We start from the raw sequence: 57,671 nt of genomic DNA, 5'->3' as shown, positions 1-57,671 counted from the left end.
TCAGACAGAACTGACATACTCCGAGGGCTAGAAACCGGGTTTTTTAGCGAATCTATCGACCAAAACGAAGTCTTCTCGTAAAAAACCCGGTTTCTGACCACCCGTGCGTAAATCCTAAGCTACTCACTCAGAATGACAGCGCAGCTTACCGTCCAGATTTTCTCGGCGGTGTACCATCAGCCCGCCTCCGACGGATCAGTACGCTCATCACCTGCTTCGGATTAGCTGCACGTTGTACGGGGCTCCAATCGCCGACTTCGGCAAATCCCAGCCGGTACAAAGTGAGTATGGTTTCCCTGACACCCTTGGGCGAACCGACAACCGTTAACAGCACCACTTCCTGTTCGCATACTGCTGCTGAGTCGTCATTTGGGCGATCAAATTTGTTGTCGTCAGGCACGAATTCCTGTGACATATTATGTTCTCCTGGTTTTGGGTTTTCTAGGAAAACCCAAAAACCTAGCCGCCCCGCTTCTCAACACATAGCAGGGCGGCTACAGAAAATGTTATGATTTCCCGTTAGCCTCCAGACTGCTGATACCAGTTTGGCGGTTATGCTGTCCATTGCTGTTGGTAGCAGCTTTGGGCAGTGCAACTAGATTTTTGGGCGACGCGGGCTGCCTCCCTCTACAAGCAAGCAACCTCTCACTTCAAAGCGTAGCCGCAGATGGGGGCCGCCGTCAATCGATTTTAGATTTTAGATTTTAGATTTTAGATTTGGGATTTGGGATTTGGGATTGAAGAATTGATTCCCGGACTAATCTGGGGACTTTGGGGGTTTTGATGCGGGATTGGCGGGTTTTGGGCGATCGCACCAATGAGACTCACAAAACGATCGCCTTTTCAACTTACCAACTACAACGGCGATACTTTATCGCGTTCAACTTCCTCGCCGGGAGTCGTTTTCCCGTTCAAAATTGTGCCATCATCGGGCGGATTTTGCGGGCGATCGCGCTTCGTAAAGCGATCGCGAGCCGAGACAATCACCACATACAGAACCGGCACCATAAACAAACTCAAGAACGTAGAAACAACCATCCCCCCGGCGATCGCATTCCCTAGCGATCGGCGGCTCGCTGCACCCGCACCTTCTGGGTTAACTAGAGGAGCAATACCCAAAATAAAAGCCAGAGAAGTCATCAAAATCGGTCGTAAACGCTCTTGAGAAGCCTCAACTGCCGCCTTAGCAATTGGATACCCCCGCTCCCGCAACTGGTTCGCAAACTCCACGATTAAAATCGCATTTTTACTAGCCAACCCAATCAACATCACCAAACCAATCTGGCAATAAACATCATTCGCCAAACCCCGCAACGACTGAGCTAAAAGCGCCCCTAAAATCGCCAGAGGAACCGCTAGCAAAATAATGAAAGGATCGACATAATTCTCATACTGAGCAGCCAAAACCAAAAAAACAAAAATCAGCCCCAAACCGAAAATAATCGGTGCTTGACCGCCCGACTCAATTTCTTCTAAAGAAGTCCCCGACCATTCATAGCCAAAACCTGCTGGTAAAACTTGAGCAGAAACCTTTTCCATCGATTTTAGAGCCTGTCCAGAACTCGCTCCCGGAGCAGGAGTACCGTTAATTTCAATCGATCTAAATAAATTGTAGTGATTAACAGTTTGCGCTCCTACCACCGGAGTTAACTTCACCAAATTGCTCAAAGCAATCATTTCATTTTTCCCAGAACGCACATACAATTTCCCAATATCTTCAGGATTAGCACGAAACTGTTTATCTGCCTGGACATACACCCGATAATTGCGCTGCTGGAGATTAAAATCATTCACATACTGCGAACCCAGAGCCGTTTGTAGCGTACTGAAAATATCATTAACAGAAATATCCAAAGCCTTAGCCCGATTGCGGTCAACTTCCACAATTAACTGAGGCGTATTCGCAGCAAACGTACTAAATACCGCCTGCAATCCGGGCGTCTGATTCGCCTGCTTCAAAATCCCGCCCATCGCCTGAACCAGAGCATCTAAGCCGCTGTTACCTTTGCGGTCTTGCAATTGAAATTGGAAGCCTCCAAATTGACCCAAACCCTGAATAGCCGGCGGATTCACCGGGAAAATTCTAGCTTCTGGAATAGCTAAAAACTGACCGCGTAACTTGCCAATAATCGCTTGTACTGTTTGATCTTCTCCGTGACGTTCTCCCCAGGCTTTAAGTGTAGTAAATATAATGCCTTGATTAGAAGTGCTACCGCTAAAACCAAATCCACCCACTGAAAAAGTTCCGACAACTTCAGGAAGTTTGAGGATTTCTGCTTCTACTTGATCCATTACTTTCTGAGTGTATTGCAGCGAAACACCTTGGGGGCCTTGAATAATTGTCAGAAAATAGCCCTGGTCTTCTTCCGGGATAAATGCTGTGGGGACTGATAAATAAAGCCAAGCTGTTACTCCGAGAGAAGCGATGAACACGAGGGTGACAATAGTCTTAATTCCTGTGAGAAATATTAAGGATTTGCGATATTGCCGCTGTACCCAATCGAGAACTCCATTAACACGGTCAAAAACCCAACCTAGCGGGCCCCCAAACTTCTGACCTCGACGCAGTAATATAGCTGAAAGCGAGGGCGTGAGAGTAATAGCAATAAATGTAGAAAGCAGTACAGAAAAAGCAATTGTCAGCGCAAATTGTTTGTAAAGCGCTCCTGTAGTTCCGGGAAAAAATGCCACTGGCACGAACACTGCCATCAACACTAAAGAAGTCGCAATTACCGCGCTAAAAAGCTCCCGCATTGACTCAAAAGCCGCTTCGCGGGCATTCATACCTTGGCGGATCAGGCGGTCAATATTTTCTACTACAATGATAGCGTCATCCACCACTAATCCCGTCGCTAATGTCAGACCAAACAGAGATAAACTGTTGATAGTAAATCCGAAAACTTTGATAAAGGCAAACGTCCCAATCAAAGAAATTGGAATTGTGATGGTAGGAATAATAGTTGTGCGCCAGTCTTGCAAGAAAACAAAAATCACTATCACCACTAGCAAGATTGCTTCAAATAGCGTTTTTACTACTTCGGCCATCGACTCTTCTACAAACAAAGTCGTGTCCAGCGCTACTCTATGTACCAACCCCGGAGGGAAACCAACCGCTAGTTTTTCCATTTCTGTTTTGACGGCATGGGCAACATTCAAAGCATTACTTCCCGGGAGTTGGTAAATCCCTAAACCTACTGCATCATTGCCTCGAAATCGCAGAAATGAGCTGTAATTCTCTGCCCCTAGTTCTGCTCTCCCCACATCTTTTAATTTAACTAACGTTCCATTGGTCTCTGTTTTGAGGACGATTTCTTCAAATTCTGCTGGTTCTTTCAGGCGACTTTCAGCACGCAAGTCAATTTGATACATTTGCCCCTGTGGAGCAGGTTCTTGGCCAACTCTCCCAGCACCCACTTGCAAGTTTTGTTCGTTAAGAGCGCTCGTTACATCTTGCATTGTGAGACGGCGAGCTGCTAATTTATTGGGGTCTATCCATAAACGCATTGCATAGCGGCGTTCCCCAAAAATTCGCACGTCGCCAACCCCTTTTACCCGTTTTAAGGCATCTGCCAAATATAGGTCAGCGTAGTTGCTTAAAAATATGGTGTCGTATTCTTTATTTTCTGTAAATAAGCCGATCGCTAATAGGAGACTTGTAGATTGTTTTGTAACTCTAACTCCTGTGCGTTGTACGGCATCTGGTAGTTGTGGTTGAGCAACTGCAACTCGATTTTGAACATCGACTGCGGCGATATCTTTGTTGCGTGACGGGTCAAAGGTAGCTGTGATGGTGCTGGTGCCATCGTTACTACTACTGGAAGTTAGATATTTGAGTCCTTCAACGCCGTTGATTTGCCTTTCTAGGATGTTCGTAACAGCATTTTCGACAATTTCAGCACTCGCCCCGTTATAGTTAGCAGTTACGCTAATTTGGGTAGGGCTAATGTCGGGGAAGCGTTCGATAGGCAGGCTCGGAATGCTAATTGCGCCTACCAAAATAATAATTAAGGCGCAGACGCTAGCAAATACAGGTCGTTTAATAAAGAAATCTGCAAACATAATTTTGTTAATTGCTAATTGCTAATTGCTAATTCCTAATTGCACTTCATTCAAAAATTCAAATAGCCCCCTTTTTAGCTAAGCAATCAAGTAGTTTCAGATTTGGTATGTAGTTGCGCTTGGGCGCTCTTAATTCGCCTTTTAAGAGCGCCCAAGTGCAACTACGTACCTTATTTTTTGCTTTCTACTGGTAATTTTTCCCCTGCTCCTTGCCCTTCCTCTTGAGCCTTAATGGGAGCGCCGTCTGTCAGGTTAAGGATGCCTGCGGTAACAACTTTTTCCCCGGCTTGCAAACCTTCGATAACTTGATAATTATTCCCCTCAATGGCTCCCAATTTTACGGGCTTTTGTCGGGCTACTAAAGGAGGCATTCCAGGTTTTGGCTGTTCCGGCTTTTGAGCTGTGAAGACAAAAGTTTGCCCGCCTAAACGAGTGACTGCTGTTACTGGAACTAAAATTCCGGGGTTCTGTTTCCAGATGACTTTAGCTTTTACAAACTGGAGATTAAGCAGTTCGCCGCTGGGGTTGGGAAAGGTGGCTTTAGCTAAAATTGTTTGGGAATTGGCGCTGACATTCGGGGAGATAAAACTGATTTGACCTTGGGCGATCGCTTTACCTTGAGCGTCGAGCATTTGTACTGGCAGCCCTAAGCGTAATTGAGGCATCCGTTCCAAAGGAATTGATAACCGCAAGTCTAGCAATTGGTTCTCAGTCAAGGTGGCAATGGCGTTACCTTTTTGCAAGTAATCACCTACTTTCACTGGTATGTCGCCGATAACTCCCGCAAAGGGCGCGATGACAGCAGTTTCTTGCAGTTGTACTTCAAAGCCGCGCACTTGAGCGGCGGCCTCGGCAACTTGCGCTTCTGCTTGATCTACCTGTTCTTGGCGGGTGCCGTTGGCTAACTGCGCTAATCTGCTCTTGGCTTGTGCGACTTCTGCTTCGGCTTTGGCTATTTCCTCTGGGCGCGAACCGTTTTGCAATTGTCGCAAAGCTTGCCGCTGCTGTTGCAAGGCCGCTGTCCGGCGCTCGATCTCGGCTTGTCTGTTCTTTTGCCGCTGCTCGAACCGCCTTTGAGCTTCTCGGAGGTTGGCTTTGGCGGTGCCTGCTTTTTGGGTGTATTCCTCGAGGGTGTTGGCGGATTCTGCGCCTTCTTTTGCCAATGCCTGATATCTGGCAAGCTGCTGGCTGGCTAATTTTGCTTCGGCTGTGCTTGCCTCTATTTGCGCTCTGGCTTGGGCGATGTCTTCTAAGAGGCTACCTGTTTGGGCGTCGGCGAGGTCGGCTTCAGCTTGGGAAACGCGGGCTTGGGCTTGACCAATTTCTTCTGGCCGAGAGCCCGATCGCAGTTGGGCTAGGTTGGCTTGGGCTTGGGCGACTTGGGCTTGAGCTTGGGCGATTTCTTCGGGCCTGGTTCCTGCTTGCAATTCGGCTAAGTGGGATTGAGCGCGGATCAGGTTGGCTTGGGATTGCCTCAAGTCAGCTTGGGCGCTGTCGCTTTTCATGCGGGCGATGGCTTGCCCTTTGTTTATGAAGTCCCCGGATTTGACAAAAATCTCCGTGACTAGCCCTTCTACTTCGGGTTTGATTTCTACCGAACGCTTGGCCTCTAAGCTGCTGACAAATTCCGAGGAATCTTGGACTGAGCTGGTTTCTACGGCTGCGAGCTTGACTGGTATGGCTTGGGGTTGGGCTGCTGCTGCCGGTTGCTGTGCGCTATTATGGCTAGATTGCCACGAGTACCAGCCGATACCTGCTGCGCCTGTGGCGATCGCGATCGCGGCAATTAGGGGCCAGCGCGATCGCGGTTTACCAGGCTCGGGGCGATCGACAATAGGGGGAAAATCATCCGGTCGATCGCTGTCTGCATCGACTGTGTGCAGTTCCGGTGTGGCAGATTTTTGCTCTTCAGCTTCAACGACGGATTCTGGGGATTTAGAATAACTCATGGGCAGCACCACTTAGATTTTTTTTAACATCTGACTTACTGAGACTTTGGTGGAATCTTTGATTCCTCCGGCGCCCCCCCTCAAACAGGGGGAATCAGGACAAGCGCTTTTAAAGGGGATGGAATCTGGAAAGTTCCTTTTTAATGGGGTTGGGGTTATGTGCTTGGCTTTAGTCCGATCGCAGTTAGTCAAGCCAGGGGGTGATTATTTTTAGGAAAGCTTTTTCTTATCTCTCAAAAGTTACGATAGACAGGGAAGATTACACATCCTTCTTATGACTCACCTGAGTGGGTTAGTTGGAAGGATTTTCCCTGGGAGTCGCCGGATTCAGCGGAGGTTGGGGAGTCGCGCACTCCGGCGATCGCGCTTCTTTCCTTAGCTAGTTGCTCGGTTAACCACTCTATGTCTGACGCCAGCACTGACTTGCAGCGATCGCGAGAGGCGAATTGATAGCCGTTGGTTAGTGGATATTCGTTTTTGAGACTTTCGATGTAGTCTTGCCGGGTGTAACAGGCTCGCAAGCGGTGTTCCAACAATTTCATCCGTTCTGCCGGTTCTAAGTCGCCAAAAAAGAAAAACTTGATTTGGAACCGGGAACCGCTGTTAACCCAGCTTTCTTGAGGGTGTTCGAGCATTTTTTCCCGCCAGAGTTCGCGCCCTTTGGGGGTAATTCCGTAGATTTTGCGCGGACAGCCCGCATCTCCGGCTTCTTCGGCAATTACCGAAATCTCCCCTCGCTCTTCCAAGCGCTTCAGCAGCGGGTAAATCGCTCCGTAGTTGACGCTGATGCAACTGCTCATAAACAGCTCCAGTTTTTGCTTTAGCCGATAGCCGTGCAGGGGTTGCAACTGTAGCAGCCCAAGGGCTGATAATTCAAGCATTTATATCAAGTTGATATTATAGTCTGGATTATATAACTATATCTGACTCAAGGGCGATCTAGTAAATAGCTAGTTTTAAACAAATTTTAGAGTTTTATACACATTTAAATATATTTGTCAATACCCTTAATATATATTTTAGGATAAAGAGAAGGCGTAGGGCGGGCGAGACACCCCACGGAGATTCTTCGCAACACTTGCGAATGACAGCGCAGTTTACAGTCCAGATTTTCTCGGCGGTGTATCATCAGTCGATCGCCTCCGACGGATCGGCACGCTCATCACTTGCTTCGGATTCAGTCCCTGCGATTGCTTCACTTCGTTCGCAATGACATTGAGTTTATGCGGGTTTTGTTTGGCTATTTTAATCGACTGCGATTGCGACGCATAACGAACAATGACATTGAGTTTATGCGGGTTTTGTTTGGCTATTTTAATCGACTGCGATTGCGACGCATAACGAACAATGACATTGAGTTTATGCGGGTTTTGCGTTGCTATTTTCAGTCCCTGCGATTGCTTCGCTTCGCTCGCCATGATATTGATATACTATAGCAATCCTAAATGATTTGCTTGCATTATACGCGAGCTTTCTGGCTCGCACTGCAAGGATTCTTGTCTCGCTCGAGAGAGGCGGCTGATGCGAGGATTGCTATATCGCAATGACCTAATGAAAATTAACGTCCAGTAATTACTTGAAATAACCACCCAAAAAGCATCACGCTCAAGAAAATTACACCTCCGACAATTAACATCAAACCCAACAGCAACGCCGCCACAAATAGCCAATCGGCTTTTTTGCCTTGTTCGGGGGAGCCTAAATGAGCATCCAGCAATTCTATATTTTTGACATTAGCTTTCCAAGCAACATCAAGCAAGTCTCCAGCCACCGGTACAGTACCAGCAACTGTATCAAATACGATATTAGCTGCCATTTGTACTAAAGTCTCTTGAGGCACTCCCATTTGAGCGGATTTGAAGACAATATAGCCTGCAAAAATTGAACTGATAAAATCGCCGCCGCCCGGTATCAGTCCCAATATCGGATCGAGTCCGATGCGGTATTTTGTGCCGGGAATCGGAATTGCATTGTCTAGTAAATGGCTGATCCGGCGCAGTCGGCGCAAGGATGCTACATGAGATTGGCTGAGAGTATTTGCGGAGGAATTTTGTATAGGAGAACGAGACATTTAGATTACTCCTGACTTTATTTCTTAGTCCGCGCAGGCGGACTTCGTTTGACTCTTAAGCGATTTCAATCGCCGAATCATCAAGACGTTAACTACTTTCATCATACAGAGAAACCCGGTTTCTGTTCAAAACCGGGTTTCTTGCTTCTAGCTGCGGGCTTTTAATTTAGCCTTTTATTTGTTGCCTTCTGTGAAGTCGGCGTCAATCACGTCGTCGCCGCCGCCTGTAGGGCCGCCGTCTCCATAGCCGCCGGGGCCGCCGGGGCCGCCGGGGCCGTCAGTCGGGCCGCCTGCTTGCTGGTACAGGTTGCTGCTGACAGCATAGAATGCTTGCTGCAACTCGGTTGTTAGGGTTTTGATCCGATCGTCATCTTCACTCTCGATCGCGGATCGCAAGTCTTTAAGCAACCCTTCAATCTTAGTTTTGTCATCAGCGGGAACTTTATCGCCCAATTCTGCCAACTGCTTCTCAATTTGATAGGCTTGAGAATCAGCTTGGTTTTTGCGATCGATCCGTTCGCGACGTTCCTTGTCAGCAGCCGCATTCGACTCGGCTTCCTTCACCATGCGATCGACTTCATTGCTGGGCAAAGTAGAAGCACCGGTAATGCTAATAGATTGCTCCTTGCCAGTACCTTTATCTTTTGCAGCTACATTCAAAATACCGTTAGCGTCGATATCGAAAGTAACTTCAATTTGAGGTACGCCGCGGGGGGCAGGTGGAACTCCATCTAAGCGGAAGGTTCCCAAATCCTTGTTATCATTCGCCATTTCCCGTTCGCCTTGCAAAACGTGAATTTCCACGTTTGTTTGGCCGTCTACAGCAGTCGAGAAAGTTTCCGACTTCTTAGTAGGAATAGTGGTGTTGCGGGGAATAATTTTTGTCATCACGCCGCCCAAGGTTTCGACGCCGAGAGATAGCGGAGTAACGTCTAGCAACAGGATGTCTTTGACTTCGCCTGCGAGTACGCCGGCTTGAATTGCTGCACCGACTGCGACCACTTCATCCGGGTTTACCGTTTGGTTGGGGTCTTTGCCGAGGATTTTTTTGACCAGTTCTTGCACCGCAGGAATGCGTGTAGAACCGCCAACTAAGACAACTTCATTAATTGCAGATTTGTCTAATTTGGCGTCGCGAATCGCGTTTTCTACGGGGATGCGAGAGCGATCGATCAAATCCGAGCACAGTTCTTCAAACTTGCCCCGCGTCAAAGTCGTGTCCAAGTGTTTTGGGCCGTCTTGAGTCGCGGTAATAAACGGCAAGTTGATTTCGGCTTGGGTAACGCTCGAAAGTTCAATCTTGGCTTTTTCGGCTGCTTCTGTCAGGCGTTGCAGTGCTTGTTTGTCTTTGCGGAGGTCAATTCCTTCGGCTCTTTGGAATTCGTTAGCGATGAAATCGACGATTTTTTTGTCGAAGTCGTCACCGCCGAGGTGAGTGTCTCCAGAAGTCGCGAGCACTTCAAACACGCCGTCGCCAACTTCTAGAATAGATACGTCGAAAGTACCGCCACCTAAGTCAAATACGAGGATGGTTTCGTTGCTTTTTTTGTCTAACCCGTAAGCTAAAGCTGCTGCTGTAGGTTCGTTAATAATCCGCAGCACTTCTATACCGGCAATTTTTCCCGCGTCTTTAGTTGCTTGTCGCTGGGAGTCGTTGAAGTAAGCGGGAACAGTAATTACCGCTTGGGTAACTGTTTCGCCGAGGTATTTGCTGGCGTCTTCTACCAGTTTGCGGAGAACTTGGGCAGAAATTTCTTCTGGGGCAAATTGCTTGCCGCGGGCGGGACAGTCGAGTTTGAGGCTGTTCCCGACTTTGAGGACTTTGTAGGAAACTTCAGTGGTTTCGTGGGCTACTTCGTCAACCCGACGCCCGATAAACCGTTTTACTGAGTAAAAGGTGTTTTCGGCGTTCATCACGGCTTGACGCTTGGCGATTTGTCCGACAAGTTGATCGCCATTTTTAGTATATGCTACTACTGAAGGTGTGGTACGACCCCCTTCGGCGTTGGCTATGACGGTGGGTTTGCCGCCTTCCATAACTGCGACGCAGGAGTTTGTGGTACCTAAGTCAATTCCAACTACTTTTCCCATAGGGGTGTTCCGGCTCCAATCTCTACAAAATTTTGGTGTTCTATCTGTGCGATAGTCTGGTTATTCAGGACTGCGATTTTACCTCGCGGTTTACGGGTAGTGAGTCCTGCTTTAATACAGTCTTCGATAGGGTGCTGATCTCTATACTGCGGGGCGGTAGACCTTGCGATGAAGGGGTATTTACCGAACCTGTTGGGGGACGGTTGCATCCGTGAGGCTTGCACCGCTACAGTTGTTGACTGCTTTTCTTTACTCTTCCTAATGTACGGGGTGCGATCGATTCGGGTATTGTGGCAAACCGTATACGTTGTGTTGTATTTGCCGTCTTTATTGTATAAATTTTGTTTGGTTGGTAGGAGCGATCGGCTTTTTGACTTCAAATCTGGTTTAATACCCATTCTGAAAAGGGACACAGCAATGCCGTGTCCCTACTCGTTTACTTGGAGGCTGTGCCTGAGAAGGAATATACAGCATATTCGGTGGTTCATGAAGTACACTATAAAGCTATATTTTGTGGTACGTGTTATGTAGGGTGCGTCGCTGCCACAGGTTCAATGGAACTTGCAGATTTACTCTGAAAGCGACGCACCTTACTTACTACAAGATTGTGTGTACCGCACATACATGGAATATTCTGTATTATTGAGGGAGAGCCTCAAGTCCGCCTCATGGGAATCTCGGAAAATTCAAGAATTTTCCAGCTTTTAATTGCTATTTTTTACCGATCAGCAGAGCTGCCGGAAAGTAACTGAGAGCTTCACCAATTGCCAGCGTGCCGTTACTTTCTACCGCCTGATTTGTAATCGCATCTTTCCAAACCGACGGCATTTCCTCGGACAATTTCAAATTAGTATCTTTCCAGACTTGTTTGCCGATCGGCATTTCTTCCGGTTTGACAATTCCCGCCAAAAACCGGGGAGCAATGACAATAACTGTAGTATCTCCAAAGCTTCTGGCAAAGGCAACAACATTATCTTTAAACGTGCCAACTGCTTGCAGGGGACGATAGTCGCCTGATTGAAAAACTTCCAAGTATTTTTTTCTCGCTTCTAGCGCTCTTGCCGTCAAAAACAACTTAATTCTAGCATCTTCCCGGGTCGCAATCAAATCTTCAACCAGTTGCAAAATATCCGTCTGAGCTTGCTCTTTAATTTCCCGCAAAACCTCGATTCGGCGGTCAAAATCAACGGGACGGCGGTTATCGGGATCGACGTGGCTTAAATCCCAGAATTCCGTCCCTTGATAAATGTCAGGAACGCCCGGAGCAGTTATTTTCAGCAGCGTTTGAGATAAAGAATTGAATATTCCGTAAAGAGCTACTTTTTTCCAGAAAGGTGTAAATTTCTTGAGAAACTGATTTTGTTCCGAAGGTTCGAGAAGGCTATCGACAAAGGTCATAAAACCAGCTTCGTAGTCGTTATCCGGTCTCAGCCAAGCCGTATAAACTTTGGCTTCGCGGACAGCTTTAATGACATAATCTTTCAGGCGATCGACATAATCAGTGTTGTCTATTCCCTCAAATGGAAAACTGCCGAGCAGAGTTTGATACAAGAAGTATTCGTCATTAGTATCGGGAACCATTCGATTCACAAAGTTGACTTTCTTAGAAGAGTTTAGCTCTCTCCAAGACCTGACTTGCTGTTCCCATTCATCGGGAATTTCTGACAAAACGTTGATTCGGGCTCGCACATCTTCGCCGCGTTTGGTATCGTGGGTAGCTGTAGCATTCATTTTGTGCGGCCAAGCTGCTTGCTGCTGTTGGTTGAACTCGTGAAAATCTACTAGCGAAACGCCGAACTGACTGGGGTTTCCTCCCACTTCGTTGAGGGATAAAAGCCGATAGTAGACGTATAAAAGCGTGTCTTCCACGCCTTTTGCCATCAAAGGCCCTGTCAACTGCTGGAGTTTCATGACAAAGTGCCGGCGCTGCTCTTTTTGTTCGGTTGTTAGGGTTTCTTCTTCTTCGAGCAACAGCACCGTTTCGATAAATTTAAGTTCCTTGAGGAGTCGCGGTACTTGTTCTTTGGCGTGGGCGATCGCATATTTTACGTAAGTGCGATCGGACTCTCTCAAACCGTCTTGATTGATGTAAGTTCGGTAGACTGGAAAAATCGTCAAAATAGCCGCCAATGCTTTTTCCAAACCGGGACGAGTGAAGTCGTTTCCCTGTCTGGATTGACCGGAGATATTCTTCAAAAGTTGAGCCAGATTGTCTACATCTCCCGCTAAATTTTTCTCAACAATCAGTCCTTTTTTATCTAAAAATAACTGTTCGTAGGGAACGTTCAAGCGAGTAAATCTCTGATATATTTCGCTAAATTGCTGTTCGCGATCGCACCGACAAAAAACGCCATTTACGTAGTTCAAAAAATCGTAGCCGCTAGTTCCCTCAATCGGCCAATATGACGGCAAATCTTCTTCGTGTTCCAGAATTTTTTCAACAGTAATGTAAGTGTCTCCCGCTCTCTCGCGGAGCCTTTTCAAATATTCTGTGGGGTCATACAGTCCGTCGATGTGGTCGATTCTCAGTCCGGTAAATTTTCCCTCTGCAACCAGGTTGAATATCAGCTCGTGGTTTTTCTGAAAAACTTTAATCTCTTCAACTTTTACCGAAATCAGTTCGTTGACTGTAAAAAACCTTCGGTAGTTAATTTCTTCTGCCCCCACTTTCCAGAACGCCAGACGGTAAAACTGCTCGGAAAGCAAATCGTCCAGCAAATTAAAACTTTCGGCATTGCCCTTTTCTCCGTTAAAAAAATTGATATTTTCATCGATAAATTCCTGCACCATCGGATTTTGATTGTACAGTTCCCACAGCAGCCCTTTGACAAAAGCTATCTGATCGTATCTGGCTTTACCTTTAGTTTCTGAAGGTGTATTTTTAATCAAATAAAGAATTCCCAAAAACTTGATAAAATCTGGATGGCGTCTGCCTAATTCCCTGGCTAAATGCCCCAAATTATGACTGATAAATTTAGCATAAGATTCAATTTTTACTGGCAATTGTAAGCTGTAATAATTGATTGTCAGCCCAATTTCGCTGTATTTGAGTTGAATCTCGGCATTTTCAAGACACTCTCCATAAAAATTGCCCAGCAGCGGAGCCAGCACTCGACCCCTGAGATGTTCGTAAGCGTGATTCCATTCAATATCGAAGTAATCGAAATAATCGGAATCCGGGCCGTGTTCCAATACGTCTAAAAGCAGCAAGTTTTGAGTGTCGTAAGCCATGTGGTTCGGGACAATATCTTGCAGCCATCCCATGTTCCGTTCTTTGATTTCGTATGTGAGCGCTTCAAAGTTTTCTGAAGTTCCCAATTCGGGATTGAGCTGGTTTGAGTCAACGACATCGTATCCGTGACTGCTGCCTGTTCTGGCTTTAAATATCGGTGAAGCGTAAAGGTCGGTAATTCCTAATTCTTCCAGATAGCTAAGGATTTGTTTTGCCGATTCAAAGTTAAAACCTGCATGAAATTGAATCCGATAAGTTGTTGTGGGAATTCTCATCATGTTAATTTTACTCCTGGTTTTTTAGGTTTTCTCTTTTAATATATGAGGCAGAGCCTCCTTTTTTTACTGCTACAGTCCTCGACGAAAATGTCGCAGTCAAATTAACTTGTAAGGTGCGTCAGACGAAGTTAGAGAGAAATAATTGAGGTCTTGGGATCTGACGCACCCTACTAATAGTACCAGTTGCGTAAGTCCTATACTATAATTCGTAGAGTGCAAAACTCTGCGGTTTAACAGTCAATTCTTGCTCTGAATTTATCTTTTCAGGCAAGCTAGAACCTGAACCCATCCATTTTACATCAGCAGAGTCTAAAATTTTGTTCCAGTTGCCTTGGGGAAGTGCAGCCGTAAAAGCGACCTCTTGTCTGTTGAAGTTTAGAATGCAAAATATCTGGCTGTCATCTGTCCAGCGACGTAGAAATAAGATTTTATTCGATTCAATGCTGGACACTTCTAGACTGTTTTTGTCTAGTTTTTTAAGGGCCGGTATTGTTCGCCGCAGTTGAATCAAATGTTGGTGCCATTCCCAGAGGATTTTGTGTTTGCCTTCTGTTTGTTTTTCCCAGTTTAACTTGCACTTTTGGAAACTATCAGGACTCTGGGGGTCTTGAAACTCGCCTCGCCCTTCAAAGATTTTAAATTCTTGTTGTTTGTCTTTGCGGATAGCTTCAATTAAGTTAGCGTCTGAGTGGGAAACAAAGTACAGAAACGGTGCTTCTTCTCCGTATTCTTCTCCCATAAAGAAGAAGGGAATGTAGGGAGAAATCAAGACTGTGCCGGCTGCGAGTTTCAATCCTTCAAAATCAACTATTTTCGAGAGTCTGTCTCCCACAATGCGGTTGCCGATTTGGTCGTGGGTTTGGGCAAACACCAGAAATTTATGGCCGGGTTCATCTTTGGCAGAACTGCCGTGTTTCCGCTTTCTGTGGGGTGCGTACTGGCCGGAGTAAACAAAGCTTTCTTTGAAGGCTTTTTCTAAGTGTTCGCACTTGCCGAAATCTTGGTAGTATCGGTCGTCTTCTCCGGTGAGCAAGGCGTGCAGTGCGTGGTGGAAATCATCGCACCATTGGGCGTCTAATCCGAAGCCGCCGAGTTCTTTGGGACGTACAGTGCGGACATCGTTTAAGTCGCTTTCTGCTATTAAATAAAGCTGCCGTCCTAGCTCTTGGGACATATCGGCTGTGGCATCGGATAGTTCTTGTAAAAAAGGTCTTGCACTTACTTCAAATATTGCTTGAATTGCATCTAATCTCAGGGCATCGATGTGATAGTCTCGAAACCAGTAGAGGGCGTTTTCAAGAAAGTAGTTGCGAACGCCGTCGGTGTATGCGTCGTCGAAGTTGAGGGGGTCTCCCCAAATCGAGCTGTATTTTGATGTAAAGTAGGGGCCGAATTCACGGAGGTAGTTTCCTTCGGGGCCGAGGTGGTTGTAAACTACATCAAGAATTACTGAAATACCGTGTTCGTGGCAGGCGTTGACGAGTTTTTTGAAGCCTTCAGGGCCGCCGTAGGAGTTTTGAACAGCGTAAGGATATACGCCGTCGTATCCCCAGTTTCGCTCGCCGGGGAATTGGGCTACTGGCATTATTTCGATGGCGTTGATTCCCAATTCTTGAAGTTGTTTGAGTTGGGGAATTATTGCTTCAAATGTTCCGGCTTGGGTGAATGTGCCGACGTGCAGTTCGTAGATAATCATTTCGGCTAGCGGCACCCCTTGCCAATTTGTATCAGTCCAAGTAAAGATGTTTTGATCTATTACTTGCGACGGGGCGTGTACGCCTTGGGGTTGATATTTTGAGGCTGGATCTGGTCGGTCGGTTTTTCCTTCGATTTGGTAGGTGTAAAGGGTTCCTGGTTCAATGTCTGTAGCTGTGGTTTGCCAATAACCTTCTGCTGATTGTTGCATGGGTATCAGGCGTTTTTTTGGGGAAACAATTTGGACTGCTATTTGTGTGATGGTGGGCGCCCAAACGGTAAATTCACATTGGTTGTTGCCGAGGTAATTTGCTCCTATCTTCACTTTTAGTTGTTCTCCTTATAAATAAAATAGGTTGGTGGTTCGATCGCCCGACGCGCTATCAAATGCTTGGCCCTTAACGTTCAGCGCCTGTTTAGAAGGTAATATTACTTCATCTAACAAACAACTAACTTTAGACATAGCCATCAAAGGCTAGAATTGTGTATGAGGCAAAAGTAGCTGTTGGTTATGTCTAAATTAGAGCATGAATCTGCACGGGGGCGATCGCCAAATTAGCGGCCTGCAAGGGTTAATATTTCTTGTTTATATCATGTCGAAAATCTACCTAAAGATAGATTATAAATTAGCGCGAGTGTGGATTTTATGACTATTGCTTTTGGACGGGAAATCTGCTGCAATCTAGACTCGGCGGAGTCTCGCGAGTGGTTGGTCACAAACGGGATCGGCGGTTACGCTAGCGGGACGATCGCGAATCTCCTCACGCGCCGCTATCACGGCCTGCTGGTAGCTGCCCTCAAACCCCCGCTGGGACGCACTTTGATGCTCGCCAAGCTGGACGAGACGGCTGTGTATCGCGATCGCCCCTATCCGCTTTATACAAACCGCTGGGCCGACGGCACGATCGAACCCCACGGCTACAACTACATCGAAAGCTTTCACCTCGAAGGCACGACGCCTGTTTGGAGGTTTGCTCTCGCCGACGCTATCCTGGAAAAGCGGATTTGGATGCAACAAAGTGCTAACACTACATATATTCAATACCGCTTGCACCGCGCCTCAAAGCCGATCGCCCTCGCTGTCAAAGCCCTAGTCAACTACCGCGACTACCACCACACGACGAGCGCCGGCGACTGGCAGATGAGCCTAGAAACCTTGGAAAGCGGGGTTTGCGTGACTGCCTTTCCCAAGTCTGCACCCCTGTACCTGCTGACGGATGCCGAACCAGAGGCACAATTTCGAGTCTCTGCGCCCTTATACAATTGGTACTACGGATTTGACTTGGCAGCAGAAAAGCGGCGCGGATTGGACTGCTGCGAGGATCACTTGCACGCGGCGACTTTTCACATGACGATCGCACCGGGAAGTTCTCTCACATTGATAGCCAGCACCGAGAAAAATCCAGAACTCAACGGCGGTACAGCTTTAGAAGTGCGCCGCGCTGGCGATCGAGAACTGCTGCAAACCTGGTCAAAAGTGAGCAAATCTCCCGACTGGATCGATCGCTTAGTGCTCGCCGCCGACCAATTTATCGTCAGCCGCCCGCTACCGGAGGAACCCGAAGGCAAAACGATCGTCGCCGGATATCCCTGGTTCAGCGACTGGGGGCGGGATACGATGATCAGCTTGCCCGGTCTCACAATCTGTACCGGGCGATGGGAAATTGCGCGATCGATTTTGCGGACATTTGCGCGGTATGTCGATCGGGGGATGCTGCCGAACCGCTTCCCGGATGCCGGCGACGCACCGGAATACAACACCGCAGACGCCACGCTGTGGTACTTTGAGGCAATTCGCGCTTATATCGATGCCACGGGAGACGACGAACTTTTGAGCGAACTCTGGCCTGCGTTATGTGAGATTGTTGACTGGCACTTGCAGGGTACTCGGTATAACATCCGCGTCGATCCCGACGACGGTTTAGTCTGCGCGGGCGAAACCGGCGTGCAACTGACTTGGATGGACGCGAAAATCGGCGATTGGGTGGTGACGCCCCGGATTGGTAAGCCGATCGAACTCAGCGCGCTTTGGTACAATGCTATACAAGCAATGGCAAGTTTTGCTCGAAAACTGGGCAAGCCTCACTATGAATACGAGCAATTGGGCGATCGGACGGCAGCCGGATTCACTCGTTTCTGGAACGACTCAACAAACTACTGCTACGACGTTCTGGACGGCCCGGGCGGAGACGATCCTTCCCTGCGGCCCAACCAGATATTCGCGGTGTCGCTGCCCCTATTAACTGGGTATCCGCCTCCGAACTCTTTATCAGCAAGGGGATTGCGGGTCAAGGAAACCCACCGCTATACACCGTTACTAACGCCCGATCGGCGTCGCGGCGTGGTAGACGCCTGCGCCCAGCACCTTCTAACTTCTGTCGGCCTCCGCAGCCTCTCGCCGCAGCACCCGCAGTATCGCGGCGCATACGGAGGCAACCAATTGCAGCGCGACAGCGCCTACCACCAGGGTACAGTTTGGGGCTGGCTGATTGGCCCGTTTGTCTTGGCACACTTGCACGTATACAAAGATCCAGCACAAGCGAGCGAATTCCTCGAACCGATGGCACATCATATAATGGCCGGCGGAGTTGGCAGTCTGAGCGAAATTTTTGAGGGCGACGCCCCCCACTCGCCCCGAGGCTGCACGGCTCAAGCTTGGACTGTGGCTGAGGTGCTGCGGGCTTGGTTGGCAATTAATACTGTGGGTGTTTAAATGGGGAATGTTATGTTTGGTGGAAAAAGAGATTTATGGCATTATTATTAGCGGGCGATATTGGCGGAACTAAGACAATTTTGCGGTTGGTGGAAAGGACTGTTAACGGTGAAATGAACGCTCTTTACGAGTTTCGCTATCCTAGCGGGGAGTTTCCCGATTTAGTGCCGATGGTGCAGCAGTTTTTGACGGAAGCTGCTATTAAGTTAAATTTGGCACCACAACCTGAAAAAGCTTGTTTTGCGATCGCAGGGCCGGTGGTTAACAACACTGCAAAACTGACTAACTTGCCTTGGGTGCTGGATGCGAAGCGTCTGGAACAAGAATTAGGAATATCCCGCGTCAGTTTAATTAATGATTTTGTTGCGGTTGGCTACGGCGTGTGGGGTTTAGACGATCGAGATTTGCAGATTTTGCAAGTAGGAAAACCCCGCGAACGCGATCCAATTGCTGTGATTGGTGCGGGTACTGGTTTGGGAAATTGTTTTGCAATTCCCGAGGCAAATGGCATCAAGGTTTTTTCTTCGGAAGGGGGACACGGTGACTTTGCACCTCGCTCGGAGTTGGAGTTTGAATTGCTGAAATATTTGTTAGCAAAACACGACATTCAAAGAATATCGATCGAGCGTGTAGTTTCGGGACAAGGGATTGTTTCAATTTACCAGTTTTTGCGGGACAGAAAGTTTGCTCCTGAATCGCCGGAGGTAGGGGAAGTTATCAAAAAATGGGAGTCAGAAATCGGTAAAAGCGAGAAGAGTGTCGATCCGGGAGCGACAATTGCACAGGCGGCACTCAAAAAGTGCGATCGGCTTTCCGAACAAACAATGCAAATGTTTGTAGAAGCCTACGGTGCAGTGGCAGGAAATCTGGCTGTGACACTTTTACCTTACGGCGGTTTGTACATAGCAGGCGGCATCGCTGCTAAGATTTTGCCGCTGATTCTAGAAGGGGGTTTTATGAGAGCTTTTAGGCACAAAGGCCGGATGGATTCGCTGTTAGAAATGATGCCGGTTCGTCTTGTTTTGAATGATAATGTAGGGTTAATTGGAGCCGCAGTTTGTGCGGCCGGTCTTTAGGGGATTTTAAATAGTTTGGGCGGGCTCTCCGGCTACCCACAGTCAGGAAACGGCAGTGCCGTTTCCCTACAATTAATCGGGGTAGGGAAACGGCACTGCCGTGTCCTCCTCGCGAGCATAATCGATTATTTTGGGGTAGGGAAACGGCATTGCCGTGTCCTCCGTTATTATCATTCCGGTGCAACCGAAATTGATATAATATCAAATCTGTTGGCATCGGAATTGTTCATCTCTCTCTTTTTTGACTCTGTGCTCTCTGCGTTCTCTGCGGTTTAATTATTAGATTCTCTCATATTCAAAATCTTCTGGGCTGCACTTTCAGATATCGGCATCACCGATAACCGAGTGCCTTTCCTCACCACCCAAATCTCATCAGCACTAAACTTTTGTTTCAGTATATCCAAAGATATTAATTTAGCAAATTCCTCAACAAACTCAACTCTCACAGTTTGCCAGCGAGGTGAATCAAACTGCGATTTAGGATCGTAATATTCGCTATTCATATCGAACTGAGTCGGGTCAGCAATCCCAGTTTCCACGACGCGCACTAACCCGACAATTCCGGGAATTTTAGTATTAGAATGGTAAAAAAATACTAAATCTCCCCGAATCATTTCTCGCAGAAAATTGCGAGCTTGATAGTTGCGAACGCCGTCCCAAGTACAAGTGCGATCGCCCTTCAAGTCCGCAATACTGTAAACATCCGGTTCCGACTTCATCAGCCAGTAATTCATAAAATATCTTTCCGCTTCTGCAACCACAGAGTCAACACCAAATAAACAAAAATATGCACGCACAAAATACCCCAGTTCAAACCCAAATTTTCCCATGTTGGATCGTAAACCGGAGTAGGCTCAAACGGCTGAGGAAGCGTACTCCCGTCCGGTAATGTAGTAGGTGCCGGAACCATCGCATTCACATTAACTAAAGAGCCGTAAGCACCCACAGACCAGCGGCTTAACATCAGCCAAGAAAACTTGCTCGCCGCACCTTCCATCTTAAACAAAACTCCAGAAAAAATAATCTGAGGCAGCAATAATAGAGGCAAAGCGCTATTAGCTTGAGAGCCATTTTTGACGATCGCAGAAACGACTAATCCGAGACTGACACAACTCAGCAAAGTTAGAAAAGTCGTAATGCTTACTCCCACAGGCCAGGAAATAAAACTTGGTTCGGGGGATTTAAAAGAAATCAGAATAACTCCTACCATTAACAGCGTTTGCAATACTGCCAAACCGGAAAGTATGAAAAACTTTGAACCCAAATAAGCAAACAATCCTAAATTTACCAAACGTTCGCGCAAATAAATAGGAGATTCTTTAACAATTTCTTGCAGAGAAGTTGCCAGTCCTACCCAAATAGCCGCACAGGTGAATACAAACAAAACTCGCAACGCCAAAGGTGCTAAAGTTGCCTCCGGCGCACCAATTAACGGGTCTTTATCTCTGACGGCCAGTCGCAGCAAACTAATGCCGATCGGCGCTGTTAAAAGAGCTAAACTCAAGTTAACTAAGTCGCGGGAAATTAGCTGAAAATAGCGCAGGGCAAGCAAAACGAGTTGTTTTACAAAAGATTGAGATTTTGGCACAGAAGGTGCTGAAGGTGTTTTTGCAATAGCGTTACCTGTGCTGAAGTGGTTGACAATATAGCGCTGATAGTAGGGAGATTGTTTAAACTTTTCCGCCCAGATTAAAACGTTGGTTTCTCCTGTTTCTAATTCGTTGTAAATGTCTGCAAAATCGGCGGTTTTGACATCGAAAAAATCGAGCGCTTCCGCAGGCGGGCCGAAGTAACAGAGGCGTCCGCCGCGACCCATAAAAACGATCCGATCGCACATCGTGATATTTGCCGTCGCGTGAGTCACCAGAATCACCGTCCGGCCTTGATTTGCCAACTTTCGCAGCAGTTGCATCATCTTCTTATCCAAACCCGGATCGAGTCCTGAAGTCGGTTCGTCTAAAAAGAAAAGTTTTGGATCTGCTAACAGTTCAACTCCGATACTGACTCGCTTTCGCTGTCCGCCGCTAAGCTGTTTTACTAAAGCCTTGCGGCGGTGAGTCATTTCAATATCTTCTAAAGTTTTTGCGACTACCTGATTGACATCTGTATCGGGAGGTAATCGCAATTTAGCTGCATAACTCAAGACTTCTTCTACTGTCAAATCTGCGTGTACAATATCATCTTGAGGTACGTAACCGATTTGATTGCGGTAAATATTGAAGTTTTGGCGCAGGTTGTCGCCGTTGAGAAACACAGCGCCGTTAGTAGTTTTTTCAATGCCTAAAAGCGTCCGCATTAAAGTAGATTTGCCAGCACCGCTACCGCCGACTAAAGCCACAAACTGCCCCGGTTCGATCGCTAATTTTATCCCATCCAAACGCTTCGGAATCACCAGACTGTCAGCATCCAAACGAATTTGATGGCCCGAGTCTTGCATCTCCAACTCACCGCTGCGGTAAGTTAGAGTAAACGGGCCGATCCGAATTGCATCTCCCTCGGACAATTGTACGGAATTTGTGACTCGCTGACCGTTCACAAAAACCCCATTAACGCTGTGGTCTTGCAAAATATAATTACCGCGACTGTCTTGGTCAATTGTGGCGTGGCGTCTAGAAACAAGCGGCGCATCTAATTGCAGCGAAGCGTTTGGATCGCGGCCCAACAAAACCGACCGATTCTTAAGAAGAATTGACTGCTTGCTAGGGACAGCAACTTGATTCGCCAGCGGATTAAAATAAGTCAGCAAAACTTGATTTTGAGGATCGAGACCGATTTTAATTTCTGTACCGTCTTTCAGACAATAACCGTCATTGGGAGTGATGCGAGTGCGATCGACAAATAAGCCATTAGTGCTCGGTCGCTGCCCGTCACCGTCGTAAATCCAGTAATTATCCCCAATTTGGCGCAAAACACCGTGAACGCCGGAAACTGCCCGCCAGGGGTCGGGAATGACTAAATCAGCACGAGTGCGATCGCGCCCCAATACGTGCTGCTGCTGTTTTAACTCTAACTGTAAAACCTGCCCTTGATTGCTTAATACTAAATAAGGTCGATCGCTTAAAGCAGTCGCTTGTCCTATATTGCCTGTCATAGTTCAATCGCGGTTTTTGCACTCACTTTTTCAGCATATCAAAAGGCGGACAACAATACACTTATATTAAGCAAGTGCGTAGGTTGGGTTGAGGAACGAAACCCAACATTTTAGCTACAATTTTCCTTAACTGAACCGTATTGACTTATATTAAGCAAGTCTACTTAGCAACAACGGACAAACTGCGAAGCCGATTAATTGCGGCCGCTAATTCAAACCGTCGAAACATCGCAAAATCCCCTTCAGGAAAAGGCGATAAAATATCCATACCCTGCGCGTCAATATCTGCCATCACCAAATCTATGATTTCCGATAAAGTGCGTTTTCCATCCATGTATTGCTGCTTAGCATAAACCATTGCCGCGGCGATCGCCCTTAACTGTCCGCTGTCCACAATTTGCTCGACAGCACCCAAATCAATATCCTCAGTTCCGAAAGCCAATTCATCAACATCCCGCACCTTCACCCGCACATCTCGCCGTCCCCGACTCGGATCTAAACTAGCAGGAATCGGCACTCTTTGAGCAATCTCACCAAAATTTTCTCCCCCTTCAGCAGCGCGGCTAATCGAGTAATTTATAGCAATTTTTTTAGCTTTTTCCGTCACATTATATGCTTGAAAATTATCCATTGCAATCACAGTATCCGCCACATCAAAATAATCACCGCTTCCCCCCATGACTAAAACAGTTGATACGCCACAATCTGCATACAACTGTTTAACTTTATCAATGAAGGGCGTAATCGGTTCCTTATCCTTAGCGATGAGTTCCTGCATTCGGCGATCGCGAATCATGAAATTCGTCGCCGCCGTATCCTCATCCACCAATAAAACAGGCATTCTCCCCACTTCCAAAGCTTCAATAATATTAGCAGCTTGCGACGTACTGCCACTCGCATTTTCCGTATAAAATTGTGAAGTATCTCTACCTTGTGGCAAGTGGTTAATAAAAGGCGAAATATCAACTCCTGCAACACTTCTCCCATCTTCCGCCCTAATTTTAACCGCCGCCGGACTTGTCACCGCAAATTCCCTACCATCTCCCGGAATTCGGTTGTAAACTCCCAACTCAATCGCCCTGAGTAAAGTTGATTTGCCGTGATAGCCGCCGCCCACAATCAAAGTAATGCCAGCGGGAATACCCATACCGGAAATCAAACCGCGATTCGGACAATTAAAGTCAACTTTTAACGGCGGCGGCGACTGAAAAGCCACAGCATTATTTAACAAAGGGCTGTTGTCAACACCACTGCGGCGGGGCAAAATAGAACCGTCAGCCACGAATGCAACTAATCCTTTTTCAGCTAACTGTTCCCGCAGCCAGTCAGCATCTTCTACAGTTTCAACGTGACGGCGACATTCAGCAGCATTTAAGTTAGCATACTTCAGAGATTTGCTGACAATTTGCGGGATATCTTCGCACAGCATTTCAGCAGCTTGTCGCCCTAAAATACTGCGTCCACTCGCTGGAAGTCCGACGGCAAATCGCAGTTCAACTCCTCCTAAATCTTCAAGATCGGATGTAGTTGAGGAAATGATAAATGCGGAAGTTCGTTCTAAAACTTCTTGTCCGAAGCGAGTCACTGCAATCATACCACTTTTCCCAGTCCCGCGTTTGCTGCTGATGCTGTGTGCTGCTTTGTCAAACTGGCGAATTAGGTAATCTCGCAAGGCTATTTCTCGACTGCGAGAATTGAAAAGTTCGCCAGGAATTTGAGCAATGTTTGGCGGAACTCTGACTCTAAATTTACTGGGAGAAGCAAACGGATCTCCCTGCACGTAATCAATAATTAATGTGAATTCAGAAAAGTCGTAGTTACCTTGAATGTCTTTGTAGGCTTTGTAGCCTCGATTGTCTAGTTGCAGTAAATGCCGTCGCAGGCTTTCTTTTTTAGTCATTAGTCATTAGTTATTAGTCATTAGTCATTAGTTATTAGTCATTAGTTGGCAGTTGGCAGTTGGCAGTATCAATAACAGTCATCATGCCCAATGCCCGATGCGCGATGCCCCATCCCCAATTCCCAATACCCCATGCTCAATTCCCAATTTCCCATTACTGAATTTCCAATAATTTAGCCACGGCATTAACAACAATTTGAGCAGAACCGGCGAAAAAAGGTCGATCGATAGTTGCTAATGTATCGCTAGATTGGTGATAGTGGGGCGATCGCAAATTTGCAGTATCCGTCACCAACACAGCACCAATTCCTTTATACCAGAAAGGCGCGTGGTCGCTCCGCAAAACATCGGGAGTCAGCAACCCTTTGAGGGGAACCGGCAGCGCCACCACCGCAGGTAAATCGGCTTTTCCAGACTCCGAAAAACTTTTCAACAGCAGCGGATGTTCCGCATCCCCAATCACAGCGATAAACTCGCCTTTATCGGGAGATGTTACCCCCGATGCTTCTAGAAAAGGTTGCGCTGTCAATCCTTCGGGATATTGCTGGCATCCGGGCGTGTGGCAGGCATAACCTACCATATCCAGGACGATCGCACCCTGCAAATTTTTTAACCGCGCCGCGCTACCAGTAAATGCTAAACTGCCTAAAAGTCCGATCTCTTCCCTGTCGAAAAATGCTACTTGCAATGTCCGAGGCGTGGCACGAGAACCCAGCAATCTTGCTACTTCTAAAACTACAGCAACTCCCGTCGCATTGTCGTCAGCCCCGGGCGATTTGGGGACGGTATCGTAGTGTGCTGCGACTAAAATTGCACCGGCATTTGAGTCAGTACCTTTTCTCTCGGCGAAGACGTTGATTCCTCCATCGAACGACTGCAAATCTGGGGAAAATCCTACTGTTTGCAGTTGTTGAGAAATGTAGTCTCTAGTAAAAGAGCGAGATCGTTCTCCCTCACGTTCTCCTGCTAAAGTTTCGACGTGCTTCCACAACCGGGACTGGTCAATTTGGGGCCGATCGACTGCATCTTTTTCAGCAGGAAGCGGTGAGGGAGACGAGTTTTGGGAACTGTGGATATTGCGATCGATCGCAACTTCGGGTACAGGCGACAACCGCTGCCACGAGTCAGAACCCCAACCCGCAGCCGCCACCGCAACCACAATAAATAGCGCTATCCAAATCAATTGTTTCATCAGTAAGTCTATTTGAGATTTTAGACTGTTAGATTTTAGATTTTACATTGTTTCCGGTTGCATCGGTATTGTTCAAATGTCCAAACAGTCAACAGTCAACAATTCCGGAGGAGTGCAACCAGAAACGATATTACATTGACATCAGAGTTAAAAATAAACCAGTTTCAAAAAATGAAACTCAAAACTCTTAATATTAGCTGCAGCAAAATCAGTTTTTGATTTTTGATTTCCTAAAAAAGCAGGTAAAAATATTTGAATGTCGCAGTCAAATGTGTCTTGTTTATTAGAGCCTTCGACGGCGACATTCACCATTACTAATTCACCTTTAAGCATCCAAAGTAAAAACTACTTTCTTTCCCACTCAATCTCCTTATTTTCCAATATCAACCCGCTGCTGCTGGGAAAAGCATAAGGAATAGTTTTTGCCGAAAATTCAACTATTTGAGTTGGTTGTTGAAACCACTCGGAATAACAGGGATTTAGTTGATCGTACAGTGCTTTTAAAGCTTGGATTTCTGCCTCTAGCTGCGCTGCTGCTTGATTGATTCTGCGAGCTTGTGCTTGCAAGCGTTTTTCCCCGGTTTGAACGTGGTTTTCTACTTCTTGCCAGTGCTGTCCGGCCAGCAATTTGTCTAGTTCATCTTGTTTGTAATTGAGTACAGCCTGTTTTTGTTGCAGTAGCTTTTCAATAATTTTAGTCTCTCGGTCAATTTCCTGGATTTGCTGCAACCACTGCTCCCCAAAAGCAGCATTTTGCTGGTGGAATTCGGCAATGGCTTCAGGAGTATTATTCTTGGGAAAACTAACTGCCACTCGGCACTCGGAGCGCTGTACGCAAAGTTTTTCCCGCGACTCTTGCAGGGTGGCAACTTCTGCTTCCAGCGCGCGGACTTCTTTTTGGACTTCTGGGATGGTCTGACTCATGGGTTCAATTAGTGGACCTCTGCATCGATTTTAAGCTAATTGTTTATTTTTCTAACAAATCCCGGCCGCCTCCTTGCGGGAACTATCTAATTTTAGCGCGCTCCCAGCCGTGTCTAGGCATAATGGCTGATAATTTGTGGCACAATGGCTGATGACAGATTTTAAATTAAGATTTAAATTATAATTAATTGCGGGGAAAAATTCTGAATTTGTGGAAATTGAATTGACAAAATCAACATAAATTAAGGTGTGATATTATGTTGTTTTTATCGCACCTCAAATTATTTTTATTTTTTTCACGTTTTTGACGCGATAGAGGATTTATTTAAAAGTACGAACAAAACCCAATGAAAATGATATATCAATTAATGCTGGGATATTTAACTGCTGCTATTTTTGGTGTGGAATGTTGCATTAATGCAAAAAGATTGCCGGCAACTGTAGGAGATGGAGACGGTAATCGTGCTGTAGAAGCAATTCTAGTGGCGCCTCAGAAACTTAGCTATTTGCGATCGGCATCTGGTACTCCTACTTCTGCAAGCGCCGACTTATTTTTGGATAAATTCTCCCAAAGAGAACCAATAAATTTACCCAGCAACAATTTTATACAATTTCTGGAAAAATCTGGAAAGGATCGTAGTTTTAGGTTAAAAATAATCTGTTCTTATCTGGCTGTTATTTCTGTAGCAATCTCCTTATTAATCAGGAGAAATACAGTAAATAGCTTATCCAAGGCGATCGGGTTAATCAAACCGAAGCCTGCAACAACGAAAGACAAGCTACCAGAAGCAGAAACAGTGTTGCATCCAAAAGAACAGGATATCCGGGATACTATTGCCAAAATGACCCAAGATTTGCAGCAAATTGCCGAATATGCCCTCGATATTTGCGAGGACATGAACGTCTCGATAATTGCCACCACCCCGCGCGGTCATATCCTGTCGTTAAACCAAGCTACCTCTCAACTTTTAGGATACTCTAAAAAAGAGTTGTTAGGCAAACCAATAGCCGGAATTTTTAAGAAAAATGAATCACCTGCGCCCGGGTTAGAATTAGCAAATTTAACAGCCGAAAGTTCAGTCCGCAACGTCGAAAAAATCTACCTTTCCAAACAGGGAAAAAAAATATTTGTACTGCTTTCTATTTCAACTATTCGCGACAGCAAAGGCGAGGTCAACGGCAAGTTGTATATAGCACAAGATATTACTGAGAGCAAGCGGGCTGAAAGAGATTTGCGGCGCAGTGAAAAAAAGTTTCGGCAACTGGTAGAAACTGTTAATGCAGCAGCATTGATCTATCACCGCAGACAGTTGCACTATGTCAATTCTCAGACAGAAGTTTTGACTGGATATACTCGCGAAGAATTGCTAGCGTTGGATTTATACGATTTAATACATCAAGATTTTCGAGAAACAGTTAAAAAATGGGGTAAATCCAGCCAGCCGCGCTCAAGTGCCAGTTCAAAATATGAACTGAGAATTATCACGAAAACCGGAGAAACACGCTGGATTGAAGCAACTATCGATATTATCAAATTTGAGAGAAAACCGTCAATATTAGTCACAGCGTTTGACATCAGCGATCGCAAATTAGCGGAGTTAGAACTAGAAACATCTTTGTCGTTGCTTCAAGCAACCATTGAATCTACTGCTGATGGGATTCTGGCTGTAGACTGTGCAGGAAAAGTTGTCAGCTTTAACCGCAAGTTTGCCCAAATGTGGCAGTTGCCGGAGTTTCTGCTCGATTCGAGAGATAACAACCAAATTTTGGGGTTCGGAATCAACCAGTTAAAATACCCGGAAATATTTCTCAACCGCGCTCAAGAATTGTCCGATCGCCCGGCAGCAGAAAGTGTCGATATCATCGAGTTTAAAGATGGCAGAATCTTGGAACGCTACTCGCTACCGCAGCGCACAGGAGGCAAAATTACTGGTCGAGTATTCAGCTTTCGGGATGTAACCGAGCGCGTGCAATCCGAAGAAAAACTTCGCAAAAGCGAAGAACGCTTTCACCTGCTGACGCGGGCGACAAATGATGCTGTCTGGGATTTTGATTTGTTAAAAAATGAGTATTGGTTGAGTAAAGAGTTTGAAAAAGTTTTTGGATACAAACTCAACGAAACTCAGACGATAGAATTAGAATCCTGGTGGCTAAATATTCATCCCGAAGAACGGGAAAGAGTGATGTTAAGCTTCAAGGAAACAATGAACTCAGATGCTCAATGTTGGTCGGAGGAATACAGCTTTCACCGTGCAAGCGGGGGATATGTTTTTGTACTCGATCGCGGATACATCATCCGCGATGAAAGTGGCAAAGCAGTAAGGGCGATCGGCACGATGATGGACATCACCCAGCGCAAGCAAGCTGAAGAAATTATCCGCTATCAAGCTGTTTACGACCAACTCACAGGTTTACCGAACCGGATACTTTTTAACGAGCAACTGCAGGCGTCATTAAAAAAAGCTAAAATAACAAAAAAAATGCTAGCTGTGATGTTTTTAGACTTGGACAGATTCAAAAAGATTAATGATACACTAGGTCACGCTGCGGGCGATCGCCTGTTAGAAGGTTTTGCCGGACGCATCAGCGACACTTTGCGATCGACTGATACAGTAGCCCGCTGGGGAGGCGACGAATTTACCGTACTGCTTCCCGACATCAATTGCTTAGAAGATGCAGTTAAAACAGCTCAAAGAATACTCGACAATTTAAAGCCAGCATTTAAACTAGAAGGACAGCCGTTTCATGTCAGCAGCAGCATCGGCATTGCCCTTTATCCAAACGACGGCGAAGATGCCGAAACTTTAGTCAAAAATTCAGATGTCGCCTTGTATCGTGCTAAAGAAATGGGAAGAAATAACTATCAGTTATATACTTCAACAATTAATCCCCAAGGCAGCCACTTGCTGACTCTAGAAAACAGGCTGCACGAGGCTCTAGAACAGGGAGAATTTGAGGTTTTCTACCAGCCCAAAGTCAATATCACTACTTGGCAAATCCAGGGTATGGAAGCTCTGCTGCGCTGGCAACATCCCGAATTAGGTTTAGTTGATCCCGCTACATTTATTCCGATCGCCGAAGAGAACGGACTAATTGTACCTATTGGCGAATGGGTGCTAGAAACTGCCTGCACTCAGAATAAAGCTTGGCAGGATGCTTTGCAACCAGATTTGCGGGTAGCCGTCCACTTTTCGGCTCGCCAGTTCCAGCAATTTAATTTAGTACAAATGGTGGCCAACTGCTTGGAAAAAACTGGTTTAGCACCCCAGTATTTAGAGTTAGAAATTACCGAGACTACAGCCATGCAAGATGTGGATTATACCACAAAAGTTCTGAGGGAGTTGCAGAATATGGGAGTGCAGATTGCGCTGGACGGTTTTGGCACGGGTTATTGTTCTCTAAATTATCTCAAAAAGTTTCCATTGAATATCTTAAAAATTGACAAGTCCTTTGTCAGCGAACTGACGACAGATCCGTGCGAACGGGCGATCGCCAATGCTGTAGCGACGCTGGGGCGAGACTTGAAATTGACCGTAGTAGCCGAAGGAGTAGAAACTCAAGAGCAGTTGGAGTGTTTGCGCGAACTCCACTGTCAAGAAATTCAGGGTGACTATTTTAGCTCGGCGCTATCAGCAAACGATGCTAGTAAACTGTTGGGAAATTCTCTGTTGAGGAAAGTGAAAATTGCTTGAGACGGATCGGTGAGGGCGATCGGGCTTTAAGATTATTGAATGTTTAATTTTATGTATTGGATTGTTGACCCCTTTCTCTCACAAGCGTTAAATAGGTGAAAATCCAAGCAAACAAATTAATGCCAAGCTGGATAAATTATATCATTCCGGTGCAGCCGGAATTGATATTATCCTAAGAAAGCCGATTTGACTGAGTTTGATCGGCAAGCAATTGGGATGCAGATTCCCGTCTTGCCATCAGCCACCGTCTGCGTTTCCAATTCACCAAACCAGTGATTAATAAAACGGCGGGCATTAAGCCGATGAATACATAGAGAATGCGAGTATAAATTCCGCCTAAAAGACCGAAATGAAGAGTGCCGATCGCAATCATAAACTTGAACATAGGCGGCGGTTCTACAACCCGATTGACCTTCAACACTTTCCCACTGTATCGGTTCAGTTCTACGTTACTCAAAGCAAATCGAGTTGACTCGTGAGGAAGTTGCTTACTAACCGTAATTTTTTCAGGTCGATCTTCGTCAAAAACTATATAAGTCGTTTTTCCATCCGGCATAGCTGCATCAGCTTTGCGTAACAGTTGGCTTAAAGCTACGGGTTGTTTGGCAGGAGGTAATACTTTTGCAACTTGCGGAGGTTGATTGAATGCAAATAGCAGGGCTAAGCCTGAAAGCGTGGCACCTGTCGCAGCCATAATCAGTAAAAATGTACTTGATAAAATGCCTCCGACTTGATGGATGTCGTAACTTAATAACGGTAGTGGGGCCGTTGTGCGAACTGTAAAGCCGCTTTTCAATTTTCGCCAACCAGTCCACAACATTGTCCCTGTAATTACGATTAGTAAAAATAGCAAACCCGTCACGCCGACAATCACTTCTCCAACTTGACCTAGAGCTAAGTTGTAGTGCAAGTTGTAGATAAATCCCACTAGCGATCGCTCCCATTTTCTCGCCCCTAAAACCTTACCCGTGTAGGGATTGACAAATGTATCTAGGTTTTCCCCGTTTTTGGCTTTTATTGTTACCTGATAGCTGCCATCCGACGTTTGAGGAAAGCGAATCGACTCTAGAGGGAAGCCAGGATAAGCAGCTCGAACTGGCGCGACTATTTTATCAATGGATAATAGCTTTGCTTTGGGAACAACTCGCATTAAAGATGGGTTAATTGCGCGATCGAGTTCCTGGTGAAACACAATGGCGCTACCTGTCAAACCAATGATACTTAGTAATAGCCCGATTGCGAGCCCAATCGCACCATGTATTGTTACTATTGGTTGGCGAACTTTCATAATTTTCCACTCCTTATTTAGATAAAAACCGTATTTAGCGGTAGGTTAATGACACTAAATTTGAGATTTTGAACGGCGATAATTAGCCATAAAAACTATAGGGAAACTGTTCGCTGAACTGTAAATGGTGCGCCGGGAAAAACTGCATTTTTGTCGCGCGCAGATTCGTAAGAGTCCACATCAAACAAGTTCTTGATATTTAGCGCGAATCGCCAGTTGTTGCGGTAAAAAAATGCCGCATCCGTTAGTAGATCGCTGGGCAACTCAAAAGTATTCCCCAAGTCTCCCTGTCTCTCTCCAGTAAACAACACGCCGGCGCCGAATCCTAAGCCTTGTAAATCTCGACTTTTAATTTCATAACTAACCCATAAACTGGCGTTATGTCGCGGCACATTGTTCGGCTGATTTCCCTTAAACTCCGGTCTGGGATATTCAGTAAATTCGGCATCTCGGTCATCGCGGGTTTGCTCAACCGAATCAAAACGTCCACCCAGTAAAATTTTTACATGGCCTCCGATCGAGATTAAATCTTGGACGCAAACACAGATTGAAATTTGAGTGTCATAGCCGTCAGAGCTTCTAGTCGTGAATGGAATCTCACCTCTTTCATAAACAGGATTGAACAAATCTAGCGCAGGCAGAGTAACAGAAAATCTCACCGTTGCGCTCGTGTTTCGCAGCAATTCCACCCCGAACAATAATTCTTGGTGAATATTGCCTGTTTCGACATTGCCGATTAAATCGGTTTGCCGCGTGTAGTAATCGGCATGAGTTTCACCGATAAACGCAGTCCGATTAACGGTTCTGTTATTCGCCGCCTGGCTTGGAGAAACAATCCCTTCATCCGTAGCACCATAAAAACCACGTCACTCACTCTCCTGTACCGCATTTTGTTTTGCCGCCACCGCAATAAGTCGCAAACCAAGGACTGAATTTAGCCGCATCTTCTTGATCGTTGGTCATATTCACAAGCGTGGCAAAGCTAGATGGCTTACTGGCATACCGAAAGTGCATATGTATTGGTTCGCCGTTTGATGCACCGTGCGGCGGGACGAAACTGAGATACTGGAACTGATTGCAGCCTGGATCTTGCTTTTCTTGTTTCACCAACTCAAATAAATCCCAAGTCATTTTATATTCGGCGTAATACTTGGCATCGCCAGTTGCACCCATGTAGACATACTGGCAGTTGCGCGCGAGCGGTTTTTTCCCGGCTGCATCTGCGTAGAAGGTGAATTTCTCCATTTTTTCGACATCAATGCGTTTGGGGTTGCGCGGATCTTTGACAGAGTTCTGGTGTTCTGTGTTGAGATTAAACACGCCATTAAATCCTAAGTAAGGGACTTTATAAGCATTCATCGAGATAACTTGAGTGGCTACAGGCGATCGAGGTGTAATTTTGGGGGGCGCTTGATCCGCAGTCTTTTCAGAAGGACTTGCAATGTTTTCTGAGGCTGGTTTCGCGTCAGGTTGATTTGCTTCAGGTGGATTTGATGAGGATTGACAAGCGATCGCCATTACCCCAGTTACAGCTAGAATTGTTTTGAGTTGAAATCGTTGCATGAATATCTCACGGTAAAAAAAATTAGAGCGCGAGCGAGTTGTTGCCAACTCGCAAAATAACTATCAAAACTGCACGGTAAATGAACCAATTACTGTCAATGGTTCACCAGGCTGATTGCCTGACTCGCGGCCACCACTGACAGATTTAAAGTAGTTGACATTGAACAGGTTTTTGATATTGATGGCAGCTCGCCAATTATCGCGCTGATAAAAAACAGCAGCATTGGGGAGGAAATAACTATCCACTTGAAAGCTGTTAGCTAAATCCCCTTGTCTCTCGCCCACATAGCTGAACCCAAGTCCCAAACCTAAACCTTGCAACTCGCCGCTTTGAATTTGATAAGTTGTCCACAGACTACCGCTATGTTTGGGAACATTAAACAATCTGTTGCCCACCAAATCGCGGTCTGTATCTGCTGTAACTTCAGCGTCCGTATAGGCGTAAGCTGCAATAATATTCCAACCAGGCAAAATTTGTCCCGAAATATCGAGTTCAACACCGCGACTTTGCTGTTCCCCAGAGGCAATTGAGAATAAAGAATTATTCGGATCTCTGACAGCAACGTTTTGTTTTTTAATGTCAAAGTATGCCACTGTAGCCGCCAGCCTTCTGTCGAGCAACTCAGCTTTGACACCGACTTCGTAGCCTTTTCCGGTTTCGGGTTCGATCAGAGCGCCCCCGGCTGTTGTTGCCGAACCTGGAGTAAAAGAGCGCGAATAACTCGCATAAAGAGAAACTTCTGGAATGGGTTGATAAACAATCCCTAGACGGGGGGTAAAATCATCGTAATTTTGAGTCGAAACGCTTCCTTCACCTGAGTCGTTTCTTTGCTCTGCGGTGTCATAGCGAAGACCTGCTAGTAGCTTTAAATTATCGAAGATTGCAATTTGATCTTGCACGTAGAAACCATATCTATGTGTTTCTACATTAGTCTTGCTAAAAAGAGGTAGTGTATCTTCATCTGGTTTGGGAACCGATCTGTAAACCGGATTGAAAACATTTACCGGGATCGGTGTTTCAAAATCACCGACTGTGACAACTCTTTGATCGCTGTAGGCGATGTCTGCACCAAATATGAGGGTGTGTTGGACTGAACCTGTAGCAAAATCGCCGACGATGTTTGTTTGGAGGGTGTAGTTTTTATCTTTGGAGTCTTGAGAAGCCCAAAAGAGATCGGTGGTGCCAGTTTCCTCATCAAAGCCAAGTTCTTGAAGACCGATTACATTGAAATCGAAGCTGTAGGATGCGTAGCGAAACGCATTTCTCAGCTTCCAGTTGTCACTGAAACGGTACTCGAATTTGTAGCCAACATTAAAGTCTTGGGTGTCGATCGCATCATCGGGATCGCTAGCAACACGATCGCGCGGAACGTCAACAACCCGACGACCAATCACAGGCAGTCCATTATCAGCAGCCCGCTTATCATCGATGTATTCTAGAGAAACTGTCAAGTCGGCGCGATCGCTTATTTTCCAAGCCAGCGTCGGCGCAATAGATAACCGCTGGTTGTCTTGGGTAAAGCCCCGATAACTATCACTTGTTTGGTACGCTCCGTTCAGGCGGTACAGCAGGCTGCCATCTGAGGTTAAAGGGCCGGAAATGTCAAAGCGGGGTCGGATAAAACTCTGGTTTCCAAGTTGCAGTTCAGCTTCGTAGAAAGGTTCTGACAGCGGTTGTTTGGATACTAAGTTAATTAAACCGCCTGGTTGAATCTCGCCGTACAAAATTGAAGCTGGCCCTTTCAGAACTTCAACGCGATCGAGGTTGGCGACTTCTGGAATAGACTGCGCGCCGTATCGCACGAACCCATCTCGCAATACAGGAGCATCGTTAAAACCTCGAAGGCCAAATGTGATACTTCGACCTGCTGTTTCTCCGCCAAATGTGACACCGCTAACGTTGCGTAATGCTTCTTCGAGTCGCACCACTTGTTGATCTTCTATCACTTCTTGAGGGACAACTTGGATCGACTGAGGAATGTCTCTCGTTGGCGTGTCGGTTCTCGTCGCAGTCGAAGCAATCGGAGCTCGATAGGGAGTTTGCTGTCTGGCGGTGACGGTAATTTGAATTTCTTTTGTGCTGACACTCAGAATTAAACCGCTATCGCTTTTAACGACACCTGCTGTTGGCAAATTTTCTTTCCCTGTAATCACGATGCGGATACTATTGCCATCAACAGCAGTCACCGTGACTGAATTAATCCCCTCCAATGGATTCTCGGCATTAAATTCTCCACCCCCTGGTAGGGCTAATTGAGCATTGGCAATCTCAGCGATCAGGGTTTTTCCTTCTGCCCTAGTATTCGCTTGCAGCACTTGCCCGGAAGCTGTTTCTAAAATGACTTCTAAACCTTCTGGAGTTGAGTTTAGTCGCACTCCTGTTACTTGTACGACTGATTGAGAGATTTGCACTCCTGAAGAGAAGCTAAAACTTGGTTGTCGCGGCAATAACCCCTCTGCACTGGTGCTGGGTTGCTGGATTTCGTTGACTTTCGCGATTTCTGTTATTGGTACTAATGGCTGTGCGGATGCTAGTGAGATATTAGACATCTCCACAGACTCTTCTGGGGCAGGCATCTTGCCTGCCATTGACTGTATTTTTACAGTCGATTTATTAAGAGTAAAACTTTCGCTCTCGATAGGATTTGAAGTATCAAAGGTCAAGTTGGAATTTGGTTGGTTCTCTTCCCCGACTGCAGGAGATTCAACTTCTAACTCGCTCGCTTCTATTTCCGAATTTTCTGACCTCGGTATTTCCGATGAAGGTGTTACTAATTCGGCTGTTTCCGAAGCTCTCACCTGCCCTATTGCTAGTAATGAAGTCAAGTTGGAATTTGGTTGGTTCTCTTCCCCGGCTACAGGAGATTTAACTTCTAACTCGCTCGCTTCTCTTTCCGAATTTTCTGACCTAGGTATTTCCGATGAAGCTGTTACTAATTCGGCTGTTTCCGAAGCGCTAGCCTGCCCTATTGCTAGGAATGACATCGTACCAACTAAACACAAAGAATGGACTAAATTAAAACGTTTCACAATTAAACCTCACACACGACTAAATGAACTTGAACAGAAATCATGGAACTTATTGCAGGATTACGGTTTTTATCCTGCCACCAAGATACCTAACCGTTGCTGGGAGCTACGAAGGTTGGCAAACCCAATCTGGGTCAACCATTCTAAGATTGTTGGCGGGGGCCAAATACGTCCGCCACAGATGACGTAGTAGATTAGAGAAAATAAACTAAGTGGTGAACTCAGTTTGTCGCGATCGCCTGGACGAAACATATCATTAACGATCGCGCTGCCACCCGATCGCAGTGCTTGAAATGCCTTTGATAGTGTCACTTCGCACTGCTCAGCTTTCAGCCAATGCAGAATATTAGAGAGAAAAACAACATCATAATTGGTGTCCCAATCTGTCTCTAGTAAATTGCCTTCAATGTAACGAATGCGCGAACTCAACCCGGCCTCTTCAATTCTTAGTTTACCTGCTTTTATCGCATTAAGAAAATCCAGAACATCTACTTTTAAATCTGGATACTGCTGGCAGAAAGTAATGCTGTATTCAGCAGGCCCACCAGCCACATCCAGCAATCGTTTGGGTGCCGGATTTAGCTTGGCAAACTTTGATTCTTGAGTAAGTTTGTAGCGCTCGCCTTGGCGGTTTACAAATCCAAAGCCGTCTAGACTTTCTAGCAAAACTTGCATTCCGCGAGCATCGCAATTTAGGGATTTTGCTAGCTCAGCAGCAGTTTTGGGATGCTCTTTCAAGGCATCAAAAACTCCCAATCGCACTGCAGTTACTACAGCTTGACTGACTCCCATGCCGAGCATTGCTAATAAAAATGGCGAGAGTTCTTTTCTGGTTTGGAGCGCGATCGCTTCTAGGATATTTTCTGGTTTTACACTCAGTCGCATTGATTTTTTCCTAGTCTGATTAAAGTTAACATGAGTTTTGAACTCTTTTTTACCAGAAATAGACTGCTCAACAGAGAGAACCCACTTACTGCTAATGTCACTCTCCTGTACCGCATTTTGTTTTGCCGCCACCGCAATAAGTCGCAAACCAAGGACTGAATTTAGCCGCATCTTCTTGATCGTTGGTCATATTCACAAGCGTGGCAAAGCTAGATGGCTTACTGGCATACCGAAAGTGCATATGTATTGGTTCGCCGTTTGATGCACCGTGCGGCGGGACGAAACTAAGATACTGGAACTGATTGCAGCCTGGATCTTGCTTTTCTTGTTTCACCAACTCAAATAAATCCCAAGTCATTTTATATTCGGCGTAATACTTGGCATCGCCAGTTGCACCCATGTAGACATACTGGCAGTTGCGCGCGAGCGGTTTTTTCCCGGCTGCATCTGCGTAGAAGGTGAATTTCTCCATTTTTTCGACATCAATGCGTTTGGGGTTGCGCGGATCTTTGACAGAGTTCTGGTGTTCTGTGTTGAGATTAAACACGCCATTAAATCCTAAGTAAGGGACTTTATAAGCGTTCATCGAGATAACTTGAGTGGCTACAGGCGATGGAGGCGTAATTTTGGGGGGCGCTTGATCCGCAGTTTTTTCAGAAGGACTTGCAATGTTTTCTGAGGCTGGTTTCGCATCAGGTTGATTGACTTGTGCTGAATCTGATACGGGTTCACAAGCGATCGCCATTACCGCAGTTAGAATGAGAATTAGATTAAGTTGAAATCGTTTCATGGTGGAGTCTCCTGGTAGAAAAATTTAGAACGCGAGCCAGTCGTTGCAAAGTTGCAAAATAACTATCAAAACTGCACGGTAAATGAAGCAATTACTGTCAATGGTTCACCAGGCTGATTGCCTAAGCCGCGGGAACCACTGACAGATTTAATGTAGTTGACATTGAACAGGTTTTTGATATTGATGGCAGCTCGCCAATTATCGCGCTGATAAAAAACAGCAGCATTGGGGAGGAAATAACTATCCGCTTGAAAGCTGTTAGCTAAATCCCCTTGTCTCTCGCCCACATAGCTGAACCCAAGTCCCAAACCTAAACCTTGCAACTCGCCGCTTTGAATTTGATAAGTTGTCCACAGACTACCGCTATGTTTGGGAACATTAAACAATCTGTTGCCCACCAACTCGCGGTCTGTATCTGCTGTCACTTCAGCGTCCGTATAGGCGTAAGCTGCAATAATATTCCAACCAGGCAAAATTTGTCCCGAAATATCGAGTTCAACACCGCGACTTTGCTGTTCCCCAGAGGCAATTGAGAATAAAGAATTATTCGGATCTGTGACAGCAACGTTCTGTTTTTTAATGTCAAAGTATGCCACTGTAGCCGCCAGCCTTCTGTCGAGCAACTCAGCTTTGACACCGACTTCGTAGCCTTTTCCGGTTTCGGGTTCGATCAGAGCGCCCCCGGCTGTTGTTGCCGAACCTGGATTAAAAGAGCGCGAATAACTCGCATAAAGAGAAACTTCTGGAATGGGTTGATAAACAATCCCTAGACGGGGGGTAAAATCATCGTAATTTTGAGTTGTTTCGCTTGCATCTGGGTTGGAAGTACCCGGAAGCTCTCGGTTTTTTTGATCTGCGGTGTCATAGCGAAGACCTGCTAGTAGCTTTAAACTCTCGAAGATTGAAATTTGATCTTGCACGTAGAAACCATATCGGCTTGTCTTTACCCTAGTTCCTCCAAAACCAGCTAGTGTATCCTCATCAGGCCTGGGAATTTGTCCGTAAACCGGATTGAAAATATTGAGGGTTTGCGGTGTGATAAAATCACCGACTGCGAAAATTCTTTCATCGTTGTAGCTGATGTCTGCACCGAATATGAGGGTGTGTTTGACTGAACCTGTAGCAAACTCACCTACGATGTTTGTTTGGAGGGCGTAGTTTTTATCTTGGCCGTCTTGAGAAGCCAAGAAGCGATTAACTTCAGCAGTTTCTTCATCAAAGAAAAATGGCAGAGCGACTACATTGAAATCGAAGTTGTAGGATGAATAGCGAAAGGCATTTCTTAGCTTCCAGTTGTCACTGAAACGGTACTCGAAATTGTAGCCAACATTAAAGTATTGAGTGTCTACTCTATCCTCGGGTTCGCCGGCAACACGATCGCGCGGAACGTCAACAACTCGATTGCCAAGAGCAGGCAGTCCGTGATCGGCAGCCCGCCGATCGTCGGTGTATTCAAGAGAAACTGTCAAGTCGGCGCGATCGCTTATTTTCCAAGCAAGCGTCGGCGCAATAAAGAACCGCTGAGCGTTTTGGTCGTAGTCCGAAAAATTCTCACTTGTTCGGTACAATCCGTTCAGGCGGTAAAGCAGGCTGCGATCTGAGGTTAAAGGGCCGGAAATGTCAAAGCGGGGTTCTATAAAATTTCGGCTTCCAAGTTGCAGTTGGGCTTCGTAGAAAGGTTCTGATAACGGTTGTTTGGATACTAAGTTAATTAAACCCCCTGGCTGAATTTCTCCGTACAAAATTGAAGCTGGCCCTTTCAGAACTTCAACGCGATCGAGGTTGGCGACTTCTGGAAAACTTTCAAAAGTACCGTACCGCCTAAACCCATCTCGCAATACAGGAGCATCGTTAAAACCCCGAAGGCCGAAGCTGCCACCCCGCCCTGTAGACTCTCCGCCCAATGTGACACCGCTAACGTTGCGGAGTGCCTCATCTAAGCGGGTGACTTGTTGATCTTCTAGCACTTCTTGAGGAACTACTTGGATCGACTGAGGAATGTCTCTCGTTGGCGTGTCGGTTCTCGTCGCAGTCGAAGCAATCGGAGCTCGATAGGGAGTTTGCTGTCTGGCGGTGACGGTAATTTGAATTTCTTTTGTGCTGACATTCAGAACTAAACCGCTATCGCTTTTGACGACACCTGCTGTTGGCAAATTTTCTTTCCCTGCAATCACGATGCGGATACTATTGCCATCAACAGCAGTCACCGTGACTGAATTAATCCCCTCCAATGGATTCTCGGCATTAAATTCTCCACCCCCTGGTAGGGCTAATTGAGCATTGGCAATCTCAGCGATCAGGGTTTTTCCTTCTGCCCTAGTATTCGCAACCAGCACTTGCCCGGAAGCTGTTTCTAAAATGACTTCTAAACCTGTCGGAGTTGAGTTTAGTCGGACTCCTGTTACTTGTACGACTGATTGAGAGATTTGCACTCCTGAAGAGAAGCTAAAACTTGGTTGCTTGCGCGGCAATAACCCCTCTGCATTGGTGCTGGGTTGTTCTATTTCGTTGACTTTATGAATAGATGTCGTCGGTATCGATCGCGCAGCAGCTACTGGTGGAGGATTGGGGATAGAGGTAGAGCGATCGTCCTTGTTGGAAATATTTTGCGTCAACTCGGGATGGGGTTGGCGTGAGTCGTCTGCCGCAGTTTGCTTTGTTTCAAGCTTCTGACTTTTAATCAACGAGTTCACCTGAATGGGAAGTTCTGGCTGTAACCCAGTGGCGATCGCGGGCTCTTGTTGAGGCAATTCCTCTGATTCACGATGAATCTCGATCGCCGAATGTGCGATCGATCGCGATCGCGATCGATCGGATGCTGTTAAGTCCCCTTTAGCAGCCTCAGCCGCCACTGAAGGCGCGATACCAATACTCCGCAGTGCAACGCACGCCAATGATAAATACAGTTTCATCTTCAAACCACACACCGGTAATATTTGGGGGCTGCTACGCAATTCGTAAGGGTGGCGGTCAACAACCCAGCACTTTATCAGTAATAATTTGCAGTAACTCGCTCAAAATATAATAACTGTGGTGTCAATGTCAAGTAAAATTTTCACTTATTTATCAATAATCATTTTCATTTATTAGTAAAAGGCGCCGGAGGGCTGATGGCCGATTAGGGGGCCGGCCGTTGATGTCAACAAACAGGTTCTACCTCCAGTCCGGCCTGTGAGACCCTCCGGCCCGAGGGCCTGTGAGGACTCGATCTATAAGCTTCGGACTTAAGTCAAAGAGCGGACTGGAGGCTTAAGTTGACATTGATGCTAGACCTAATCAATAACTAATCTTAATAAGCTCTGACAACAGCCTGAGAAGAACTTATTGAGAAGGAAGATCGGGCGATCGCGCGTTACCGATCGCTCGGCCTGGACTGAACCGAGAAACCAGATCCACAAGCGCGGCAAGTCGTTTTCAAGGCGATCGGACTCAGCAGCAGCAGCCGAAGTTAAGGTAACAGCCGATCGCCCGCCCTGGTTAAAACTTAAAATAGTGTGCAGAATAACGGACTTGTACCTCAAGACAGAGGAAAATATCGCTACTCCAACATAAAGGCTTTGTCTATGCAGCCAATTCGCACATTTAACGTTTCCCCGTCGCTACCGGCAATTCTCGAACCCCTGCGCCAGCTTGCCTACAACTTGCACTGGGATTGGAACGTTGATACCAAAGACCTTTTCCGCCGCCTCGATCGAGACCTCTGGGACTCCAGCAACCAAAACCCGGTGCTGATGCTCGGAACCATATCTCAAGAGCGACTGCAAGAAATGGCAGAAGACGAAGGCTTCATTGCCCAAATGAACCGAGCAGCCCAACAATTAGACGATTATCTCAAAAATCGCGCCTGGTACCGCAAACAGCGCGGTACAGAGCAGCAAGAATGCTACGCTTACTTTTCGATGGAATTCGGCTTAGTTAAAGCCCTACCAATCTATTCCGGCGGTTTGGGCGTACTCGCAGGCGACCACCTCAAATCAGCTAGCGATTTGGGCTTGCCCTTAGTCGGTGTCGGCCTGCTTTACCAAGAAGGCTATTTTTCGCAGTATCTCAACGCCGACGGCTGGCAGCAAGAACGCTATCCGCTCAACGATTTCTACAATATGCCGCTGCACCCAGAACGCAATCCCGACGGTTCGGAATTGCGGATTGAGGTGGACTATCCCGGCCGCAAGGTGTACGCCCGGATTTGGCGAGTACAAGTGGGAACGGTTCCTTTGTACCTAATGGATACAAATATTGAACCTAACAGCCGCTACGACCAAGATATTAGCGACCAACTGTACGGCGGTGACAAAACTCTGCGGATGCACCAAGAAATCATGCTGGGCATCGGCGGCGTGAAAATGCTCAAGGCCCTGGGGCTGACAGTTACGGCTTATCACATGAATGAAGGCCACGCAGCTTTCATGGCTTTGGAACGAATTCGGATGCTGATGGAAGAATATCACCTGAGTTTCGTGGAAGCGGAACAGGTGGTGGTGTCGAGCAGTATGTTTACGACTCACACGCCGGTGCCTGCTGGGTTTGACTTGTTCGAGCCGGATATGGTGATGCACTATCTCGATCGGTATCCCAAAATGTTTGGCTTGTCGCAAGATGAGTTTTTGGGATTGGGCAGGGAGAATACTGGCGATTTGTCCGCACCTCTGAATATGGCAATTTTGGCTATTAAAATGTCGAGTTTTGTCAACGGGGTGGCGGCTTTGCACGGTGTGGTGTCGCGCCCGATGTTTCAGGGGTTGTGGCCGGGTTTACCGCAGGAAGAAGTGCCGATTACTTCGATTACCAACGGGGTGCACGCTCGCAGTTGTGTGGCGAAGTCTACTCAGGAACTGTACGATCGATACCTCGGCCCGGACTGGGAAATGACCGGCAAGGACGATCGTCTGTGGGACAGGCTTTCGTCGATTCCTGATGAGGAACTGTGGCGCAATCACGAACGCTGCCGGTCGGAGTTGGTGGTGTTCGCGCGGGAGTGGCTGCAAAAGACTTTGCGCGAGCGCGGTGCGGCCCAAACGGAAATCGAAAACGCGCGCGAGGCTCTCAATCCCAAGGTGCTGACGATCGGGTTTGCCCGCCGCTTTGCTACTTACAAGCGGGCGACGCTATTTTTGCGCGATGTCGATCGAATTATGCGGATCATGCGGGACAAAAACCGCCCCGTGCAGTTTGTGATTGCTGGGAAAGCTCACCCGATGGATATTCCGGGTAAGGAATTGATTCGAGATATCGTTCACTTCATCCGCGAGCACGAGACGATGAGTTCGATGGTGTTTCTGCCGAACTACGACATTAACGTCGCTCGGATGATGGTGTCGGGGTGCGATGTGTGGCTGAATACGCCGCGCCGCCCCCGGGAGGCTTCGGGTACTTCCGGGATGAAGGCTTCGATGAACGGTTTGCCGAATCTGAGCATCCTCGACGGCTGGTGGGATGAGGCTGATTATGTTCGTACCGGTTGGCCGATCGGACATGGGGAGTTTTACGAAGATACTAAGTATCAGGATGAGGTCGAGGCGAATGCTTTGTACGACTTGATGGAAAAGGAAGTTGTACCGCTGTTTTACAATCGGGATACTGACGGCATTCCCCGGGGTTGGACGGCGAAAATGAAGGATTCTATTCGCTTGAATTGTCCTTTGTTCAATACTGCTCGGATGGTGAAGGATTACGCGCGGCGGGCATATTTCCCGGTGAGCGATCGCTTCCACACGATGACTTCGGATAATTGCGCTGCGGCGAAGGATTTGTCTCACTGGAAGAAGCACGTTCTCGCGAAGTGGAACGATATTAAGATTGAGGCTGTTGATATTTCCCAGGATAAGGAAGTTAAGGTCAATCAGTCGATCGCTGTTAAATCTCGGATTAATCTGATGGGATTGACGCCTGCGGACGTGCAAGTCGAACTTTATCAAGGTTCGGTTGATGCTAACGGAAATATCATCGGTGGCGTGCCGGTGGTAATGGAGTATTTGGGAGAAGATTCTCACAATACTAGCCTTTATACGGCTGACATTACTTATACTTCTAGCGGCTTGCAAGGTTTGTCGTTGCGAGTTTTGCCGAAGCACGACAATCTCAGCAGTCCTTATGAAGCTGGCGTGATTCTCTGGGCACATTAGTCAGTTGACAGTTGACAGTTGACTGTTGACAGTTGACGGTTGACTGTTGACGGTTGACTGTTGACGGTTGACTGTTGTCATGCCCTATTCTGTCATTCTTCCTCTCTTGTTATCTTGCTTGGGGAATGACGATGTAGCCGGTTGTGCGATCGCCCAAAACTAAATTTCGCTCGATTCCCCAGTACCACCAGTGCGCGCCGATATAAGCGCACAGCAAGGCATCTAGCTTGTCTTCTAAGGCTTTGAGGGTGGCGGTGCTGGTGGGCATTTCGGGGAGGTTTGAACCGCTCGCAGGCAAGATGCCTGTGCCACAGCTCGCAGGCAAGATGCCTGTGCCACAGCTCACAGGCAAGATGCCTGTGCCACAAGACAGATTTAGAGAGGGTTCAAGGCTCGGTAAAATATCTAAAATGTACTGGCAGAGCTTCATCAATTCTAGTTGACGTTCTGCCAGTTTTCCTTTTTTGTATTTGATGATTTTGTCTAATTTAAATAAGTTTATTGTGGCTGGATGGGGATAGACTTCTATTTGATATCTGCCTAGTTTTTGAGATTCTATTATCGGTGCGTGGACAAATCCTCTGGCTTCTAAACTGAGGCCGAATTCGATTGTTTTTTGGGCGAAGGGGCGGGAAAGATTGGCGGGATAGCAGCCTGCGTGGTAGCGCCCGAAGTGTTTGTGGGTGAGTTTGTCTGCCGCGCGCATTCCGGTTGGGTTGGCGATGATTGTGGGGGCGTCTACGGCGACGATCGCACTTTCGGTTGGGGAGACTTGGGTATCGATCCAGGTGAGGATGTCGTTCAGGGATTGTTGGCGATCGCACTCTATTAATTGCAGTCGATCGTTTTCCCAGTTTAAGCAGCACAATCCGCTTGCTCCTGAACTCCAACCTAAGTCTATGCCGATAAATTTCATAGCTAACCCGGTTCAACTTTTATTTTGTTTCTGATCCGATGGCGGGGACTGTTTTTGTACTTGTTTTTGACGTTCTCTGACAGCTTGTTCCAAAATGAATGCTGACAAGCCGCTGATTGAACGGCGTTCCTCATTTGCCCACTCTTGAAGTAGGTCATAAATTCCATCTGCTAAGGAGGTTGATACACGTTTAGCCATTAGAAATTGAGTATTTTTTTATTTAGGGCGATCGTCATTGTCCAGTATTGTAAACAATTTTGTCGAATATGCAGCACAATGCTGCTTTTGCACAGCACTATGCGCCGATAGCGCGTGCAGATTGTGCTGTATCTAGACCATTATGTAAATATGGAGCATATATGCTTGACTGGTGCGGCATATATGGATAAAATCTTAGAGAGTCAAAAGCCAGCGCTGAACTTTTGCAGGGCCCGCGCTGGCTGATGCTTCCCCAAATACAAGGAGACAATCCAAATAAAAGGAGACAATTACTATGGTAAAGCCTGTGAGCGACGGGAAGGAATATCACCGCGGCTATCAACAAGCTTTAGATGATTTTGGCATCACGCAACTGCTGTCGCGCATCCGCAGCTACTCGGATGAGGATTTTGAGGCCGATCGCGCGCGCATGACTGGGCCAGAGATCGAAAGCTTTGCGGTGTTTCTGATTTTGCGCGTGGGGGCGAATCTGAACGGAAGTGCGATCGCCCGCTACCTCAACACTCTGAGAAAAGCCAATTCTCCGACGATCGCCGATCGCCCCGCGATCGAACTCAACTCAAATTCGCGATCGAAAACACCTGAAAAGTCAAAGGAGGGCGATCGCACTTCTTGGGCGATCGTCCGAATTTTACCGAATGCTGAGCATTATACGATCGCGCGTTTTGTCAACCGCCAGGATGCGGACGATCGGCGGAGGGCGTTGTGTCGGTTTATTCCAGGGGGTGTGTTTGAAGTTGTGATGTGCGATCGCACCTAATCAATAAACACAAATCCCATCTTTTTAAGGGGAACTTTGTATCTCTCACTTGTTGTTAAGTTTCGATCCCCCTAAATCCCCCTTCTTAAGGGGAGTAGGGGTTGACTTTGAATGCTCTTGTCCCCCCCTTAAGAAGGGGGGTTAGGCAGGGTGGATTAATTGTCATCCTAGAAATAGGTACGTAATTGGGCTTTAGCCCTCTTTAGACGTATATATAAAGAGGGCTAAAGCCCAACTACGTACCTTTATTAATATAACACTTGCGTCCCAGACGCGAGCTTTGAGCGGTGCTTTCTGTCGTTTCAGATTTCTTCTCCCCACAATAAAACCACCCTGCTTAAGAAGGGGGGTTAGGGGGGATCGAAACTATTTTGGCATCCAATCAACCAGCCCCAAATTTATTTAGAGGGTTGAGAAGGTTCGGGACTTACAATTAACAATTGATCGCCGGATTGACTTTATTGAATAGCCATCACTGGCGGGCGATCTTGAGGGTCTGTTTGCTGTTCTTTTGTTAAAGCCGGAAACAGATAAATCCAGTTCCCTCTCTCCAAAAGCAACCGCCAAACTCTAGGTTCTTTGGGATTATTAATATCAGTATAATCTCTTTTGCTCAAATCTGCAAATAGACCCGCATCGCCGATCGCCTTAAATCCTTTGGGGGCTAATCGGAGTGTTGGATCGTCGAGTTTTCTGCGTAAAGCAATGTTGTCTTGCTTGGCGATTAAGGCAACGGCGGGTAAAGACGAATTTTCGCCGACATCGCGTCGGGCATCGGCAATACCTTGGTGGTATGCTGACCAGAATAAGACTAGCAATACCCAACCGACGATGATAATTTCGTCAACGAGCAATCGCAGCAATCTTATTGAGTTCAATCGATTGACATTAAATTGTTGCCAAGAGTTCAGGATGCGGTAAAGCCACCTGAATCTTCTGCCGTAAAGATAGGAAATCCACCCTGTAATTATGCTATTGATTTTAGCAGCAACTGTCTTGTTGATACTGTTGATCGGCCACAAAGTGAGGTAAATTGCTAGGGATGTGAGCAGAAGGGCGATCGCACTTTTGACGATCGTCTGGCCATCACCTAAAAATACCTGAAGCGGTACTATAAAAAACGATTCTACTGGTAAATCGAGGGTAATTACATTTAGCTGAAAGCAGTAAAAATAAGACCAGCGATAAATCCCGCCCGTGAAAAACAAAGCGATACTAAACAAGCCAACAACACTGGCAAAGTTGCCTAAAATAAGGGATGAGTAAAAATGAAGCTTTGCGGCAAGCTAAGTTGAGTCAAATTAGCCGCCATCCTTTTTATTGGTCGCCGTTTATTTTAATTGGCGATGCGAGGTAGTTATGGCCTTTGTCATCAGGCGGTTGAAACCACGTTGACACAAACGAAGAAACCCGGCGGTTGAAATTGCGTTTACACAAACGAATAAACCCGGCGGTTGAAATTGCGTTTACACAAATGAATAAACCCGGCGGTTGAAATTGCGTTTACACAAACGAAGAAACCCGGCGGTTGAAACCGCGTTTAAACAAACGAAGAAACCCGGCGGTTGAAACCGCAGCTACACAAACAATGTCCGCCTTCGCGGACTAATACCAAATTCCGCTTAAATATTCCGTTTATTTCTTAGTCTGCGGAGGCAGACTTCGTTTGACAAGGAGCGGTTTCAACCGCCGAATAACTCTCACGGCGATTTAACTTCAGTCTCTTGACTTATAACTACTGGCGGCGACAAAGTAGGCTCAGATTCTGCCACATTCAACTGACCGCCGCAGCAGCGCAATTCGTAAAGTTTAGCATTAATTTGATACTCATATTGACTTAATAACCTTGCATAAATATAGCCAGCTTTTCCATCCAAAAAGCCTAACTGAATGAAGTAAAATAAAATAAATCTGAGCATTGGTTTAAAAGGCAGCCACACCCAAACTTTTTTGAGAAATCGTTTCCGCTGTACGGCATCTCCAAATAAGTTAGCGCCAATAGTACCGCTGTCGTCGCGCCCTTCAATAATATTGTAATACACGCGAGCTTCCCAATTAGAATAGCGGTTGTGCCGTTCTATCCAGTGAAATAAATCGCGGTAATCCTCGTGGATCATGTCATTTTTTAAGTAGCCGACTTGACCGGCTAAAATGACGTGTTCGTGAACTTCGTTGTCGCCAGTATTGGGGACGGATTCAGTGCCGAGATTTTCGTAACGGCCTTTTTGATGCTTGAACAAACGCAAATTCCAGTCGGGATATCGGCCGCCGTAACGCAGCCACTGACCTAAAAATAAGACTTTGCGGTTGAGGTAGTAGCCGTCAAAATTGGGGTCTTCGATCGCCCGCGCGATTTCGTCCCAAAGTTCCGGGGGAATGCGCTCGTCGCAATCGACAATTAATACCCATTCGTTGCGAAAGGGCAGATTGTCCAAAGACCAATTTTTCTTTTTCGGCCAGCGGTTGTCGAAGTAGAATTGCACTACTTTTGCGCCGCTGCTGATGGCAATTTCTACCGTGCGATCGCTGCTTTGGGAATCAACCATGAAAACTTCATCCGCCCTGGCAATGCTGGCCAGACACGCAGGTAGATTAAGTTCTTCGTCTTTTGCCGGAATGAGAACTGAAACCGGAATCTTGGATGAACTAGATGTCATAATCGAGTGCTTGAACCTGAATGCGGTCGAGTTTTGGTGGATGAAGTGCGATCGGCACAGCCGCGCCGACGACTTGAGCAGCGAGGGATATTGCCTATAGCCTAATGCCTGCTGGTCGATTTCGGTGCAAAAATCATGCCGCGGACGGCTGCACTCAAATAACCGATTTGACCCCAAGCAAAAACGAAATTTTCAAAGCGCAGCCCTGGATCTCTAATGTATTTAAAAGACTTGTAGACACCCCTCAATATTCTTTCACCCCCCCGCCAAAGCTGAGCAATACCGGCTCGATCGGACAATTGTTCCCGATAACACTCGCTGATGCCTTGCCACCACCCGCGCTCTAGAAACCAAGCTTTGTTGAGCCTTTCTGCTGCGACATTGTGCAGCACCAGGGCCTCCGGTAGATAAATTACTTGCCAACCTAGCTCTAATGCTAATTCTGTGGCGCGCAATTCTTCATTTGACAGCAACTTTTTGCCGACTCTACCGAGTTTGACATCAAAGCCGTCAATTTGTTCGAGAAAAGCGCGCCGGATCGAGTAGTTTACACCCCTGGGAGTCAAACCGGCAGCAGTCACGTACAGGCAAGTATCGCCTAAATCGTATGCTCCCAAGTTCTGGGCCAATCCCGCTGACAGCCATTCGGGCGGGCTGACTCCACAAGGCCAGAGCAAATTGACTTTGCCACCAGCTACGGCGAGTTTTTGATTGCTTTGATAAGCGCTGTGCAGCACCCTGAGCCAATTCGGCTCAGCAACAGCGTCGTCGTCGAGATAAGCCAATATTTCGCTGCGAGCTTGCTTAGCGCCGGTGTTCCGGGCTACTGACAGACCGATTTCGGGTTCCCAGACGTACTTGAGACGCCGATCGCCCAGTCTTGCTTCTACCACCTCGCGGGTGCGCGAAGTGGAACTTTCGGGGCTGGCATAATCGCTAGAAGCGTTATCCACTACTACTACTTCAAAGTTGTCGGGAAAATCCTGTACCAGCAAGCTGTCGATCGCCCCACCTAAATAGGCGGCGCGATTGTGGGTGCAAATAATCGCTGATATCTGAGGGTCTGGCATAAATAACAGCTTGGGAAATACTGCGGTTCTCGATCGACTTACTGTGATATTGTCTCAACAATGCTATTATCGCTTAAAAATCATTGGCAATCAAACAAATAACAAATCACAAATAACAAATAACAAATCACAAATCACAAATAACAAATCACAAATCACAAATGACTAAAATAATCTTAGTAACTGGGCCGGCCCGAAGCGGCAAAAGTGAATGGGCCGAAACTCTGGCTGCGGGTTCGGGAAAACAAGTAATCTATGTGGCTACCGGTCGGGTTGATGAAACGGATTTGGAGTGGCTTCGTCGCCTCGAACAGCACCGAAATCGCCGTCGAGTTGATTGGACAACTCTAGAAGTGCCGATCGAATTATCGCCAGTTGTGCGGGCAAGCAAGCCCTCAGATTGCTTGTTGATTGATTCTCTGGGAACTTGGGCGGCGAATCTTTTGGAACAAGAAGCGGCAGTTTGGGCGACTACGCAGCAAGATTTGCTCGCTAGTTTGAAGTCGGCGGCGGCCGATCTAATTTTGGTAGGGGAAGAAACCGGATGGGGAGTAGTACCTGCTTATCCGGCGGGGCGGCTGTTTCGCGATCGCCTCGGCACTCTCGTCCGCCACATCGGGGCGATCGCCGATACCGTTTATCTCGCCACCGCAGGTTACGCCTTGGATCTGAGCGCTTTGGGTACGCCGCTGCCCCCCTTGAAAAATTAACAGCCGGAGTCGCAATTGACAAGGGAGAAAAAATATCGGTTTCCCGATCGACAATTTTAACTGAAAATCAGGTATAATTCTAAATAAGATTGAAAACTAAAGACTCACATAAATTAGTCAAAAAACATACTCCCGAGGGCAAACCGCACAACAATTTGACATGAGTAATAGCCAAATTTTGAAATAATGTAAAAGATAAAATGCCTCTTAAGAAAGAGGGCGAATTTCAAATTGAAAGTCTAAAATCATCAATTAGTTGAAGGGTTGACTAAAAATTATGGCATCAGAAAGTGAAGTGAGAAAATACATTGCTTACTGGTTTCAGTTAGGCAAAAAAGTATTAATTCGCAACGGTTCCGAAGCGCTGCTGCCCCAATCGGTAATTGCGGGCGATCGCTACAGCAGCGAATTTGAAGACTGCTGGCAAAAAATCATTTCCCCCGACAGCGGAGACTGCTACCTGCAAGGCACAAACGAAACAATTGCCCAACTGCTGACACCAGCATGGGAAATCAGTCCCTGCGCGCGCTGCGCTATGCCCGTAGTGTTCCAACAAACCGGAATGCCCCCGGAGTTCTGTCCCTGTAACGACTTACCGAACTGGCCCGATACCGAAATGCCCCAACCCCGATCGCCCGTAAGCAACCAACTGCAACTGTCAGGGATTCGCGATCGACTCAAAAAATCCAGCGGCGAGTAAGTATATAAGAAGGAAGAAGGGTCTTCTTCCTTAAATTGTTACAATATATTTACAATGCTTCACACTAGGTCTGATTTATGAATGTCAAGACAGTATCGCCAGCCTCCCCGCAAACTTATGTAAATTCAGGGACTCAGGCTGTACTCGGCAATCTCCAAGATGCAAATACAATTCCCCTGCAAGCAGTACCAGTATCATTAGAGACAGAGGTCGTAACGGACGATCGGCTCAAATCAGCCAGAGACATAGCTTTCGAGTTAGCCGGAGATGCTGTTCGGTACGATCCCGCGGCGATCGCAGCCCTGTACCGAAATCGCCCCCTGCAAGTCTGGGGAAGGCTTTCGAGCGTTGTTTGGACATTTTTTAGCTTTGCCCTCAGTGTGTGGTTCGACGGCAAAACAGGTCGTACCGCCGCCAACCAAAAGCGTCGCGCCGTCCGACTGCGAGAAATTCTGGCCCAACTCGGCCCAGCTTTCATCAAAATCGGACAAGCACTCTCAACACGGCCTGACTTAGTACCGCCCGCATATTTAGAAGAACTAACAACGCTGCAAGACCAATTGCCAGCGTTTCCCAACGAAGTAGCATATCAATTTATACAGGAAGAATTGGGCGCCCACCCCAAAGAAATCTACGCAGAAATCAGCCCAGATCCGATCGCAGCAGCATCTCTCGGACAAGTCTACAAAGGCAAACTCAAAACCGGGGAAACCGTCGCAATCAAAGTGCAGCGACCGGGTTTAGCCGAGAACATCGGCTTAGATATCTACATCCTGCGGCGCGTTGCAGTTTGGGCACAAAACAACTTCAAAATAATTCGCAGCGACCTCGCAAGTATTATGGACGAGTTGGGCGAGCGCATTTACGAAGAAATGGACTACACCCACGAAGGTCAAAATGCCGAACGGTTTGCCCAACTATACGGCCACATCAAAGACATTTACGTTCCCAGCATCTACTGGGAATATACCCGCCGCCGCGTCTTAACAATGGAGTGGATCACCGGCGTCAAACTGACTAATTTAGAAGCAGTTAAGGCTCAAGGAATCGATGCTCCTTACTTAATTGAAGTGGGGGTGCAGTGTTCTCTCAGACAACTGCTAGAACACGGTTTCTTTCACGCAGACCCGCATCCCGGCAATCTTTTGGCAACTCCTGACGGTCAGTTGGCTTATCTCGATTTCGGGATGATGAGCGAAGTTAAACCTTATCAGCGATACGGCTTGTTGGAAGCTGTAGTGCATTTGGTGAACCGCGACTTTGAAGGTTTAGCAAAAGATTATGTCAAGTTAGAGTTTTTAACGCCCGATACCGATTTGACGCCAATTATTCCGGCCTTAGCTAGCGTATTTAACAATGCTTTGGGTGCTAGCGTTGCCGAACTCAATTTCAAAAGCATTACTGACGAGCTTTCGGCGGTGATGTACGAATATCCTTTCCGAGTTCCAGCTTACTATGCTTTGATTATTCGATCGCTCGTCACCTTAGAAGGGATTGCCATCAACGTTGACCCCGAATTCAAAGTGTTGAGCAAAGCTTATCCTTACGTTGCAAAACGGCTGTTGAGCGACCCCGCACCGGAATTGAGAGCATCCCTGCAAGACTTGCTGTTCAAACAAGGCGAATTCCGCTGGAACCGCTTAGAAAACTTGCTCAAAAATGCCCGCGAGAGCGATGATTACGATGTCAGCAAAATCCTGAACCAAGCATTAGAGTATTTATTTTCCGAAAGAGGAGATTTTATTCGCGATCGTATTGTCCTGGAATTAGTCAAAAGTCTCGACACACTTTCGAGCAACGCCTTTGCTAACGCCAAAGCAGTCGTCGGCGAATGGTTTGGAGTCAAGGCAAATCAACCTGTGGTTTCACAAACAGAAAAAAACAATCTAGAACACATCAAACGGATTTGGGATATTTTGCAATCAACTCCCGGTTTTGACGGGATGAAAGTATTGCAGCTACTTCCGCAGTTGTTGGTGAAACCCGAAGTGCAGAACATGGGGCAGAAAGTAGTCGGCGGTTTAGCTCAAAGAGCAGTTGCTAGGGTTATTCGCGAGTTTTTGCTTTCCCAGGAACCCGCAGCGATTCCCGATAATGGAAGCTATGCTAAAACTTCGCCTCAGTTGTCTTTACCTGCGGGGAAGTAGTTGCAATTGTGATGTTTTTATTCTGTAGGTTGGGTTGAGCGATAGCAAAACCCAACACTCATTAATTGGATGTTGGGTTTCGTTCCTCAACCCAACCTACACTATTACATTAAGCTAATGCTGTAGCTGCTGGTAAAGGTTCAATTTCTTCGGGCTTGGCGTGACGGCGGGGGTCATCAAAACCCCAAGCAAAGAGCCAATCGGGGTCAGCGTTACCGCACCCGATCGAATATATTTGGCTGTGTTTGAAATGCTTGAAAAATTCCTGAGATTTTTCATCGGTCATTAGCGATTCATCTAGTGGCAAGTCGTGAATTAGGGCGTATAAATCAAATTCGTTTCGCTCTGGATTCCATTGATAACGCAATTCAGGAGTGTAACCAAGTTCTAGCAGTTTTGTCAATGCTTCATCAGGGTTTTTATAGCTTTCTGAGTGAACGCGGTTAAGGGAAACAACTACTTGTACGTGGTGGTACTTTGCGGGTGTTAATCGATATTCGGTCATCGGTTTTTCCCAGATTTACAGGGGACTCGAAGAACTACTGAAGCTTGAATCCTTTAGCGGCTAATTGCTGGCGGAGACTCTGAATAATTACGCGATCGAGAGTATTTTCACCACTATTGGTACTAGATTGGCGCTGTTGTTCAATATATGCTGTACGCTTTTGAGATAACTCGCGTATCGTCTTTTTAATCGCTTCTCTTTCGGTTTTCTTTCCAGCTACATATGCTCTTTTTTGTGTTAGCGTCATTCCTCGCATGATTTGTGGTAAATTATCATCTGATATTGCCTCTAGTTTAACTGTTCCGTTTTCGAGAGCATCGATCAAGTCCCAAGAAGCATTATCATAGTATTCAGAAGCTTTGGACGCACGCACTACGCAAAACCGTATTGCTGCCAGCATTACTATCTTCAACTGCTTGACGTTGTTGTCCTACTCTTCCTTCTCTACCGTAGGGAATGTAGGTTTGATTTAGTTTAGTATTCCAAGTAGAAATTTCGTCGTCGTAAGGGGACTTAATTACCACAATTTGTTGGTTTTGATTGATGTTGAAGCTACTGCCTTTTGCTAACTCGGCTCCTGATGCCCAAAGTCTTCGCTCCTGACTTTCGGCTGAACCACAGTAGATTGTATTAACGAGGGTATCTCCTTTGACAGCGAGATTGACAGATTGATTCCAAACTATTGGGCCTTGATCGAAGGGTTCATTACCCGCAATAAAAATCACGCGAAAATCTGCCGGATTTTTACTCCAGTTTAATTCTTGCATTGCTGAACGAATTACCCAGCCAGCATATTCTTGACCGCCGTTGGTTTTGATACTAAATAGCTTTTCGGAAACTAAATCTAATTCAGGCGTAAATCCAGTTAATAATCTGACAAAGCCTTCCGAAGAAGGTAAAGTGTCGTTACCATAATGGTAGAGAGCAACTTCTAACTCTGGCACTTCGCCATCTTTGGTTACTTTAGTTAAAAAATTAACAACTTGCCAAAGTTGAGTACGAGTCTGGTCAATCAATCCATCCATGCTATTACTAGAATCTAAAAGGATGGCTATCTGAATTTTAGCTTTGGCGAAAGCTGCTGTGGGAGAACACAAAATACTTAGAGTTAAAGCTGTAGTGAATAAAATTCGAGTTAGTTTCTGCATGGAATTTCCCCTAAGAAATTATTTTTTACTCAATTATAGTCAGTGATAATAGAGATTTAGTTCCTGGTGTCAAGTAACTTGTAACAAGATTTTACATTTGGGTTCGATTGATTACAGGACTTACCAAGTGCGATCGAAGAAACTGGGTTTTTACCGAATTTGTGGACTGCAACGAAGTATTTTCCTACAAACCCGGTTTCTGGTCATTCATGGGTAACTCAGACCAAAGAAACCGGGTTTTTTACCCAATCTGGGGACTGCATCGAGGTAATTTACGTAAGTTTACAAAATCATGTCACTTTTTCTCACCGACAGGGCGATCGGGTGGTTTATTTTTTGAATTAAAGCAGACAACAAGCTGTTCAGAATGTTCGGAGTTAAACCGCAGATGTTCCGGCTCCGTCGATCGGAAAGAGTGTTATAGTGCAACTGCGGGACAATTATAAGTTATGTGCCATCCCAAAGGTAGAGATTAGTTTCCTAAAGCAATAGGCAAGACATCATCCATGAACAACTACTCAATTATCATGCTTGGACCAAGCGGTTCGGGGAAAACTGTATTTTTGTCGAGTTTGTATAAAAAACTCTCTACACAGAGTGAGTTAGGATTTTTTCTTCAAGTTGATACTGGTGAAAAACGCAAACGACTCAACAATATTTATACTCAAGTCGCTGCTGATGAAAAGTGGCCTGCAGGTACAAGATATAGTGAGGTTTCAGAATGGACATTTACTTGTCGCGTACAAAATCCAAGCGATTTGTCCATCTATGATGCTTGTTGTTTTACCTACCTTGACTATGCAGGGGGTAGAATTAACGAGGAAATGGATGAGGAAGATGAAAATTCGGAGTTTAACGATAATAAGTTTAAAGCGGCAGATGCTTTATTAGGATTACTTGACGGTCAAAAACTTTGCGCCTTGATGGGAAAAGAGAAAATTGGCACGGTTTGGGCAGTCAACGATCTGCGTAATATGATTGATGTAATGCAACCCTCGCCTAAACCCGTTCACTTTGTAATTAGCAAGTGGGATATTGTTGAGCAAAACTACACACTAGAGCAAATTAGGGATCGGTTGCTTGAGATTGATGAATTTAAAAATTTAGTCAAACTCAGAAATCAAGGTGGTTCACCTGTGCGGCTTATTCCAGTTAGCGCAGTCGGTAAAGGATTTGCGATCGCTAAGCCTGATGGGAGTATGGAAAAAACTGGTGAATTTCCTAAACCATTCCAAGTTGAGGTTCCTCTAGCCTGTATTCTGCCTGACATGATTCAGGTAATGATGGAAGAACTGATTAGAAAGCGGAAATCTGAATTAGAAACACCTATCGAGGTCAAGCCAAATATAGGTTTCCTTGACTTAATCGGACAACTGTTTGCTGGTGGACTAAAGATCGTGCAAGAACTTTTGCCACGCAAATATCAGTTTCCAGGCAAGACTCTTGAAACTTTGATTGAATGGGCTGAAACTCCTGCACAACAAAAAATTGCTTTTGCAGCAAGAAGAACCGAGGAATTAAGGCGAGAACAGGCAGAGTCTCTAAAAAAAGTGGCAGACGAAGAAACAGCATTAGCACACGCTATCAACTGTTTTGTTTCAATTCAGAACCAACTGGTTTATCGTTTTCCTGCATCAGAATTAAAAGTAATATGAGTGAGATCCAATCTTGGCGATTTCTAGTCAGTCGCAATCAATTTATAGACTACCGAACTGTGGTAGCCCCTGATTTCATGTGTCAAGCTAACATAGCTAGTCTTTTGGCAAAGGCAGCAGAAGGCGATCGTACAAATGATGATACCATTTACTATCGTGAAATCCACGGCTCAAAAGTTTGTGATTTAACCATTATTTATCGAGTCATTGAAGCTCAAGCTAGAGATATAAATGCTGAAATTGATGGAGTTTTAAAAGATTCCTTTGGCAGGGAAATTTATTTGATAGAAGGTATTGTTTTAAAAGGAATAAAACTTTCTATCTCTATAACATTCGAGACTTTAGAGCTTAATCACCAGCAACTAATCAATGACTATCGCAACTTCTGGGAATGGGTATCTCCTCAACCTTCTATTTTATCAGAGGTGACTATCTTAGAAGGCGAAGGAAATCCACTTAAATACAGACCAGTTCCAGAATATGTAATCAGTTCTTTATCTTCAAAGTCCGAAAAATCAAATATAACTAGCTCTTCAAATCCCGATCAATCATCTTTGAGGAATAAGTTTTATGGTTCTTCCTTACTTACTATGCTAAATCAATAGCTAAATCAGTGAAAATATCTGAACAAATATATAGAAAAGTAAATCAAGTCCTTGTCAGGCTTGACATTTATGCCTGTTTAATTGTTAACTATAAATAGCCACAAGAGTTTTTGAGATCGAATTACAATCATGACCACAAAAAAGGGTACTAAAGTTCTAACAGAACTCCTAAATATAGAAGGAATTAAAGTAGTTCAAATGAGTCAACTACCGGGAATTGGAATAATATTACAGGTAGAGTCAATTCAGAAAGAAAGTCATTGTCATCATTGCGGGACAAAAAGTAATAGATTACATCAAAACCATCGATACGTAGTAAAAGATTTATCGTGGGGAGAACAGCCAGTATTCTTAGAAATAAACAGACGACAGTTTAAATGTAAAAAATGTGGCAAACCATTTAGCGAAAAATTGGACTTTGTAAACAACCGAAGAACTTATACAAAACGACTAGCAGATACAATCATCAAATCAGTTTTATCAAGTGACATTCATAGTGTAGCAAAACAAGGAGTAGTAACAACAGAAGAAATAGAAAGAATCTTGTCAGATGCCTCACAAGAATTATCGTCAAAACCATCAGGATTAAAAAAGCTAGGACTTGATGAAATAGCGTTAATTAAAGGTCAAGGAAATTACTGTGCCGTATTAATAGATTTATCAACATCTAAATTAATTACAATTATTGCCGGAAGAACGCAAGCGGAAATCGAGCCAGTCCTTAATTCATGGGGTTCAGAGGTCTTAGAACAAATAGAAGAAGTAAGTATAGATTTGTGGACAGGTTATAAAACCCTAGTAAAAAAATTGATGCCAAATGCTCAAGTAGTAGCGGACAGATTTCATGTAATGGTACAAGTCAACAAGGAGTTAGATACACAAAGAAAGCGCGAAAAAAGGCAAGTAATAGATTTAACTAAAACATCAAAATCGTCCAA

General features: G+C 46.1%; 43 protein-coding genes. 13 read left to right on the top strand and 30 right to left on the bottom strand.

Features of this window, described 5'->3' with window-relative positions:
* Nucleotides 1-145: 145 nt before the first annotated feature.
* The 9 genes from QUA56_RS20350 to treZ all read right to left on the bottom strand — a co-directional run bounded on the left by QUA56_RS20350 (nucleotide 146) and on the right by treZ (nucleotide 15,700).
* Entirely contained in the window at nucleotides 146-415 is a 270-nt protein-coding gene (locus QUA56_RS20350; RefSeq protein WP_333360858.1) for a hypothetical protein, read from the bottom strand.
* A gap of 440 nt (nucleotides 416-855) precedes the next feature.
* Nucleotides 856-4,059, bottom strand: coding sequence for an efflux RND transporter permease subunit (locus QUA56_RS20345; protein ID WP_333360856.1), 3,204 nt, complete (start codon nucleotides 4,057-4,059; stop codon nucleotides 856-858).
* Between the two features lie 170 nt (nucleotides 4,060-4,229).
* Nucleotides 4,230-6,008, bottom strand: coding sequence for an efflux RND transporter periplasmic adaptor subunit (locus QUA56_RS20340; protein ID WP_333360854.1), 1,779 nt, complete (start codon nucleotides 6,006-6,008; stop codon nucleotides 4,230-4,232).
* A 272-nt stretch (nucleotides 6,009-6,280) separates the two neighbouring features.
* Nucleotides 6,281-6,889, bottom strand: a complete 609-nt coding sequence (locus tag QUA56_RS20335) for a PadR family transcriptional regulator (RefSeq protein ID WP_333360852.1) — start codon at nucleotides 6,887-6,889, stop codon at nucleotides 6,281-6,283.
* A 216-nt stretch (nucleotides 6,890-7,105) separates the two neighbouring features.
* Entirely contained in the window at nucleotides 7,106-7,426 is a 321-nt protein-coding gene (locus QUA56_RS20330; protein ID WP_333360850.1) for a hypothetical protein, read from the bottom strand.
* Between the two features lie 140 nt (nucleotides 7,427-7,566).
* Nucleotides 7,567-8,079, bottom strand: coding sequence for a DUF4112 domain-containing protein (locus tag QUA56_RS20325; RefSeq protein ID WP_333360848.1), 513 nt, complete (start codon nucleotides 8,077-8,079; stop codon nucleotides 7,567-7,569).
* A 174-nt stretch (nucleotides 8,080-8,253) separates the two neighbouring features.
* Nucleotides 8,254-10,170 carry a molecular chaperone DnaK gene (gene dnaK / locus QUA56_RS20320; RefSeq protein WP_333360846.1) on the bottom strand — a complete coding sequence of 639 codons (1,917 nt, stop codon included), beginning with the start codon at nucleotides 10,168-10,170 and terminating at the stop codon, nucleotides 8,254-8,256.
* Nucleotides 10,171-10,881: 711 nt separating this feature from the next.
* Complete coding sequence (treY, locus tag QUA56_RS20315) at nucleotides 10,882-13,677, bottom strand: malto-oligosyltrehalose synthase (RefSeq protein WP_333360893.1); 2,796 nt, start codon at nucleotides 13,675-13,677, stop codon at nucleotides 10,882-10,884.
* A gap of 202 nt (nucleotides 13,678-13,879) precedes the next feature.
* Entirely contained in the window at nucleotides 13,880-15,700 is a 1,821-nt protein-coding gene (gene treZ / locus QUA56_RS20310) for a malto-oligosyltrehalose trehalohydrolase (protein WP_333360844.1), read from the bottom strand.
* A gap of 321 nt (nucleotides 15,701-16,021) precedes the next feature.
* Between treZ and QUA56_RS20305 the strand changes: the two genes are divergently transcribed.
* The gene (locus tag QUA56_RS20305) at nucleotides 16,022-18,088 is read left to right on the top strand and encodes an amylo-alpha-1,6-glucosidase (protein WP_333360842.1); all 2,067 of its coding nucleotides are present in this window, start codon (nucleotides 16,022-16,024) and stop codon (nucleotides 18,086-18,088) included.
* Between the two features lie 35 nt (nucleotides 18,089-18,123).
* Nucleotides 18,124-19,164, top strand: coding sequence for a glucokinase (locus QUA56_RS20300; protein WP_333360840.1), 1,041 nt, complete (start codon nucleotides 18,124-18,126; stop codon nucleotides 19,162-19,164).
* 272 nt (nucleotides 19,165-19,436) lie between these two features.
* On the opposite strand, the gene QUA56_RS20295 is transcribed toward QUA56_RS20300, so the two are convergent.
* The 6 genes from QUA56_RS20295 to QUA56_RS20270 all read right to left on the bottom strand — a co-directional run bounded on the left by QUA56_RS20295 (nucleotide 19,437) and on the right by QUA56_RS20270 (nucleotide 26,271).
* Nucleotides 19,437-19,898, bottom strand: a complete 462-nt coding sequence (locus QUA56_RS20295; protein WP_333360837.1) for an EVE domain-containing protein — start codon at nucleotides 19,896-19,898, stop codon at nucleotides 19,437-19,439.
* A complete protein-coding gene (locus tag QUA56_RS20290; protein WP_333360835.1) occupies nucleotides 19,895-22,255 on the bottom strand; it encodes an FHA domain-containing protein in 2,361 nt (786 codons plus the stop codon). The genes QUA56_RS20295 and QUA56_RS20290 overlap by 4 nt, the downstream gene beginning before the upstream one ends.
* A 160-nt stretch (nucleotides 22,256-22,415) precedes the next feature.
* Complete coding sequence (locus QUA56_RS20285; protein WP_333360833.1) at nucleotides 22,416-24,155, bottom strand: ABC-ATPase domain-containing protein; 1,740 nt, start codon at nucleotides 24,153-24,155, stop codon at nucleotides 22,416-22,418.
* A 154-nt stretch (nucleotides 24,156-24,309) separates the two neighbouring features.
* On the bottom strand, nucleotides 24,310-25,347 hold the full coding sequence (locus tag QUA56_RS20280) for a M20/M25/M40 family metallo-hydrolase (protein ID WP_333360831.1): 1,038 nt from the start codon (nucleotides 25,345-25,347) through the stop codon (nucleotides 24,310-24,312).
* A 147-nt stretch (nucleotides 25,348-25,494) separates the two neighbouring features.
* Nucleotides 25,495-25,680: a hypothetical protein gene (locus QUA56_RS20275; RefSeq protein WP_333360829.1), complete on the bottom strand. Its 186-nt coding sequence runs from the start codon at nucleotides 25,678-25,680 to the stop codon at nucleotides 25,495-25,497.
* 12 nt (nucleotides 25,681-25,692) lie between these two features.
* Entirely contained in the window at nucleotides 25,693-26,271 is a 579-nt protein-coding gene (locus QUA56_RS20270; protein WP_333360827.1) for a hypothetical protein, read from the bottom strand.
* A 347-nt stretch (nucleotides 26,272-26,618) separates the two neighbouring features.
* Here QUA56_RS20270 and QUA56_RS20265 point away from each other — a divergent pair, with 347 nt between their 5' ends.
* On the top strand, nucleotides 26,619-29,963 hold the full coding sequence (locus QUA56_RS20265) for an EAL domain-containing protein (RefSeq protein ID WP_333360825.1): 3,345 nt from the start codon (nucleotides 26,619-26,621) through the stop codon (nucleotides 29,961-29,963).
* Nucleotides 29,964-30,135: 172 nt separating this feature from the next.
* Here the strand turns inward: QUA56_RS20265 and QUA56_RS20260 are convergent, their stop codons facing one another.
* The 7 genes from QUA56_RS20260 to QUA56_RS20230 form a co-directional block, all read right to left on the bottom strand.
* Nucleotides 30,136-31,251 (bottom strand): PepSY-associated TM helix domain-containing protein, encoded by a 1,116-nt coding sequence (locus tag QUA56_RS20260; RefSeq protein WP_333360824.1) that lies wholly within the window; start codon nucleotides 31,249-31,251, stop codon nucleotides 30,136-30,138.
* A gap of 95 nt (nucleotides 31,252-31,346) precedes the next feature.
* Complete coding sequence (locus QUA56_RS20255; RefSeq protein ID WP_333360891.1) at nucleotides 31,347-32,087, bottom strand: TonB-dependent receptor domain-containing protein; 741 nt, start codon at nucleotides 32,085-32,087, stop codon at nucleotides 31,347-31,349.
* Nucleotides 32,088-32,121: 34 nt separating this feature from the next.
* Nucleotides 32,122-32,814 carry a hypothetical protein gene (locus tag QUA56_RS20250; protein WP_333360822.1) on the bottom strand — a complete coding sequence of 231 codons (693 nt, stop codon included), beginning with the start codon at nucleotides 32,812-32,814 and terminating at the stop codon, nucleotides 32,122-32,124.
* Nucleotides 32,815-32,877: 63 nt separating this feature from the next.
* Complete coding sequence (locus QUA56_RS20245) at nucleotides 32,878-35,844, bottom strand: TonB-dependent siderophore receptor (protein ID WP_333360820.1); 2,967 nt, start codon at nucleotides 35,842-35,844, stop codon at nucleotides 32,878-32,880.
* 69 nt (nucleotides 35,845-35,913) lie between these two features.
* Nucleotides 35,914-36,729: a class I SAM-dependent methyltransferase gene (locus QUA56_RS20240; RefSeq protein WP_333360818.1), complete on the bottom strand. Its 816-nt coding sequence runs from the start codon at nucleotides 36,727-36,729 to the stop codon at nucleotides 35,914-35,916.
* 97 nt (nucleotides 36,730-36,826) lie between these two features.
* On the bottom strand, nucleotides 36,827-37,519 hold the full coding sequence (locus tag QUA56_RS20235; RefSeq protein ID WP_333360816.1) for a hypothetical protein: 693 nt from the start codon (nucleotides 37,517-37,519) through the stop codon (nucleotides 36,827-36,829).
* 65 nt (nucleotides 37,520-37,584) lie between these two features.
* Nucleotides 37,585-40,431 carry a TonB-dependent receptor gene (locus QUA56_RS20230; RefSeq protein WP_333360815.1) on the bottom strand — a complete coding sequence of 949 codons (2,847 nt, stop codon included), beginning with the start codon at nucleotides 40,429-40,431 and terminating at the stop codon, nucleotides 37,585-37,587.
* A gap of 412 nt (nucleotides 40,432-40,843) precedes the next feature.
* Between QUA56_RS20230 and QUA56_RS20225 the strand changes: the two genes are divergently transcribed.
* Together QUA56_RS20225 and glgP are read left to right on the top strand one after the other, a co-directional pair.
* Nucleotides 40,844-41,071 (top strand): hypothetical protein, encoded by a 228-nt coding sequence (locus QUA56_RS20225; RefSeq protein ID WP_333360813.1) that lies wholly within the window; start codon nucleotides 40,844-40,846, stop codon nucleotides 41,069-41,071.
* 11 nt (nucleotides 41,072-41,082) lie between these two features.
* Nucleotides 41,083-43,641, top strand: coding sequence for an alpha-glucan family phosphorylase (gene glgP / locus QUA56_RS20220; RefSeq protein ID WP_333360811.1), 2,559 nt, complete (start codon nucleotides 41,083-41,085; stop codon nucleotides 43,639-43,641).
* A 109-nt stretch (nucleotides 43,642-43,750) separates the two neighbouring features.
* Here glgP and QUA56_RS20215 read toward each other — a convergent pair whose 3' ends face one another.
* Both QUA56_RS20215 and QUA56_RS20210 read right to left on the bottom strand, forming a co-directional pair.
* Complete coding sequence (locus QUA56_RS20215; RefSeq protein WP_333360809.1) at nucleotides 43,751-44,557, bottom strand: DUF429 domain-containing protein; 807 nt, start codon at nucleotides 44,555-44,557, stop codon at nucleotides 43,751-43,753.
* Between the two features lie 12 nt (nucleotides 44,558-44,569).
* Nucleotides 44,570-44,755 (bottom strand): ribbon-helix-helix domain-containing protein, encoded by a 186-nt coding sequence (locus tag QUA56_RS20210; protein WP_333360807.1) that lies wholly within the window; start codon nucleotides 44,753-44,755, stop codon nucleotides 44,570-44,572.
* 295 nt (nucleotides 44,756-45,050) lie between these two features.
* Here QUA56_RS20210 and QUA56_RS20205 point away from each other — a divergent pair, with 295 nt between their 5' ends.
* Complete coding sequence (locus tag QUA56_RS20205; protein WP_333360805.1) at nucleotides 45,051-45,536, top strand: hypothetical protein; 486 nt, start codon at nucleotides 45,051-45,053, stop codon at nucleotides 45,534-45,536.
* A gap of 458 nt (nucleotides 45,537-45,994) precedes the next feature.
* Here QUA56_RS20205 and QUA56_RS20200 read toward each other — a convergent pair whose 3' ends face one another.
* Nucleotides 45,995-46,759, bottom strand: coding sequence for a hypothetical protein (locus QUA56_RS20200; protein WP_333360803.1), 765 nt, complete (start codon nucleotides 46,757-46,759; stop codon nucleotides 45,995-45,997).
* Nucleotides 46,760-47,236: 477 nt separating this feature from the next.
* Nucleotides 47,237-48,154: a glycosyltransferase family 2 protein gene (locus QUA56_RS20195; protein ID WP_333360889.1), complete on the bottom strand. Its 918-nt coding sequence runs from the start codon at nucleotides 48,152-48,154 to the stop codon at nucleotides 47,237-47,239.
* Here QUA56_RS20195 and QUA56_RS20190 point away from each other — a divergent pair.
* A complete protein-coding gene (locus tag QUA56_RS20190) occupies nucleotides 48,081-48,293 on the top strand; it encodes a hypothetical protein (RefSeq protein WP_223300923.1) in 213 nt (70 codons plus the stop codon). The two genes, QUA56_RS20195 and QUA56_RS20190, sit on opposite strands and share 74 nt — an antisense overlap.
* A gap of 1 nt (nucleotide 48,294) precedes the next feature.
* Here the strand turns inward: QUA56_RS20190 and QUA56_RS20185 are convergent, their stop codons facing one another.
* Nucleotides 48,295-49,263, bottom strand: coding sequence for a glycosyltransferase family 2 protein (locus tag QUA56_RS20185; RefSeq protein ID WP_333360801.1), 969 nt, complete (start codon nucleotides 49,261-49,263; stop codon nucleotides 48,295-48,297).
* A 161-nt stretch (nucleotides 49,264-49,424) separates the two neighbouring features.
* On the opposite strand from QUA56_RS20185, the gene cobU reads away from it, so the two are divergent.
* The 3 genes from cobU to QUA56_RS20170 all read left to right on the top strand — a co-directional run bounded on the left by cobU (nucleotide 49,425) and on the right by QUA56_RS20170 (nucleotide 52,820).
* The gene (gene cobU, locus QUA56_RS20180; protein ID WP_333360799.1) at nucleotides 49,425-49,973 is read left to right on the top strand and encodes a bifunctional adenosylcobinamide kinase/adenosylcobinamide-phosphate guanylyltransferase; all 549 of its coding nucleotides are present in this window, start codon (nucleotides 49,425-49,427) and stop codon (nucleotides 49,971-49,973) included.
* A gap of 277 nt (nucleotides 49,974-50,250) precedes the next feature.
* A complete protein-coding gene (locus QUA56_RS20175; protein WP_333360796.1) occupies nucleotides 50,251-50,673 on the top strand; it encodes a hypothetical protein in 423 nt (140 codons plus the stop codon).
* A 77-nt stretch (nucleotides 50,674-50,750) separates the two neighbouring features.
* Nucleotides 50,751-52,820 (top strand): AarF/ABC1/UbiB kinase family protein, encoded by a 2,070-nt coding sequence (locus QUA56_RS20170; protein WP_333360794.1) that lies wholly within the window; start codon nucleotides 50,751-50,753, stop codon nucleotides 52,818-52,820.
* Nucleotides 52,821-52,929: 109 nt separating this feature from the next.
* Here the strand turns inward: QUA56_RS20170 and QUA56_RS20165 are convergent, their stop codons facing one another.
* From QUA56_RS20165 to QUA56_RS20155, 3 genes are read right to left on the bottom strand one after another with little or no spacing between them, the layout of a single operon-like run.
* Nucleotides 52,930-53,325, bottom strand: coding sequence for a hypothetical protein (locus tag QUA56_RS20165; protein WP_333360792.1), 396 nt, complete (start codon nucleotides 53,323-53,325; stop codon nucleotides 52,930-52,932).
* Nucleotides 53,326-53,359: 34 nt separating this feature from the next.
* On the bottom strand, nucleotides 53,360-53,725 hold the full coding sequence (locus QUA56_RS20160; RefSeq protein WP_333360790.1) for a hypothetical protein: 366 nt from the start codon (nucleotides 53,723-53,725) through the stop codon (nucleotides 53,360-53,362).
* The gene (locus tag QUA56_RS20155) at nucleotides 53,676-54,473 is read right to left on the bottom strand and encodes a hypothetical protein (RefSeq protein WP_333360788.1); all 798 of its coding nucleotides are present in this window, start codon (nucleotides 54,471-54,473) and stop codon (nucleotides 53,676-53,678) included. Before QUA56_RS20155 ends, QUA56_RS20160 begins: the two co-directional genes overlap by 50 nt.
* A gap of 506 nt (nucleotides 54,474-54,979) precedes the next feature.
* On the opposite strand from QUA56_RS20155, the gene QUA56_RS20150 reads away from it, so the two are divergent.
* The 3 genes from QUA56_RS20150 to QUA56_RS20140 all read left to right on the top strand — a co-directional run.
* Nucleotides 54,980-56,128, top strand: coding sequence for a hypothetical protein (locus QUA56_RS20150; RefSeq protein ID WP_333360786.1), 1,149 nt, complete (start codon nucleotides 54,980-54,982; stop codon nucleotides 56,126-56,128).
* A complete protein-coding gene (locus QUA56_RS20145) occupies nucleotides 56,125-56,733 on the top strand; it encodes a hypothetical protein (RefSeq protein WP_333360784.1) in 609 nt (202 codons plus the stop codon). The genes QUA56_RS20150 and QUA56_RS20145 overlap by 4 nt, the downstream gene beginning before the upstream one ends.
* 129 nt (nucleotides 56,734-56,862) lie before the next feature.
* Nucleotides 56,863-57,671: ISL3 family transposase (locus QUA56_RS20140; protein WP_333360782.1), on the top strand; the 809-nt coding region annotated here is incomplete at its 3' end.

Origin of the sequence: Microcoleus sp. N3A4 (genome assembly GCF_036701805.1) — a bacterium.
In the GTDB taxonomy this organism is placed as follows: Bacteria; Cyanobacteriota; Cyanobacteriia; order Cyanobacteriales; family Microcoleaceae; genus Microcoleus.
The sequence above is the reverse complement of the archived record's forward strand: the minus strand, read 5'-3'. Positions and strand labels throughout refer to the sequence as shown.

Bases quoted from the DNA above. Each gene is read 5' to 3' on its own strand.
- QUA56_RS20215 (WP_333360809.1), bottom strand. From the start codon at position 44,557: ATGAAATTTATCGGCATAGACTTAGGTTGGAGTTCAGGAGCAAGCGGA.
- QUA56_RS20350 (WP_333360858.1), bottom strand. From the start codon at position 415: ATGTCACAGGAATTCGTGCCTGACGACAACAAATTTGATCGCCCAAAT.
- QUA56_RS20160 (WP_333360790.1), bottom strand. From the start codon at position 53,725: ATGCTGGCAGCAATACGGTTTTGCGTAGTGCGTGCGTCCAAAGCTTCT.
- dnaK (WP_333360846.1), bottom strand. From the start codon at position 10,170: ATGGGAAAAGTAGTTGGAATTGACTTAGGTACCACAAACTCCTGCGTC.
- QUA56_RS20235 (WP_333360816.1), bottom strand. From the start codon at position 37,519: ATGAAACGATTTCAACTTAATCTAATTCTCATTCTAACTGCGGTAATG.
- QUA56_RS20285 (WP_333360833.1), bottom strand. From the start codon at position 24,155: ATGACTAAAAAAGAAAGCCTGCGACGGCATTTACTGCAACTAGACAAT.
- QUA56_RS20325 (WP_333360848.1), bottom strand. From the start codon at position 8,079: ATGTCTCGTTCTCCTATACAAAATTCCTCCGCAAATACTCTCAGCCAA.
- QUA56_RS20190 (WP_223300923.1), top strand. From the start codon at position 48,081: ATGAAAACTTCATCCGCCCTGGCAATGCTGGCCAGACACGCAGGTAGA.
- QUA56_RS20230 (WP_333360815.1), bottom strand. From the start codon at position 40,431: ATGAAACTGTATTTATCATTGGCGTGCGTTGCACTGCGGAGTATTGGT.
- QUA56_RS20345 (WP_333360856.1), bottom strand. From the start codon at position 4,059: ATGTTTGCAGATTTCTTTATTAAACGACCTGTATTTGCTAGCGTCTGC.
- QUA56_RS20175 (WP_333360796.1), top strand. From the start codon at position 50,251: ATGGCATCAGAAAGTGAAGTGAGAAAATACATTGCTTACTGGTTTCAG.
- QUA56_RS20280 (WP_333360831.1), bottom strand. From the start codon at position 25,347: ATGAAACAATTGATTTGGATAGCGCTATTTATTGTGGTTGCGGTGGCG.
- QUA56_RS20145 (WP_333360784.1), top strand. From the start codon at position 56,125: ATGAGTGAGATCCAATCTTGGCGATTTCTAGTCAGTCGCAATCAATTT.
- QUA56_RS20265 (WP_333360825.1), top strand. From the start codon at position 26,619: ATGAAAATGATATATCAATTAATGCTGGGATATTTAACTGCTGCTATT.
- QUA56_RS20305 (WP_333360842.1), top strand. From the start codon at position 16,022: ATGACTATTGCTTTTGGACGGGAAATCTGCTGCAATCTAGACTCGGCG.
- QUA56_RS20205 (WP_333360805.1), top strand. From the start codon at position 45,051: ATGGTAAAGCCTGTGAGCGACGGGAAGGAATATCACCGCGGCTATCAA.
- QUA56_RS20170 (WP_333360794.1), top strand. From the start codon at position 50,751: ATGAATGTCAAGACAGTATCGCCAGCCTCCCCGCAAACTTATGTAAAT.
- QUA56_RS20330 (WP_333360850.1), bottom strand. From the start codon at position 7,426: ATGGCGAGCGAAGCGAAGCAATCGCAGGGACTGAAAATAGCAACGCAA.
- QUA56_RS20240 (WP_333360818.1), bottom strand. From the start codon at position 36,729: ATGCGACTGAGTGTAAAACCAGAAAATATCCTAGAAGCGATCGCGCTC.
- QUA56_RS20290 (WP_333360835.1), bottom strand. From the start codon at position 22,255: ATGACAGGCAATATAGGACAAGCGACTGCTTTAAGCGATCGACCTTAT.
- QUA56_RS20210 (WP_333360807.1), bottom strand. From the start codon at position 44,755: ATGGCTAAACGTGTATCAACCTCCTTAGCAGATGGAATTTATGACCTA.
- QUA56_RS20275 (WP_333360829.1), bottom strand. From the start codon at position 25,680: ATGCTTAAAGGTGAATTAGTAATGGTGAATGTCGCCGTCGAAGGCTCT.
- QUA56_RS20155 (WP_333360788.1), bottom strand. From the start codon at position 54,473: ATGCAGAAACTAACTCGAATTTTATTCACTACAGCTTTAACTCTAAGT.
- QUA56_RS20300 (WP_333360840.1), top strand. From the start codon at position 18,124: ATGGCATTATTATTAGCGGGCGATATTGGCGGAACTAAGACAATTTTG.
- QUA56_RS20165 (WP_333360792.1), bottom strand. From the start codon at position 53,325: ATGACCGAATATCGATTAACACCCGCAAAGTACCACCACGTACAAGTA.
- treY (WP_333360893.1), bottom strand. From the start codon at position 13,677: ATGAGAATTCCCACAACAACTTATCGGATTCAATTTCATGCAGGTTTT.
- QUA56_RS20150 (WP_333360786.1), top strand. From the start codon at position 54,980: ATGAACAACTACTCAATTATCATGCTTGGACCAAGCGGTTCGGGGAAA.
- QUA56_RS20340 (WP_333360854.1), bottom strand. From the start codon at position 6,008: ATGAGTTATTCTAAATCCCCAGAATCCGTCGTTGAAGCTGAAGAGCAA.
- QUA56_RS20185 (WP_333360801.1), bottom strand. From the start codon at position 49,263: ATGCCAGACCCTCAGATATCAGCGATTATTTGCACCCACAATCGCGCC.
- QUA56_RS20270 (WP_333360827.1), bottom strand. From the start codon at position 26,271: ATGAGTCAGACCATCCCAGAAGTCCAAAAAGAAGTCCGCGCGCTGGAA.
- cobU (WP_333360799.1), top strand. From the start codon at position 49,425: ATGACTAAAATAATCTTAGTAACTGGGCCGGCCCGAAGCGGCAAAAGT.
- QUA56_RS20335 (WP_333360852.1), bottom strand. From the start codon at position 6,889: ATGCTTGAATTATCAGCCCTTGGGCTGCTACAGTTGCAACCCCTGCAC.
- glgP (WP_333360811.1), top strand. From the start codon at position 41,083: ATGCAGCCAATTCGCACATTTAACGTTTCCCCGTCGCTACCGGCAATT.
- QUA56_RS20260 (WP_333360824.1), bottom strand. From the start codon at position 31,251: ATGAAAGTTCGCCAACCAATAGTAACAATACATGGTGCGATTGGGCTC.
- QUA56_RS20250 (WP_333360822.1), bottom strand. From the start codon at position 32,814: ATGCAACGATTTCAACTCAAAACAATTCTAGCTGTAACTGGGGTAATG.
- QUA56_RS20295 (WP_333360837.1), bottom strand. From the start codon at position 19,898: ATGAATTACTGGCTGATGAAGTCGGAACCGGATGTTTACAGTATTGCG.